The following is a 54,734-nucleotide window of genomic DNA, read 5'->3' on the forward strand; positions in this document are numbered from 1 at the left end:
GGATGGCGACGGATATTTCTGTCTGAACTTCCGGTCCGACCGGGCGCGAGAGATTTTGGCGGCTTTGGGGGACCCGGCGTTCAAGGGGTTCGACACCGGCAAGCGTCCGGTTTGGGCGGCGATGCTGGGGATGGTGGAATACTCCACCACGCACAATGGCTATATGACGACGGCGTTTCCATCGCGGTCCTTGCCGAACACGATTGGGGAATGGGTGGCAAGCCACGGGCTGACGCAGTTGCGGCTGGCCGAGACGGAGAAGTATCCGCACGTGACCTTCTTCCTGAACGGCGGCCGTGAAGTGCCGTTTGCCGGTGAAGATCGCTATATGGCGCAGTCGCCCAAGGTGGCGACCTATGATTTGCAGCCCGAGATGAGTGCGGCGGAGGTGGCAGCGCATTTGGTGTTGGGCATCGAGAAGGGCTATGACCTGATCGTGGTCAACTTCGCCAATCCGGACATGGTGGGGCATACCGGCAGCCTGCCTGCGGCGATCAAGGCCTGCGAGGCGGTGGATCTGGGCCTTGGGCTGGCTTTGACCGCGTTGGACAAGGCAGGCGGCGCGATGATTGTCACGGCGGACCATGGCAATTGCGAGCTGATGGTCGATCCGGTGACGGGCGGGCCGCACACCTCGCATACGGTGAACCCGGTGCCGGTGGTGCTGGTGGGCGGGCCGGAGGGGGCCAAGTTGCGCGATGGCGGCAAGTTGGCCGATCTGGCGCCGACGCTGCTGGCGCTGATGGGCTTGGCCCAACCGGCCGAGATGACGGGCAAGAGCCTGCTGCTGGCATGATCAAAGCACTGGTCCTGATGCTGCTGCTTGCGTCGCCGGTGGCGGCGCAGGAGGCGTCAGGGCCTGTGGGGGACGTGGCCAAGGCAGCCCTGAAAGCCTCCGATGACCTGGCGGAGTCGGTGAAGGCGCTGGAGACGGCGGATGCGGCCAAGGACCGGGTCGCCGCATTGACCACGACGATCCGCGCCTATGAGGCCGGGTTGACCGCCCTGCGGGAGGCGATGCGGCAGGCGGAGCTGCGCGAAAGCACGCTGACCATCCAGTTTCAGGCCAAGCGCGGCGAGGTTTCGCAGCTGCTGGGCGTGCTGGCGGGGATGGATACCGATCCGGGGCCGCTGCTGTTGCTGCATCCGGACGGGCCTTTGGGCACGGTGCGGTCTGGCATGATTCTGGCGGATGTGGCGCCAGCCTTGCAGAAGGAAGCGGCCGGGCTGAAGCAGGATCTGACAGAACTGCGCGACCTGCGCGCCTTGCAGGCCGCGGCGCAGACCAGCTTGGCGGCGGGGCTGACCATGGTGCAGAAGGCGCGCACCGATCTGTCGCAGGCGGTGTCAGACCGCACGACCCTGCCCAAGCGGATCACCGAGGACCCGGCGGCGCTGCAGGCGCTGCTGGCCAGCGCCAAGACGCTGGCGGGTTTCGCCAAGGGACTGGCGCCGCAGGAAATCTCGGTTCCGGGTTTTGCCGAGGCCAAGGGCAGCCTGCCCTGGCCGGTGCTGGGCCGCGTCATGCTGCATGCAGGCGAAACCAATGCCAAAGGCGTCAAGCGACCGGGGATCACGCTGGCCACACGGCCGCTGGCACTGGTCACCGCACCATGGGCGGGAACGATCCGCTACCGGGGGCCACTGCTGGACTACGGAAATGTGATGATACTGGAGCCGGGACCGGGCTATCTACTTGTTCTGGCCGGGCTCGATCAGGTTTATGGCGATGTGGGCGATGTGGTGTCACAGGGCGACGCGCTGGGGTTGATGGGCGGGACAGAGGCGACGGCTGCCGATATCCTGATGCCTGCCGACAAGGACGCTGGTGCAAGTGACAGCGAAACGCTTTATGTAGAACTGCGCAAGGGGGCTGAGGCCATCGACCCGATGGATTGGTTCGCCGCTAACGAGGAATAAAAAGGCATGAACAAGGTTCTGATGGCCGCATTGGGCGGTACGGTGGCCGGGGCGCTGCTTGTGACGCAATTCGCCGGGCCACTGATCGCGCAGGATGCATCGAAGAATGCATCGGTCTATCAGCAACTGGACCTGTTCGGCGATGCGTTTGAACGCATCCGCAGCCAGTATGTCGAGGAAGTCGACAGCCAGAAACTGATTGAGGCGGCGATCAACGGCATGCTTTCGTCATTGGACCCGCATTCCAGCTACATGAACGCCAAGGACTATGCCGCGATGCAGGTCCAGACCAAGGGCGAGTTTGGTGGGCTTGGCATCGAGGTGACCCAGCAGGATGGCTACATCAAGGTGGTGTCCCCCATCGACGGCACCCCGGCGGACAAGGCCGGGATCAAGACCGGCGATCTGATCATCAAGGTCGATGGCAAGTCGGTCAACGGGCTGACCATGGATCAGGCGGTCGATCTGATGCGCGGGCCGATCGGGTCGGAAACCGTGATCACCGTGGTGCGCGAAGGCACCAAGGACCCATTCGACGTCTCGATCATCCGTGACACCATCAAGGTGGCGGCGGTCAAGGGCCGGGTTGAGGGCGATACCGTGGTGCTGCGCATCACCTCTTTCACCGATCAGACCGAAACCGGGCTGGAAACGGAACTGAAGAAGGCGGTCGATCAGGCTGGCGGTCTGGACAAGATCAATGGCGTCGTGCTGGATCTGCGCAACAACCCCGGCGGGCTTTTGATGCAGGCCATTTCGGTATCGGATGCGTTTCTGGAAGAGGGCGAGATCGTGTCGACCCGTGGCCGCAACCCGACCGACAACGAGCGGTTCAACGCGACCAAAGGCGATCTGATCAATGGCAAACCCTTGGTTGTGCTGATCAATGGTGGCTCTGCCTCGGCGTCCGAGATCGTGACGGGGGCCTTGCAGGACCATCACCGGGCGATTGTTGTGGGCACGAAAAGCTTCGGCAAAGGGTCTGTGCAGACCATCCTTCCGGTGCGTGGCGAGGGGGCGATGCGCCTGACGACGGCGCGGTATTACACACCCTCGGGCCGGTCGATCCAGGCGCTTGGCGTGATGCCGGATATCGTGGTGAACCAGCCCGCGGTGGACCCCAACGCCAAGCCGGTGGACCCCAAGGCAGACCCGAACAAGATGACCTCGGAAGCTGATCTGAATGGCATCCTGTCGAATGACTCGATGACCGATGACGAGAAGAAGCAGCTTGAGGCGGAACGCGCCCGCACGGAAGAGGCCGCCAAGCTGCGCGACAGCGACTTCCAGTTGGCCTATGCGATCGACATCCTGCGTGGCCTGTCGGCTGTGGCCAAGCAGCCGTGAGTGTCGACCTGCCCTATCGCCCCTGCGTGGGCGTGATGCTGATCAACCCGCAAGGGTTGATCTTCGCCGGCCGCCGTCTGGATGGCGCGCCGGAGGCGTGGCAAATGCCGCAGGGTGGCATTGATGCGGGCGAAAAGCCCCGTGCCGCCGCCCTGCGCGAGTTGACCGAGGAAACCGGGGTGACGCCGGATCTGGTGGAGTTTGTCGCCAAATCAAAGGACTGGCTGACCTATGACCTGCCGCCGGACCTGCTTGGCAAGGTCTGGGGCGGCAAGTTCAAGGGCCAGACCCAGCGCTGGTATCTGTACCGCTTCACCGGGCGCGATGATCAGGTCAACATCGTGCAGCCGCATCAGGAATTTGGCGCCTGGCGCTGGATTGCCGCGGACGAGATGCTGGCGCGGATCGTGCCGTTCAAGCGCGCGGTTTACGAGGCGGTGATCGCGGATTTCCGCGCGCATCTGGCCTGAGGCGGGTTAGGCTAACGGTCGCCCCGCGCGGTGGCGATGGCTGTGATTTCGGCAAAACCGCGGGACAGGTTGCGGCGCAGCGAGTCCCGGATCGCCATATGGAACAGCTGCAGATAGGCCGCGCGGTCTGGCCCGGCATGCCGGGCGCGCAGCCGCCACTTGACCACGGCAAGGGCCAGCATCGGCCAGAACAGCACCGGGCCACTGGCCAGCCGATAGGCCAGCAGGCTGTTGCGGTAGTTGTAATAGACCTTCCACAGCGGGCGATAGATGTCGCCCCCGTTCGGGTGATAGGTGGCGCAATCATGTTCGAAGTGCAGCGCTGGCAAGAAGCCGATGCGCCCGCCCCGTTGCGTCATCTGCAGGGTATAAATCACGTCGTCGCCATAGATGAACAGATCACCATCCGGATAGCCCGCCCGCGCCAGACCCTGACGCGACAGGAAGAAGCCGACAAAGGAGGTGCCGTCGATCGGCATCGGTTGATCGCGGGCATAATCCGCGTCCTTGAGGTGAAAGCCGGCACGGCCGCCGAACAAAGCGTGCCAGAAATCCGCCAGATGCCAGAATGGGTTGCGCCACGGCCGGTTCATGTCGCAGATGCGGCCGTCGGGGTAGTAGACGGCGGCGGCCAGCGCCTCGAATCCCGCCTGTTCGGCTGCGGTCGCGCGTGACAGGAAGTGGCAAAGCGCCCCCGGCGCGGGCCTGGCATCGTCATCCATCAGCACGCACCAGTCAGGGTCGAAGCGGCATTTGACCTCGCGCAGGCCGGCTTCAAAGCCCCCTGCCCCACCGCGGTTCTCTTCCAGACGCAGGACGTGAAGGCGCGGGTCCGGGATGCCGGCCAGCAGCGCCGCGCTGCCGTCAGAGGAGGCATTGTCGACCACGACAATGGCATCCACCTCTTCGGCCAGAAGGCGGTCCAGGGTACGCTGCAACTGGACCGATCGGTTGAAGGTCACGACCAGGGCCACCAGCCGCATCCTGGCCGTGGCCAGGGTCGCATCGCGACCGGGGGTGCCGGTCAGAAGGTTCATATCGGCCGCACCGCGAAGGCAGGCATCGGCGTGCCCTTGGCAAGGGTGCCGACAAAGGCGCGGGCGGTGTTCAGCGCCTCTCGGATGGTGACGTCCATGTCGAGGTAGCGGTAGGTCGCCAGACGCCCGACGAAGGTCACACCGGCCTCCGCCTCGGCCCGGGTGACGTATTGGCGCAGAAGGTCCTGCTCCTCCATCAGGCGGATCGGGTAGTAGGGGATGTCATCGGGCCCGCACAGGCGCGAGAATTCGCGGTACAGGACCGACCCTTCATGGCTTTCCCAAGGGGAGAAGTGCTTGTGTTCGGTGATGCGGGTCCACGGCACGTCCACCTCCCCATAGTTCATCACGGCGCAGCCCTGATAATCGCCCTGATGGGTGAAGCGTTCGAAATCCAGCGTGCGGTAGCCCAGACGGCCCATGTCATAGTCATACCAGCCATCCAGCGGGCCGGAGTAGAAGACATGGTCATAGGCCGCCGCCTGATCGCGGCTGAAGCGGGTGTTCAGGTGAACAGTGATCTTGGGGTGGTTCAGGATGCGCTCCACCATCGCGGTGTAGCCGTTCTGCGGCATGCCCTGGAATTTGTGGAAGAAGTAGTTGTCATCATAATTGAAGCGCACCGGCAGGCGTTTCAGGATCGAGGCCGGAAGCTGGGTCGGATGCACGCCCCATTGCTTTTGCGTGTAGCCCTTGAAAAAGGCCTCATAAAGCTCTGGCCCGACGAAGCGCAGGGCTTGGTCTTCGAAGGTCTGCGGATCGGTGATCGAGGTGTCGGCCTTCGCCTCAAGAAACGACTTCGCCTCTGCCGGGCTCATGGTGGCGTGGAAGAACTGGTTGATCGTGTGCAGATTGACTGGCAGCGAGAAGACCTGCCCCCCCGAAATCGTCTTGACCCGGTTCTTGTAGGGCATGAAGGTTTCGAACGCGTTCACATAGTCCCACACCTCGGCATCGTCGGTGTGGAAGATGTGGGGGCCGTAGATGTGGACCATGACGCCTGTCTGAGGATCGCGGGCGCAGTGGCAGTTGCCCGCCACATGATCGCGGGCATCCACCACAGTGACACGGTGACCAAGATCCGCCAAGTGCCGCCCGATGACGGCGCCTGAAAGCCCCGCGCCCACCATCAGATAATTGCCTGCCATAAGACGCCTTCCACAGTTGAGCCAATCAATGCCCGTCCCCGCAATACCGGATAAGGGTTAACAGATCAATTCGCTGTGGCAAAGCCGCAGGGATCACCCGCCCTTTGACGGGCGGATGAATTGGTCAAGTTTTGCGATGCGCCGCAGAAGCCAGCAGATCGCGCACCATGGGGATGACCTTTTCACCGTAAAGCTGCAGGCAGGTCAGCAGCGTTTCATGCGGAATGGGGCCCGTGGTGTACTTCATGTCAAACCGCGCCAGGCCTAGGTCGGCGACCGTCGCTGCAATCTTGCGCGCAACCGTCTCGGGTGAGCCGACGTAAAGCGAGCCGTGCTCGACCTCGTCGAGGAAGCGGGCCTTGGTTGTGGGCGGCCAGCCACGCTCGCGCCCGATGCGGCCGAACATGTCGGCATAGGCGGGCCAGGCGATTTCGCGCGCATCTTCGTCCGTCGCGGCGACGAAACCGGGGGAGTGGACGCCAACCGGGCGCAGCGGCTTGCCTAGCTGGGCGCAGGCGCGCTGGTAGAGGTCGATGTAAGGCAGGAAGCGGCGCGGGTCGCCGCCGATGATGGCCAGCATCAATTGCAGGTCCTGCCGAACCACGCGCACCACCGATTCCGGGGAGCCGCCGACGCCGACCCAGACGACCATGCCTTCCGGCCCCAGCGGCGGCTGGACGCGTTCCTTGGTCAGGCCAGTACGGGTCTGACCGGCCCAAGTCACCTCTTTGTCGCGGACCAGCCTGGCGAAGAGGTCGAGTTTCTCTTCGAACAGGACGTCGTAGTCGCCCATGTCATAACCAAACAGCGGATAGCTTTCGGTGAAACTGCCGCGGCCCATGATCGCCTCGGCCCGGCCATTGGACACGGCGTTGAGGGTGGAAAAGCGCTGGAACGCCCGAACCGGATCGTCCGAGGACAGGACGGTCACGGCAGTCCCCAACTTGATGCGCGTGGTGCGCCCGGCGATGGCGGCCAAGACGATCTCGGGCGCGGAAATCGCGAAATCGGGGCGGTGGTGTTCGCCCAGACCGATAAAGTCGATGCCGACCTGATCGGCCAGAACCGCCTCATCCACCACATCGCGCAGCACCTGATCGGGCCGCTTCAGCTTGCCATCCTGCCCCAGCGAGATATCGCCAAAGGAATCCAGACCCAGTTCAACCGTCATCGCAGCCTCCGCATTTGCCCCACACATATCGGGATTCTCGCGCCTGGGAAAAGGCGCAAAGCGGCAGAGGCAATGCGCGGCGGTGCAGGGTCAGACGTGCAGCGTGGTGAAAGACTTGGGCGGCAGGGTCAGACGGTACAGCCCCCCAGCACCACAGTGACTTCCTCTGCCCGCTCCAGCGGGTTCTGCAGGACAAGCACGTGGCGGCCATCAGCATTGCGGAAGGCCAGCGTGTTGGCGTTCCAGCGGCCTGTGGGGGCCGGAACCTGCGCGCCGGGGCGGACAAAACCTGCAACATGACGCATCAGGGTGTATTCCGGGTTCTCGGTCACGGCCTTCGTCTCGGGGTCTACCGAGAAGAGGGAGTTCTGCGTCCAGCCCCAGGTGGTGCGGCCTTTGGGTTCAAGGACCATGTTCCAGTAGACGTAAGCCTCTGCCCCGTTCGACAGGTAGTGCTGCATCAGATCAAAGACATAATGCGCATAGGCCCAGGTGTTCTCACCATCGCCGCACTCGTTTTAGGTTTGGATGATGGGCAGATCCGGGGCGGCTTGCCGGGCCTTTTGCACGGCCTGTTTGCCGGCCAATTGGAAACCCATGTCACTGATGGCAGCCCGCGCCGCAGGGTCCAACAGGGTCGGCGCCAGCCAGTCGCTGAAACCGCCGCGCTGATGGTGCCGAGCCGGATCTGGGTGTCGAGCGCGGCGGCCCTGAGGGCGGGCGACAGGTCATCGCGGATGAAATCCGCCAGCCGCTGGCCGGTCCAGAGGCAGGAGGGGAAGTTCTGATCCGAATCAGGCTCGTTCTGCATATGCACCGAATGGATGCCGATGGTTTCCGCCGCATAGGCCTGCAGGAACTTCACAAGATAAAGGGCATAGGCCTTGCAGTGCGTCTCATCCCAGATCAGGCGGCCGAAGTTGTAGGCCTGAGGGAATTTCAGCCATGTCGGCCGGCACCAGGGCTAGGCGAACAGGCTGAAGTCCTGGCCGTGCGCCTTGGTCGCCGCGCGGACAAAGGGAATCAGTGCCTTGTGGTCGCGCGCGATGGAGAAACGCTCCATGCCAAAATCGCCTTCGGTCTCGTTATGGCTATACCACGAGGTGGCACAGTCATTCGCGCCGATTGGCATGCGGTTGTAATTCAGGAACAGACCGTCGGGGGCAAACAACTAGTGCAGCACGTCATCGAGGGCATTGTCCCCCAACTGGGACAGCGCCTTCCAGCCCAGTTCGTTGAAACAGCCGCCAAAGCCCTTGAACAGCGGCGTGATCACCGACCCAAGCGCCACATCTGCCACCTGCCCCGCGCTGACTTTGGAAAATGCCCGCGCTTGGGTGGATTGGTAGATCTGCATCTGTCCCCTCCGGCTCGGGAAACAATAAAGGGGTTGAGTGTTTCCACTCAACCCCTTGATATTGGTGAGCCGGTCGGGATCCGAACCCGAGACCTACTGATTAAAAGTCAGTTGCTCTACCAGCTGAGCTACCGGCCCACTGCGGCGCTGACTAAGGAAAGGCGACGGTGGCGTCAAGCCCTCATTCGGCGCTATCTTCAGCGCGTCGTGTGTTGGTGATCTGAGGGAGTTTTTTGCATGGTGAGCCGTGAAGGATTCGAACCTTCGACAAGCTGATTAAGAGTCAGCTGCTCTACCAACTGAGCTAACGGCCCCATGCAGGGCGGTCTTTAGGGAGTTCGGCGGAGGGGGTCAATGGGGTATCACGACATTTTCCGCAGCCGCTGGCAAAAAGGGTCGGCTGCGCGTATATGCGCCCCATGAGCAACACAGAATCCTCCGGTCTGGCCTTCATGAAGATGCATGGGGCGGGCAATGACTTCGTCGTGATCGACTCGCGCGGGCGCGGGGCGGTGGTGACACCTGCCTTGGCCAAAGCCTTGGGAGACCGCAACCGTGGCGTTGGCTTCGATCAGCTGGCAGAGATTCGTTCGGCCGAAGAGGCTGATTTCGCGCTGGATTTTTGGAACAACGATGGCAGCCGGGCCGGCGCTTGCGGCAATGCCACGCGCTGCGTGTCCGATTACGTGATGCGTGGGGCGGGTGTTGATGCGGTGGATCTGGTGACGGTGCGCGGCCGGCTTTCGGCACGGCGACTGCCGGATGGCCGCGTGTCGGTCAACATGGGCGCCCCGCAGCGGAATTGGGCGGAGGTGCCTTTGGCCTCTGCCATGGACACGCTGCACCTGCCTTTGGCGGGCGATCCGGTGGCCATTGGCATGGGCAACCCGCATTGCGTCTTCTTCGTCCCCGATGCCGAAGCGGTGGACCTGCGCGGCCTTGGCCCGAAGGTTGAACATGACGCGCTGTTTCCGCAGCGCACCAATGTGGAGTTTGCCTCTGTGATCGGCGCAGACCGTCTGCGCATGCGGGTGTGGGAGCGTGGCGCTGGCGTGACACTGGCCTGCGGCTCTGGCGCTTGCGCCACCGCCGTTGCCGCCCATTTGCGGGGCCTGACGGGCCGACGGGTGACGCTGGATCTGGATGGCGGCGTGCTGGAGATTGACTGGCGCGAGGATGGCGTCTGGATGACCGGGCCGGTGGCGCATGTGTTCGACGGGTTCCTGTCGGCGGATTATCTGGCGGCACACGCATGAACGACCTGAAACCACCGGTCTTTGCGACATTGGGATGTCGCCTGAACGCCTACGAATCCGAAGCAATGAAAGAGTTGGCGGCGGCGGCAGGCCTGTCGGGTGCCGTGATCGTGAACACCTGCGCCGTCACGGCCGAGGCGGTGCGCAAGGCCAAGCAGGAAATCCGCCGCCTGGCGCGGGAACACCCCGGCGCTGCGGTGATCGTGACGGGCTGCGCCGCACAGACCGAACCGGAAACCTTCGCCGAGATGTCAGAGGTGACCCGGGTCATCGGCAACCATGAAAAGATGCAGGCCGAGACTTGGGCCGGCTTGGCCGTGCCCGACCTGATCGGCACGACCGAAAAGGTGCAGGTCAATGATATCATGTCCGTGCGGGAAACCGCAGGCCACCTGATCGACGGCTTCGGTCGCCAGCGCGCCTATGTTCAGGTGCAGAACGGCTGCGATCACCGTTGCACCTTCTGCATCATCCCCTTTGGCCGTGGCAACTCTCGGTCCGTGCCGGCGGGCGTGGTGGTGGAACAGGTCAAGCGCCTGGTGGACAAGGGCTTTGCCGAGGTGGTGTTGACCGGCGTCGACCTGACCTCATGGGGGGCGGACCTGCCCGGCGCGCCGCATCTGGGCGATCTGGTGCTGAAGCTGCTGCGTCTGACCGAGATTCAACGGCTGCGGATCTCCTCGATCGATTCGATCGAGGCGGATCCGGCGCTGATGGAAGCCATCGCGACCGAACCGCGCCTGATGCCACACCTGCACCTGAGCCTGCAGGCGGGCGACAACATGATTCTCAAGCGGATGAAGCGCCGCCATGCAAGGGAAGATTCGATCCGCTTTTGCGAAGAGACGCGGGCCTTGCGCCCCGACATGATCTTCGGTGCCGACCTGATCGCCGGCTTCCCGACCGAGACGGACGAGATGTTCGCGAACTCGGTGAAACTGGTCGAGGACTGCGGTTTGACCTTCCTGCACGTCTTCCCCTTCTCACCCCGCAAGGGCACCCCTGCAGCGCGGATGCCGCAGGTCCGGGGACCCGAGATCAAGGCGCGGGCGGCCCGCCTGCGGGCTGCAGGCGATGCGGCGCTGGAGCGGCATCTGGTCCAGCAGGTGGGCACAACGCATCAGGTTCTGGTGGAAACCCCGCGACTGGGGCGCACCGGGCAGTTCACCGAGGTGGCGTTTGACGCCGATCAGCCCGAAGGTGCGATCCTGACAACACGGATCCTGGGCCACCGGGATGGCCGGTTGCTGGCCTAACGCTGCCGGATCGTGTCGCCGGGTTGCAGGGTGGGGAACAGCTCCACGGTTTCCGGCCCAAGTTCGGGGTCTTCGTTGCGCCCGGCAATGATCTGCGCGGCGCGGCGGCCAATCTCCAGCCGGCAGGCGTCCATCGTGGCCAGACGGCGCGGCAGTCCGTCGAGCAGTTCGACCCCGTTGAAACCCGCCAAACCGACCTTGCCCGGCACATCGATGCCCTGATCCAGACAGTACAGCAAGCCCCCTGCCCCGATCATGTCATTGGAATAATAAAGGAAATCCACCTCTGGGCTGCGGCGCAGCACGGCCGCAGTCATCTCACGTCCCTTCAACAGGGCTGATCCACCATCGTAGAATTCGCGGTCCACCAAGGCCATTCCGGCGCGTTTCAGAGCCTCTTCAAAGCCCTCCAGCCGCTTCTTGGCGCGGAAGTCGTTGGGCATCTGGGTGCCCATGAAAGCGATGTTCTTGTAGCCCGAGGCCACAATCGCTTCAGCCATCTGTCGGCCGGCGCGGCGATGGGAAATGCCCACAGCGCTGTCGACAACCGGGCCGTCGATGTCCATGATCTCTACAATCGGGATGCCCGCCTGGGCCAGCATCGCCCGCGCCGGCGCTGTATGCTCCAAGCCGGCAAGAATGACGCCCGAGGGGCGCCACGACAGCATCTCGTACAACACCGTCTCTTCGCGGGCGGGCAGGTAGTTGGTGACCCCCACCACGGGCTGCAGCCCGGTGTTGTCCAGAATTTCGGAAATCCCGGTCATCACCTCGGGAAAAACCATGTTCGACAGCGAGGGGATGATGACCCCCACCAGATTGACCCGCTGGCTGGCCAAGGCGCCGGCAATCTTGTTGGGCACATAGCCCAAGGTGCGTGCGGCCTGCAGCACGCGCTCCCGCGTGGTGGCCGACACGTCGCCGCGATTGCGCAGCACACGGCTGACCGTCATTTCGCTGACGCCGGACGCCTCAGATACATCGCGCAGCGTCAGGGTGCGGCGCGGGTCGATGCCAGTGGCCTTGGTCAAGTGCTGTCCCCTTCGTTTCCCCACTGTTAGCGCCAAATCTTTCGCTTGTCCAAGCGGTGATTCGCCGCTATGTTACCGCTAACGGAGCCAGACGAAGGTTCCGGCGAAATCCGCTGCGTCCTGCAAGCTCTCAACCCAGACGCAATGGACCCCGAGGGGGAGTGGTGGGCCAAATTCACTCCCCCTTTTCTTTTCCCAAATCCCCCATCCCAAATCCGTTGCAAGGCGTCGGTTTTTCGGCGACAAGCCGTGCAGGTCTATGGCCTCGTAGCTCAGGGGATAGAGCGGCCGCCTCCTAAGCGGCAGGTCGATGGTTCGAATCCATCCGGGGTCACCAGACCGAAAAAGGGGGCCGAAGCCCCCTTTTGATCCAGTGTCCTGATTTAATCAGATGTCCAGATGCTCGACATTCAGCGCGTTGGCCTGGATGAAATCGCGCCGCGGTTCCACGACGTCGCCCATCAGCTTAGTGAAGATGTCATCGGCTTCCGCGAGGTCATCGACCTTGACCTGCAGCAGTGTGCGGGCTTCCGGGTCCAGCGTGGTTTCCCAAAGCTGGCCGGGGTTCATTTCGCCCAAGCCCTTGTAACGCTGCAGGGAAAGACCCTTCTCGCCCTCGGTCAGAACCGATTTCAGCAGGTCAACGGGGCCGAAGACCGGCTGATCGCGGTCCTTGCGCGCCAGCTTTCCGGGTTCCTTGTACACATCGCGGTCGCGCATCGACACGGCCGACAGCCGCCGCGCCTCGCCTGACCGCAGCACGGCGCCGTCAAGCGTCCGCAGCTCCTCCACCCCGCGCAGAACGCGGGAAAGGCGAATGCCGTGGTCTTGCGTGATGCGGCCTTGCCAGCCGCGTTCGAACTCGGGGGCGACAAGGTTCAGGCGCTTGGCCACCTGGTCGGCGACGATTTGCAGGTCGCCATCGGCGCGGCCCGGATCGAAGGCACCCGCCAATGCAGCCTGTTCAAGGATGGCGCGGGGGTAGTGCGTTGGGAAGGCGTCCAGAATCCGGCGAAACGCACGGGCGCCTTCGATGACGCGGGCCAGGTCAGCGCCGGCGATTTCCTCACCCGAGGCCATGCGCAGGACCGCGCCTTCGACGCCCATCTCGATCAGATAGTCGTCCAGCGCGGCTTGGTCCTTCAGGTAAACCTCTGATTTCCCACGCGCCACTTTGTACAGCGGCGGTTGGGCGATGTAGAGATAACCGCCCTCGATCAGCTGGGGCATCTGGCGGAAGAAGAAGGTCAGCAGCAGGGTCCGGATGTGCGCGCCGTCCACGTCGGCGTCGGTCATGATGACGACCTTGTGGTAGCGCAGTTTCTTGATGTCGAACTCATCGCGGCCAATGCCGGTGCCAAGCGCGGTGATCAGGGTGCCGATTTCCTGCGACCCAAGCATCCGGTCAAAGCGGGCCCGTTCCACGTTCAGGATCTTGCCGCGCAGGGGCAGGACGGCTTGGTTGGAGCGTGAGCGGCCTTGTTTGGCGCTGCCACCCGCCGAGTCACCCTCGACAAGGAAGATTTCGGACTTCGCCGGATCGCGTTCCTGGCAATCCGCCAATTTGCCGGGCAGGCTTGCCACGTCCAAAGCGGTCTTGCGGCGGGTCAAGTCGCGCGCCTTGCGGGCGGCTTCGCGCGCCACCGCGGCCTCGATGATCTTGGAGACGATGATGCGGGCGGGACCGGGGTTTTCTTCAAACCACTCGCCCAGCTTTTCGTTCACAAGGTTTTCGACAGCCGGACGAACCTCGGACGACACCAGCTTATCCTTGGTTTGGCTGGAGAATTTCGGGTCAGGCACCTTGACGGACAAAACGCAAGTCAGACCCTCACGCGCGTCATCGCCGGTGAAGTCGATCTTTTCCTTCTTCGCAATGCCAGTCGACTGGGCATAGGCGTTGATCGTCCGCGTCAGCGCGCCGCGGAAACCCGCCATATGCGTGCCGCCATCGCGTTGCGGGATGTTGTTGGTGAAAGGCAGCACGTTTTCGTGGTAGCTGTCGTTCCACCACATCGCCACTTCAACGCCGATGCCGTTCTTTTCCCCAATCATGTAAATGGGTTCCGGCATGATCGACGCCTTGGAGCGGTCGAGGTACTTCACAAACTCCCGAACGCCACCATCGTAGTACATCTCAACCCGAACCGCCTCGGCGGGCCGTTCGTCTTCCAGCACGATCTTGACGCCCGAATTCAGGAAGGCCAGTTCGCGCAGGCGCACTTCCAGCGTCTTGAACTGGTAATCGAGGTTCGAAAAGGTGCCATCCGGACGGTTGGTCTTGGCGCTGGCAAGGAAGCGGACCTCAGTGCCTTTCTTGCCGGGCGCGGGGCCAACCGGATAGACATGCACCGTGCAATCGCCATGTTCAAACCGGGCGCGGTACTCGGTATCATTGCGCCAGACGGTCAGTTCCAGCCATTCCGACAACGCGTTGACGACGGACACGCCCACGCCATGCAGACCGCCCGACACCTTGTAGGCGTTGCCGGATTCGTCGGTGTTGTTGAATTTGCCGCCCGCGTGCAACTGGGTCATGATGACCTCGGCCGCCGAGACGCCCTCTTCCTCATGCAAGTCGACCGGGATGCCGCGCCCGTTGTCGCGCACCGATACGCTGCTATCCGCGTGGATTTTCACGCTGACTTCGGTCGCATGACCGGCCAAGGCTTCGTCGATGCCGTTGTCGACGACTTCGTAAACCATATGGTGCAAACCCGACCCGTCATCGGTGTCGCCAATATACATGCCGGGGCGCTTGCGAACCGCATCTAACCCCTTGAGAACCTTGATGGAACTTGCGCCGTAGGACTCGGTCTTGTTGGGCTCTTCAGCCATGTGCACTGCACCCCTTCATAAGCCTGCGATTTATAGCGGCAACAGGGGGGAATGTCACGCCTTGGACACAAGATTTGGGGTCAGGTGAAGGGAATCACCGCAGCCACAAGGATCAGCAGGCCCCCGGCGATCCGGTTCAGCATCCGCACCCGCTGTGGGCTGGACAACAGGGTGCGGGCCCGGTCAAGAAACAGCGCAAGGCCCAGATTTCCGATCAGGGGCACCGCAACCGAGATGGCAAGAATCGAGACGGTGTCCAGCGCCGTCAACTTCGACAGATCGCCAAAGAACCCCGGCAGAACCGTCATGTAGAACAAGATCGCCTTGGGGTTGCCGATTACCGCCGCCACACCGGTGGCAAAGCCCGCCAGCCGCCCCGGCCGGGTCAGCTTGCTGTCGGCAGACATCAGGGCACCGGATTTGGTGATCAGCAACACCCCCATGACGCAGAAGGTTGCCGCCGCCACCCAGCGCAGGATGTGCAGGGCGTCGCCATAGACGGACAGAACCCAGCCCATGCCAAAGATCGCGATGGCCGGCCACAGGCAATCGCCCAGCGTCACACCCACAGCCAAGGGCCACGCGGCGGCAAAGCCCCCCGACAGGGCGCGCGCCAGCAGGGCGACCCAGACCGGCCCCGGCACACACCACAGGCCAGCCATGGCCAAGGCGTAAAGGCCCAGTTCTGCAGCACTCAGCGTCATCAGAAAAAATTCCCCAGAAGGTCCAGAGGGGCCGTATCGTCCCAAGGCTGCCCCCGCAAGGGCAGCACCATCAGCGAGTCTGCCGGGGCGTGGTGGATGCGGCGGGTCACGGCGTCTCGCATCTCAACCCAGATCAACGGATTGGGAACAGGCCTGAACCCAGCCGCAAGATATAGCTTGGCAGTGCCAAACAGCAGGACGTACTCTGCCGGCGAGGCCGTGGCTTCCGCCAGTGCCACCTGCAGCAGGCCAGAGGCGAGGCCTTGGCCGCGCCGGGCCGGATCGGTGGCCACGTCGGCCAAACCGGCCACGGTGATCAGCCTGTCCCCCAGCCGCATGGCGCGGAATTGCAGCGCCATATGGGCAACGATGGGTCCCTGACGATGCACCAGACGCAGATGCTGGCGGGTTTGAAAGAAGCTGCGGCCGCCGAAATCGGTGGCAAAGCAGCGCGCCAGAAGGCTGGCGATTTGGGCCTCGTCCGCTGCCGTCAGCGCCCATTCCGGGATGCGTTCAACTTCCATTCAACTGATCCGGCTCTCGCCGCCCTCTTCCATCACGGTCAGATTCTGGGCACGGGCGCCGAGAGAGTCAAACAGCCCCGGTTCCGTGCCGGTCATCAGGGCTTGTGCGCCCAAATGGCAAATTTCGTCATAAAGTGCCGCCCGGCGGTGCTGATCAAGGTGGGCGGCCACCTCGTCAAACAGCAGAACGGGCGGTTGACCAAGGTCCGCGGCCAAAGCGCGGGCGTTGGCAAGGATCAGCGAGATCAGCAGCGCCTTCTGCTCCCCTGTCGAGCATTGGTCGGCGGGCACGCCCTTGGCACTATAGGTTGCGTGCAGATCGGTGCGATGCGGGCCAACCAGGGTGCGCCCGGCAGCCATGTCGCGCCTGCGGCTTTGGGCCAGCGCCAGACCCAGATCCTCTGGCGCCTCGCCCTCGGGGCCAAGCAGGGTCAGGTCGGATTGCGGGAAGGCGGTTTCGGCGCCGTGCTGGGCCTGCATCAGGCGGGCCACGGCTGCGGCGCGGTTGGTGGTGATCTGGGTGCCCGCCTCGGCCATCTGACCTTCAAGGGCGGCGTACCAATGCGGGTCGGTCACGCCATCCTTCAGCAGGCGGTTGCGGTCGCGCATGGCCTTTTCATAGGCCAGCGAGGCCTCGGCATGGTCGGGCGCGAAGGACAGGGTCATGCGGTCCAGAAAGCGGCGGCGACCCTCGGCGGCCTCTATCCATAGACGGTCCATTGCGGGCACCAACCACAGAATGCGGAGGATGCGGCCAAGGGCGGTCTGGCTGGCGGCCTTGTCGTCGATGCGGACCTCGCGCGCGCCGTCGCCTTCGGCCCAGGTCTCGACCTTGTGGGAGGACCCGCCAAGGCCACGCACTTCGGCGCGGACCTTCCAGCCCAAAGCCTCTGGCCGGCGGGAGAGGTCCGCGGTGGTCGCCCGCCGCAACCCCCTGCCGGGCGACAGCAGCGACACCGCCTCAAGGATGTTTGTCTTGCCGGCTCCGTTCGGGCCTGAAATCGCCACCGGGCGGCCGTCAAACTGCAGCGTCGCGGCGCGGTGGCTGCGGAAATGCGAGAGGCCAAGCGCGGTTATGGCAAGACCACTCACCGACCAACCCCTTTCATTTGTTCACAAATATCCCGGAGGTCCGGAGGCAGCGCCTCCGGCTGGTGGTCACACGCGCATCGGCATGACGACATAGGTGGCCGACATGTCATTGCCTTCGCGCATCAGCGTCGGATCGCCGGAGGAGTTGAACAGGAACACCGCGTTTTCGCGGTCAACCTGGCCTGCGATTTCCAGCAAGTACTTGGCGTTGAAGCCAATTTCCAGACGCTCGGCATCGTAGGCCACGGCCAGTTCTTCCTCGGCGGCGCCCGAATCGGGGGCGTTGACCGACAGGATCAGGCGGTCATCCTCCAGCGTCAGCTTCACGGCGCGGGAGCGTTCGGAGGACACGGTGGCCACACGGTCAACAGCCTTGGCGAATTCGGCGGCATCCACCTCAAGACGGCGGGTGTTGCCGGTGGGGATGACGCGGGAATAGTCGGGGAAGGTGCCGTCGATGACCTTCGAGGTCAGCGTAAGTCCCGGAGTCTTAAAGCGAATTTTGGTTTCGGAGACGGAGACGTCAATCATCGCATCGTCGTCGTCCAAGAGTTTGCGCAACTCGCCAACCGTTTTGCGCGGCACGATGACGCCGGGCATTCCGGCGGCGTTTTCCGGCAGGGCGGCGTCGATTTGGGCCAGACGGTGGCCGTCAGTGGCGACACAGCGCAGCACCGGGCCTTCCGCGGATTTGGCCACGTGCATATAGACGCCGTTCAGGTAATACCTTGTTTCCTCGGTGGAAATTGCGAATTTCGCCTTGTCGAACAGGCGGCGCAGCACCGGCGCCGGGGCCGAGAAGTTGGTGGTGTATTCCGAGGTCGCCATCACCGGGAAATCTTCACGCGGCAGGGTGGCGAGGTTGAAGTTGGAGCGGCCTGCAGCGATGGCCAGACGGCCTGCTGCGGCGTCGTCGATCAGGCTGACCAGCGCGCCATCGGGCAGTTTGCGGACGATTTCATGCAGCATCACCGCAGATACAGTGGTTGAACCGGGGCGCTCTACCATGGCTGGGGCGCGGTCGACGACCTCGATATCCAAGTCGGTGGCGCGGAAACTGACGGTGGCGCCATCGGCCTCGATCAGGACGTTGGCCAGAATCGGGATGGTGTTGCGCCGCTCGACCACCGATTGCGCCTGTGCCAGCGCCTTCAGAAGCGTTGCGCGTTCGATCGAGAGCTTCATCGTTCCATCCCTTCGTCGGTCCGCGTCTTCAAGCGCGGGGCTTTGAACCTAACGGGTTTCGGCCAATGCACAAGGGCCGTCTGTTATCCGTAGGGTCCTCGTCAGTTTTCCGTAGGTTTTGCGTAGCTACAGGCCGCGCGGGGCGTTAACCCCCCCTCAGCTTTGCAAAAGACGCTTCAGCAGCTGCAGATCGTCAGACAACTGGCTGTCGATGGCCATCAGCTCTTCGATCTTCTTGACGCCGTGCATGATCGTGGTGTGGTCGCGGCCACCAAAGCGACGGCCGATCTCGGGCAGGGAGCGCGAGGTCAGTTGCTTGGCAAGGTACATGGCCACCTGACGGGGCCGCGCGATGTTGCGCAGGCGCTTGGGGCCGATCATGTCGGACAGGCGGATGTTGTAGTGTTCGGCCACCTTGCGCTGGATCTCCTCGATCGTCAGCTTGCGATCCGAGGCGCGCAGGATGTCGGCGAGGCAGTCTTGCGCGAGGTCCAGCGTGATTTCGCGACCGACGAGGCTGGCGAAGGCGAACAGACGCGTCAGGGCGCCTTCCAGCACGCGGACGTTGGTGGTGATGCGGTGAGCGAGGAATTCCAGCACGCCACCCGCGATCTGCAGGCCCTTGTACTGGGCGCGGTAATGTTCAGCCTTGGTTTGCAGGATGCCGAGGCGCAGTTCGTAGTCGGTGGGATGCAGGTCGACGACAAGGCCACATTGCAGGCGGGACTTGATGCGTTCTTCCAGATCCTTGATCTCGCCCGGGGCGCGGTCGGCGGAGATGACGATCTGCTTGTTCTGATCGACGAGGGCGTTGAAGGTGTGGAAGAACTCTTCCTGAGTGGAATCCTTGCCGGCGATGAACTGCACGTCATCGACCATCAGCACATCGACCGAGCGGAAGATTTCCTTGAAGTCCATGATCTGGCGTTCGCGCAGCGCCTGCACGAAGCGGTACATGAACTGCTCGGCGGAGAGGTAAAGCACGCGCAGTTCCGGCTGGCGGGCCTGCAGTTCGTGGGCGATGGCGTGCATCAGGTGGGTCTTGCCCAAGCCCACGCCGCCATAGAGGAACAGCGGGTTGAAGCTGACCGGGCCGCCTTCGGCAACACGGCGGGCGGCGGCGTGGGCCAGTTCGTTCGGCTTGCCGACGACAAAGCTGTCAAAGGTGAAGCGCGAATCAAGCGGCGCACCGGGAAGTTCCTCGTCCACCGGGCGCGTGGGGCGGGTCAGCGGGCGCGACAGCGAGGTGGGAGCGGGGCGCTTGGCCTCGACCTTCGGCTCGGACTCGCGCGCCACGGAGAATTCCACCCGCTGCACTTCGGCGCCGGATTGTTGCAGTTGGCCCAGAATATGATCGGCGAAATTGCGCGATACCCAGTTTCCGAAGAACGAAGTCGGGACTTCGAAGTGGGCAACCCCACCGGCGAGGGTCAGCAGCTTCAGCGGCTCGATCCACGTCGTGTAGTTGTTCTTGCCCACTCGCGCGACCAGAAGTTCACGTGCCTGTCCCCAAGTCTCTTGCGTCATCTACTTTGTCCAAGGGCTCTTGCCGGCGCAGTTGCCAGTGGCCCTTCCTTTGCTGTTTGTCCCGCGGACCCTTGTCGTCTTGGGCATGCCAGCGAAGGCGCGTCAGGGCCGGGCCCCAATGCGGTCTTCGTGTCACAGGACAATGGCACAGGTGTGGATGCAGAATCACTGCACCCCCGATCCTGAAGCGGTTCGCGCCGCCACAGTTATGCCAAGTTGTTGATCCTGAACCGTTTTCTGTCTTTGGTGCCCCAGCGTGGCAGCGCCGGGCTTGCAGATATTTGGTCCTGGATCCCCGGAAGTCCCCCAAGTCGTCGTGAATCGCCTGATCACGCTAGCAAGCCGCAGAGGGGCAGGGCAACCGAACTTCTCGCTTGACAGCGGGGCTGTGCAACCGAATCCGGGGGCTCTGGCAAAAGAGCAACGCTGGCATGGGAATGGGTGAAAATCAGGCGCAAAATGCAAAAGGCGCACCCTGTGGGATGCGCCTTTGCGGTTCAGGTCGGCGAAGTCTTAGACGGCAGCTGCCGCGCCAAGGGTCTTCACGCGGTGGTTGAGGCGCGAGATTTTGCGCGCAACCGTGTTGGCGTGCAGAACGCCCTTGGTGACGCCGCGCATCACTTCGGGTTGAGCGGCTTTCAGCGCAGCAGCGGCTGCGGTCTGATCGCCGGAGGCCAGAGCCTCTTCGACTTTGCGGATAAAGGTGCGGATCCGCGAGCGGCGCGCCTTGTTCACATCTTGGCGTGCTTCGGATTGACGAGCGCGCTTTTTGGACTGGGCGGTATTTGCCATATCGGTATCGGTGTCCGTTTGCGTAGGTATTGATCTGAAGCCGGGTCTATAGGTGCGACTCGGGGGCTAGTCAACCTGCAAACGTCATTTGTCCTTGAAGTTGGCCGGGCGTTTTTCAAGGAAGGCCTGCATGCCCTCCTTTTGGTCGAGGGTGGCGAAGGTGGCGTGGAAGGCGCGGCGTTCGAACAGCAGGCCTTCGGAGAGCGGGGTTTCGTAGGCGCGGTTGACGGCTTCCTTGGCGGCCTTGACGGCCAGTTGCGATTTTGCGGCAATGGTGGCGGCAGTTTTCAGCGCCTCGGCCACCAGATCGGCCATGGGGATGATGCGGGAGACGAGGCCGGCGCGCTCGGCCTCGGTGGCGTCCATCATGCGGCCGGTGAGGTGCATTTCCATGGATTTGGATTTGCCGATCAGTTTTGTCAGGCGCTGAGAGCCGCCCATGCCGGCGATGATGCCAAGGTTCACCTCTGGCTGGCCGAATCGGGCGGTGTCGGAGGCGAGGATGAAATCGGCCAGCATGGCGAGTTCGCAGCCGCCGCCCAGGCAATAGCCGGAGACGGCGGCGATGATCGGCTTGCGGATCCGGGCGATGATCGAGGCGGGGGGGCCGTAGAGGTCGGCATTGGCCACCTCGGCATAGGTCAGGGATTGCATTTCTTTCACGTCGGCGCCGGCGGCGAAGGCCTTGTCCGATCCGGTGAGGACGATGCAGCGGACGGCGTCGTTGGCATCCGCCTCGATCAAGGCGTGGGCAAGCTCCTGCATGAGGTGTTGGTTGAGGGCATTCAGCGCCTCGGGTCGGTTGAGGCGGATCAGAAGGACGGGGCCGTGGGGTTCAAGAAGGACGGTTGGCATGGGTTACCTTTGGCAGCTGGGGCAATAGAAGGAGGAACGGCCGGATTGCACAAGGCGTGCGATGGATGTGCCGCAGGTGAGGCAGGGTTCGCCTTCACGGTCATAGACGCGGAAGGTGTGCTGGAAGTAGCCAAGTTCCCCGTCGGCCTGCCGGTAGTCGCGCAAGCTGGAGCCGCCGGCTTCGATGGCTTCGGTCAGGACCTCGCGGATGATCGGGACGATTTGGCTGATGTTGTGCGGCGTCAGGTCACCCGCCAGACGGGTGGGGGCGATCTTGGCGCGGTGCAGGACTTCGCAGACGTAGATGTTGCCAAGGCCGGAGACGATGGTCTGGTCGAGCAGGGCGGATTTGATCGGGGTGGCGCGGCCTTCGAGGCGGCGGGCGAGGTAGGGGGCGTTGAAGGCATTGCCCAGCGGTTCCGGGCCAAGGTCCGCCAGCAGCTTGTGGCTTTGCCATTTGGCGGTGGGCATCAGGTCCATCGAACCAAAGCGGCGGGCGTCGTTGAAGGTGATTTGCGCGCCCGAGTCCATCGTGAGGATGACGTGGTCGTGTTTCTGGGGGGCGGGGTGGGTGTGGTGAAATTCGCCAAGCATGGCGCCCGAGATCAGCATGCGGCCGGACATGCCGAGGTGGATCAGCAGCGTTTCGTCCGAGGACAGGTCGGCGAGGATGTATTTGGAGCGGCGGCGCAGGCTTAGGACGGTCTGGCCGCTCAGACGGTCCGCCATGCGGTCTGGCAGGGGGAAACGCAGGTCGGGACGGTTGACTTGGGCGGACAGGATCACATGTCCCTCAAGAACCGGCAGCAATCCGCGTCTGACGGTTTCGACTTCGGGCAGTTCAGGCATCCGCGACCTTTCCGCTGGTTGAGGCGCTGCCGCGCTGCGCCTATAAGGTGGCTGCGGATTAGGAAGGGCAAGCCCCGATGAGCACTGAGAACACCACCCATTTCGGCTATCAGACCGTGAATGAGGACGACAAGGCCGGGATGGTGCATGGGGTGTTTACCCGTGTGGCCAGCAAGTACGACATCATGAACGACCTGATGTCAGTGGGTATCCACCGGCTGTGGAAAGACGCCATGATGGATTGGCTGAACCCACGGCCCGGTCAGCGCTTGCTGGACGTGGCGGGCGGCACCGGGGATGTGGCGTTCCGGTTTCTGGGGCGCGCGCCGACCGCCACGGCGACCGTGCTGGACATGACGGAAAGCATGCTGATCGAAGGCCGCAAGCGGGCCGAGGCGGAAAGCCTGTCGGATCGGCTGGACTGGATAGTGGGCGATGCGATGGCCCTGCCCTTCCCCGACAACGGCTTCGATGTCTACACGATCAGCTTTGGCATCCGGAACGTGGTGCGGGTGCAGGATGCCTTGAACGAGGCGTTTCGCGTGCTGCGGCCCGGCGGGCGGCTGATGGTGCTGGAATTCTCGCAGATCCCGAATGAGATGCTGCAGAAGGCCTATGATCTGTATTCGTTCAACGTGATCCCGGCGATGGGCAAGATGGTGACCGGGGATCGTGACAGCTATCAGTATCTGGTGGAATCGATCCGCAAATTCCCCGAGCAGGAGGTTTTTGCCGGGATGATCCGCACGGCGGGCTTTGCACAGGTGAAGTATCGCAATCTGTCCCTGGGCATTGCGGCGCTGCATTCGGGCTGGAAGGTCTGATGCGGGGACCTCACAATCTGCTGAGGCTGATCCGCACCGGCGCGACGTTCGAGCGGACCGGGGCGATGGATGTGGTGCTGAAAGGGTTCGGCGCGCCAACCAGCTTGCGCATTCTGGTGCGGGCGCTGGGGCTGCCGTTCCAGTGGCTGGGGCTGAGGGGCGATCCGGCCTTGCCGCCGGTGACGCGGGCTTTGACGGCGCTGGGGCCATCCTACATCAAGTTCGGCCAGATCCTGTCCACGCGGCCGGATATTGTCGGCGACGAGATGTCGTTGCAGTTGAAGTACTTGCAGGACAAGCTGCCGCCTTTCGCGATGGATCAGGCCAAGGCCATGGTCGCGGCAGAGCTGGGTCAGCCGGTGGAAGCGCTGTTTGACGACTTCTCGGAACCGGTTGCGGCGGCCTCGATTGCGCAGGTGCACAAGGCGCGGCTGCGCGAGGATGGCCGGCAGGTGGCGGTGAAGGTGCTGCGGCCGGGGATTGAACGGGCGTTCCGCAAGGATATTGACGCGTTCTATCTGGCGGCGCAGACGATCGAGATGTTCTTGCCCTCGACCCGGCGGCTGCGGCCGATTGACGTTATCGCGCATTTCGAAGGCGTGGTGATGGGAGAGCTGGATTTGCGGCTGGAGGCGGCCTCGGCTTCGGAGTTTGCGGCCAATACCAAGGACGATACGGGGTTTGCGGTGCCGGCGCCGTTGTGGCGGCTTTCGGGGCGGTCTGTCATGACGATGGACTGGGTGGAGGGCATCAACATGTCCGACAATGCCGCACTGGATGCGGCGGGGCATGACCGGGTGGTGCTGGGCGGGCGGGTTTTGGCGCTGTTCCTGAACCATGCGCTGCGCGATGGGTTCTTTCACGGCGACATGCATCAGGGCAACCTGAAGGTGGCGGCCAATGGCGACATCATCGCCTATGACTTCGGCATCATGGGGCGGATCGACGCCTATACGCGCAAGGTCTATGCGGAAATCCTGATGGGGTTCATCCAGCGCAATTACCGGCGCGTGGCGGAGGTGCATTTTGAGGCGGGCTATGTGCCGGCGGACCGCGATGTGGAGGCGTTTGCCAGTGCGTTGCGGGCCGTGGGCGAGCCGATCTTCGGGATGGAGGCCAACCGCATCTCGATGGCGAAGCTTCTGGCCTATCTGTTCGAGGTGACCGAGCGGTTTGGCATGGAAACCCGGATGGAGCTGATCCTGCTGCAGCGCACCATGGTGGTGGTCGAGGGTGTGGCACGGTCTTTGGATGAGAATATCAACATCTGGCAGGTCGCAAAGCCGGTGGTGGAAAGCTATGTCCGCAGCCATGTGGGGCCGCTGGCGCTGGCCAAGGACCTGATCAGCACGGTTCAGGTTCTGGCGCGCTTTGGGCCGAAGCTGCCGCGGCTGGTGGAGAATTTGCTGATCGCGCAGGCGGATGGGCCGAAAGCGCCGCCGCAGCGCCGGGCTGTGCCGCTGCTGTGGGCGGTGATCGGGGCGCTGGCGCTGGTGGCGCTTGGGGTCTGGGCGGGCCACACGGTGCGGTAAGGGGGCCTCAGGCGGCCTGGGTCGCCCGCGCCTCGGTCAGGATGGCGTGCAGTTTGGCCGGATCGGTGTTGGCACGCAGCTTGGAGCAGATGCCGGGGTCGCGCATGGTGCGCGACACCAGCGCCAGCGCCTTCAGGTGATCCACGCCGGATTCCTTGGGGGCAAACAGGCCGAACACCAGATCAACCGGCTGGCGGTCGACGGAATCATAGTCGAGCGGCTTTTCCATGCGCAGGAAGACCGCGACGATCCGGTCAAGGTCATCCAGCCGCGCATGGGGCAAGGCGATGCCGTGGCCCACACCGGTGGGGCCAAGGCTTTCGCGTTCCTGCAACCCATCGGTGGCAACCGAGGCGTTCAGGCCATAGGCTTGGGCGGCAATTTCACCCAGTTCCTGAAACAGGCGTTTCTTTCCCGTCAGTTGCCCGATGACCCGGACCGCACCGGGCATAAGCAGTTTCGAAAGTTCCATTGCCTGTTCTTACCTGCTTAGCCCGGTGCGCCCAAAGGGCGCCGCCGGAGGATTACTTGCCGTTGCTCGGGTCAATCCAGCCGATGTTCGCGTCTTCACGGACATATACCACATTGACCCCGCCATGCCCCACGTTCCGGAACAGCAGGAATTTTTGCCCGCCCAATTCCAGTTGCATCACGGCCTCGCCGACCGAGAGGGAGGGAATCTTCGTCTCCATCTCGGCGATGATCACGTGTTCAACGGGGGCTGTGTCAGCTTCTTCCGGCTCTTCTGTTGGTGCGAGGATATAGGCTGCACCGGTGCCATATTCAACAGGTGCCGTGCGGGCGCTGTGGTGGTTGCGCAGGCGGCGCTTGTAGCGGCGCATCTGCTTGTCCATCTTCTCGCGGCAGGATTCGAAGGCGGCATAAATCTCGGTCGCGTGGCCCTTGGCTTGCGCGGTCAGACCGGTGGACAGGTGGATGGTGGCTTCGCAGACAAGTTCATAGCCGGCCTTGGAAAAAACCACGGTGGCGTCGGTGGGACGCTGCGCATATTTTTCAACGATTTCACCCAGTTCGGATTTCACATGGGTCTGCAAGGCCTCGCCAATGTCGATTTGCTTGCCACTGATCTGATACCGCATGATGCCTCCTAAGCGTTGCAATGCCACGGATCCGGGCGATCCGAGGGGTCGTATCCAGGGATGGATGGGGTTTGAGCGCTGGCCTGCTTGAACACTTGCTTTTGGTGGCGGCGCCCTGTCGAGGGGGCCGCAACGGTCGGGCAAGGCAGGGCGGTTCTTGCACTCATCCCCATCATTTGGGGACGCGACAGGGCACTTGTCAACAGCACTTTCGGATCGGGTCAAATGATCCGGAAATTCTCGCCAAGGTAGACCTGACGGACCATCTCGTCCGCGACGATTTCCTCGGCGGTGCCGGTCATCAGGACCTTGCCATCGTGGAGGATATAGGCGCGGTCCACGATATCGAGCGTGTCGCGCACGTTATGGTCGGTGATCAGCACCCCGATGCCGCGCGATTTGAGGTCATGCACAAGGTGGCGGATTTCAGCCACCGCGATCGGATCGACCCCGGCGAAGGGTTCGTCGAGCAGAAGGTACAGCGGATTGGCGGCCAGACAGCGGGCGATTTCCACCCGGCGCCGCTCGCCGCCCGACAGCGCAAGGGCCGGGGCGCTGCGGATATGGGTGATCGAGAATTCCGACAGCAGCTCTTCCAGCCGCTCTCGGCGCTTGTGGCGGTCGGGCTCCGAGATTTCCAGCACGGCGAGGATGTTGTCTTCGACGGTCAGGCCGCGGAAGATCGACATTTCCTGCGGCAGATAGCCGATGCCAAGCCGGGCGCGGCGGTACATCGGCAGGGCGGTGACATCGCGACCGTCGATCAGCACCTCGCCCGACTCGGGCGTGATGAGGCCGGCGATGGCGTAGAAGGTGGTGGTCTTGCCGCAGCCGTTGGGGCCCAGAAGGGCCACCACCTCGCCCTTGGCCAGATCCAGCGAGACATCGCGGATCACCAGACGCTTGGAGTAGCTTTTGCGCAGGTTGCGGACCTGCAGGCCGCCGATGCCATCGACGACGGCGGGTTCGACATAGGTCTGTTCCGGCACGTGGCCGTCGATCAGAACCTCGGCGGAGGGAACGGTATCTGCGGGCATCAGTTCTTCTTCGGCGGTGCGGGGGTGAAGGTGGTTGTGACGCGGCCATCCATGGTGCCAAGCCCGGTCTTGAGGCTGACCGTCAGCTTCTGGCCCGAGATGGCGGAGGCGCCCTGGGTCAGGATGACATCGCCGGTCAGCAAAAGATCGCCGGTCTCGGGCGCATATTCGGCCGATTGCGAGGAGGCGGCGTCGGTGCCTGCGGCCAGTTTCACCCCGCCATCGGCGAGGAGTTTGGCGATGGTTTTCTTGTCGGCGGCATATTGGACCTGCACGGTCGCGGCGGCGAGGGTCATGCTGCCTTGGGTGACCACGACATTGCCCTTGAACAGCGCGGTGCCGTCGCTTTGGTTGACCGACAGCTGATCTGCGGTGACCTGCACCGGCAGGGTCGGATCGGTCTTGAGGCCGGCGAAAGCCACGGCGGTGCCTGCCGCATGCACCGCAAGCGGCGGCAGAACGGCGGGCAGCAGCATGAGGGCAAGGGCAAGGGCCCGGGCTTTGCGCATCACAATCCTCCTTTGGGGGTGTAGATCAGCGTCACACCGCCCGTGAAATCCAACAGGTAGCCGCCCGAGGGCTCGCGGCCAAGATGCATGCCGCCGGCTGTGAGTGTGCCGGCCGGGCCAGCGCCGGTGACGGGACCAAGGCTGGTGACATCGGTCTGGTCCAAGGCCACGCTCATCCCGTCAGCCTTGACGGTGTAACCGGTCGAGGCGGCGAGGGTGACGCCGCTGGTCAGGATTGCCTGCTTGGCGGCCTGATCCATCCGTCCTGCGCCGGCGTTCATGGTGGCGGTGGAGCCGCCCGGCATCTCGATCAGGGCCGACAGGGTGGTGGCGGAGCCGGCGTTGGAGGACCCAGCCACGCCGGGCCGGGCCTCGGCCGCCTTGATCGTCAGCGCGGCGCCGTCTTTGGTCATGCCGGCGAAGGCGGGAGCGGTCAGCCGGGGTTCCTTGACGCGGTCGGCGATGTCGGTGCTGGCATAGGGGATGGCGTCTTCGGGGCGCACGGTGCGACCAAAGAGGAACAGGGTGGCCAACAGGGCAAGCGCGGCCAGCGGCAGCAGAATCTTCAGCCAGAACACGAGGCGTGAGTGGAAGTTGTCGCCCCACGCCTGTGCCATCACACCACCCCGGCGCGCAGAAGGTCGTGGATGTGCAGGATGCCCAGTGCGGGCAGATCGGCTTGCGGGCCGGCCTTGACGAACAGGCAGGTGATCTTGCGGTCGTTCATCACGGCCAGCGCCACCTCGGCCAGGGCGTCGGGCAGGACGGTGCGGGGGTTCCTGGTCATCACCTGGGCTGCGGTGTAGGACAGCAGACCCTCCATATGCCGCCGCAAGTCGCCGTCGGTGATGATGCCCTGCAGGCTGCCATCGGCGCCGGTCACGCCCACGACGCCAAAGCCGTGGCGCGAGATCGCCAGAAGCGCCTCTGGCATCGGCGTGTCGGATTGGATCAGCGGCAGGTCGGTGTGCATCAGGTCGCGCACCTTCAGAAGTTTCGCGCCCAGTTTGCCGCCGGGGTGGAAGATGCGGAAATGTTCGGGCGTGAAGGAGCGGTGTTCCATCAGCGCGATGGCGAGGGCATCGCCCAAGGCCAGCGTCATGGTGGTGGAGGTGGTGGGGACGATGCCCGTCTCGCAGGCCTCGGGCGCGTTGGGCAGCACGATGGCCACGTCAGCGGTGCGCAGAAGGGTGCTGTCGGCGCGGGCCGCCACGCCGATCAGCGGGATGTCGAAGCGGCGGGTGTGGGCGATGATGTCGGCCAGTTCCGAGGTCTCGCCCGAGTTGGACAGGATCAGCACCACGTCGCCCTGCATCACCATGCCAAGGTCGCCATGGCTGGCTTCCGCCGGGTGGACGAATTGCGCGGGTGTGCCGGTGGAGGCGAAGGTGGCGGCGATCTTGCGGGCGATGTGGCCGGATTTGCCCATGCCCGAGACGATGACCCGCCCCTTGGCGGCGAGGATCAGGTCGACCGCTTCGGTGAAGGCGCCGTTCAGCGCCTCGGCCAGAATGGCCAGCGCCTCGGCCTCGCGTGCTATGACGCGCTTGCCGGTGGAGAGGGGATCGGTGCCCGGGGCCTTAGTGGTGGAAGATGTCATTGGGTTCGTCCCAGCCCATCAGGTCAAGTTCGGCGCGCGTGGGCAGGAAGTCAAAGCAGCGTTGGGCCAGTTCCAGCCGACCTTCGCGGATCAGCAGCGCCTGCAGCGCGTCTTTCAGCTTGTGCAGGTAAAGCACGTCGGACGCGGCGTAGTCTTTCTGCGCCTCTGTCAGCGTCGCCTGCCCCCAGTCGGAGGTTTGCTGGGCCTTGGAGACATCGACGCCAACCAGTTCATTGAGCAGGTATTTCAGCCCGTGGCGGTCTGTGAAGGTGCGCACCAGTTTGGCAGCGATCTTGGTGCACCAGACCGGGGCAGTGCGGACGCCGAAGGCCTGATGCATCATGGCGATGTCGAAGCGGCCGAAGTGGAACAGTTTCAGCGTGTTGGGATCGGTCAGCAGGCGTTCGAGATTGGGGGCCGAGGTCTGACCCCGGGCGATCTGAACCAGATGGGCATTGCCGTCTCCGCTGGACAATTGCACGACGCAAAGCCGGTCGCGGCGGGGGTCAAGGCCCATCGTCTCGGTGTCGATGGCGACGATGGGGCCAAGTTTCAGTCCGGCGGGCAGGTCGTTCTTATGCAGGAAATTGGCCAATGTGCTTGTCCGTATCAGAGGGATACACGAGGTCTAGCCGATTTCCACCGGGAAGGGAATTGAGGCAGGCCAGAAGCCGGGGCTTATCGTGCAGCGGAGGATCACAGGGCCGGCGCGAAGGGTGTGATGGTCCAGTAATGCGACCGCGTGACAGGCTCTTCGCGGCTGGCCAGAACCGCATGACCGTCGCGCAGCGCCAGCCAACCGCTGAGCCGCATGCAGGGCCGCAGCCGGAAGCCGCCCAGATCGCGGTACAACAGCCAGCGTGTCGGATCGAACCGATCCACCGGCGACGGACGGCCAAGGCCCACGACCGCGCCCGATCCCGCCAGCATCCGCGCCTCGTGGCCCTGATTGAGGAAGGACCATGTCCCGGCGTCGTTCAGGCGGATCAGCCAGTTGGTGCCGGTGAAGGGGGCCTGCCGCGACGGGACCATGTGGACGGAGGACGCGTGTTGATTGCCGTCCAGAAACAGGCTTCCCGCGCTGTCTTGCGGCGAGATCGAGACGCGGTCGCCGCTGCTGATCAACCGCCCGTCGCAGGTGAACGGGGCTGAGACGCGGTCAAGGTCGTCGAACCGGATCTTGCGGGAGCCGTGGGGCAATCCGGGTTCAGCCATGGATGACCCCGAATGCCGCGCCGTCCGCCACCTGCTGCCAGAAGGCCGGGGTCGCGGCGGTGGCCATCCGCTTGGCGTAGTGGCTGCGCAGATCGTCATAGCCTTGGGTAAAGGCGCTTAGCGCCACAAAGAAGCGGGCGGCGACGATGCTGAGGGCGGTGATCCGCTCTGCCTCGTTCGGATTGTAGATCGAGCGGCGCTCGGTATGGGGGTTCCACAGCACGACAGCGTCCAGCGGCGGCTCGTCGGGCTGGGTGGGCATGTACAAGAACCGCGCCTGGGTGGTCAGCTTGCCGTCGCGCTTGGACGCCTCGCGCATGGTGTCGACCAGTTCATCGGGGATGACGGCAAAGGCGGAGTCAAAGCTTTTGAAGCGGGTGATCAGGGCGATGTAATGCTCGGCAAAGCCGGGTTCCATCAGACGGTCCATCGCGACCAGATCGGTCAGCGCCTCGGCATAGACGGTCAGGCCGGCGACATCGCAGACCGACAGATGGCCCAGCGCGCGGGCGTGGAAGAAGGCGGCGAGTTCGTCGGGCTTGTCCTGCCCATAGGCCATGTTGATGATGATGCCATGAGCGATCGACATGTATTCCTGCGCGTAGGAATGCGCCGGTTCGTGCCAGGCGGCCATGTTGGGGTTGGAGAGCGTGATCCCGCCGGCCAAGGCGTGGCGCAGGCTGTATTCGATGTCATCGCCGCGCAGGAAGAAGGCGGTGGGCAAGCCAATTTCGGCAATGCGGCCGAAGGGCATCGAGAGCAGGATGAAGGTTGCGTATTCGGCATGGTGCAGCTTGGCCATGTCGTCCAGATGCGCCTGACCGTGGAAATCCCGCATATGACGCAGAAGGCGGGGGCCGACGCCGGTGCGCTGGCCCTGCGGGCTGTCCTTGGTGAAGCGGCCCCAGAAGCCGCCATCCTCCCACAGACGGCGGGGTTCGGACTGCATGAAGACGGGCAGCGAGTGGAAGGCGTTGTCGCGGCGGAACAGCGTGGCCCCCCAGTTGCGCGCCAGCGATTCCAGCGAGACCCGCAGGTCATCGTCGGCCAGAACCACCTCGTTCACGGTGATGCCTGACGCCGCGACCGCCTGTTGCAGCGCCAGAAGTTCAAGGCTCATGTTGCCGCCGCCGCCCATGTTGGGACCGGAGAGGACAAAGGTGTTGAGATTGTAGGCCGCCAGATCCGCGTAGGTTTCGGGTTTGAGGTCCGCAGAGGAATCGTAGATCACAAACAGCGTGTTGGCCAGCATGTGGCCGTGCATGTCCAGCATGGCGGTTTCCTGGAACCGCGCCAGCAGGTGCTGGACATCCCGGGTGCGGCCATAGGTGCGCATCAGGACGACCATGCGCCCCTCGGTCGCGGCGGGGGCCAGAACCTCCCAGGTGATGTCAAGCACTTCGCAGCCGTCGCCCAGCGCCCGGGCGACCCAGAACAGACGGGCGCTGCGCGGCAGGGACTGGATCTGGCCAATCTCGATGAACTCGGTCCGCGGGCCGTCAGAGGAGATGACACGCTCTGCCAAAGGCAGCGGCGGGTGGCCGACACGGCTTTGATAGACGATGATCTGGAAGCGGCCGCGAAACCGGACGTTCAGCCACAGATCCATGTGCTGGCAATGCGAGGACAGGATTTGCGGGTAGAACGAATTGCGCAAGGTGCCGCTGTTGAGCATTTCCTGATTGAGCAGGACCAACCCCTCGCCCTGACGGGGGCGCAGGTGATCGGGTTCATCGACGAAGAACAGATCGTCCAGACCCATGATGCGGTTGGACAGGTCAAGACCGTGAATGCGGACCAGATCGCCCTGTGCAATCGGCCGGGTCTGCCCGGCCCAACGGGTCAAAGACTGGGCGAGCGTGTCGACGGTCTGGGAAAACGCGGTCGCTTGCATAATGAAGGAGCCTCCGAACTCACGTCAGGGTCATGGGACAGCCTGCAGGGTCACGGGCTGCGCCACGGTGTAATCCGCACTCGCATAAGCAATGCCCGATGCCCCTGCAACAGACAAGACATGCGCCAGCACGGAAACCGCCAGCGTGCGCGGGTCCCGACACGAGCCGATCAGGCCGAACGTCGGGATCAGTCGGGCGATATGCGCCTCTGAAACGCCAAGCCGGCGCAGATCCTCCAGCAGGCGCTGACGGGCGCGCAGACTGCCTTGCGCGCCGATGAAGAAGGCGTCGGAGGGCAGGAATTGCGCCAGAAGCCGCGCTTCGTTTTCATGGTCGTGAAAGAAAAGGGCGATGGCGGTGCGGCGGTCGGGCTGCGGGCAGACATAGCTGCGAAAGCTGGGCACGACAGAGATATTGAGCGGGCCCACGCGCGACAGATCAGCCTGCAGGCCTTCTTGACCAAACAGCGTCACGTCATAGCCCGCCGCCTGCGCCATGAGGGCAAAGGACATCGCCTCGATCCCGTGGCCATAGACCCAGAAGCGCAGTTCGGGTTCCAGCACCACGACGACGTCACCCGGCGCGGCATCGGTCCGGCCCGGGTCCAGCAGGGTCAGGGCGCCGGTGGCGCTGTCGATGGCAAGGGCCGCTTCCTGCCGGGCATCGCCCCGGGCCAGAACGGCGCGCAGGGTGGCCGGGTCCGGATTGGGGATCAGCAGGATGGTGAGCCCGCCGCCACAGGGCAGCTTGAGGTCGAAGAAGGGTGAGCCCTGACCATAGCGCAGGGATTTGGGCTGCCCGGTCTGCAGGGCAGTGGCGGCGTGTTCGGCAATGTCATCCTCGATGCAGCCCGAGGACAGCGAGCCCGTGCGCTGACCCTGCGGCCCGAAGGCCATCATGGTGCCAAGGTTGCGGTAAGAAGTGCCGAGGATCTGGGTGATCACGGCAAGCACACCCCCTGTTTCGGACAGGCGGCGCAAGGGAACCCGATTGCTGGCGTATTCGATCATCTGTGTCCTTCTCCCCCAGCTGCAATGTGGGGCAGGACGATTTCCTATGCCAGTCTTGTTTTGCGCCCGGCGTTAACTTGCCGCAGGATCCCGGATGGCCGTGATGATCGAGGTCAACGCCTCGACCCCGCCGGGCAGCATGGCGGACACGCCGTTGGCGCTGCTGCGAATCTCGGAAATCTTGCCGTAGTATTCGACGTCCGAAGACCCCAGAAGTTTGTCACCCGAATAGCTTTCCAGTGACAGGGAATAGAGGCCCTTGGGCAGCGGGTTGCCCGACGAGTCGAGCCCCTGCCACTGGTAATCGGCGCTGCCCAGCGGCAGTTGCGTGCGCGACACCTCTGCGCCGCTTTGATCCTTGACCACCAACACAGCCTTGTCGGCATCCGCCGCCGGATTGGGCGAGATGGTGACCGGCGTTGCCCCGTCAAAATAGGCCGGCGCGGCCAGACGGGCCTCTTTGCCGACCCAGCCGACCATCTGGCTCATGGCGCCGAGGGAGTTCTGGCTGATCATCTGGCCGAGAAGGTCGTTGGTCTTGGTCTGCTGTTCGACGCCGGAAAATGTGGCCAGCTGGACGGCCAGTTGATCCGCGCTCATCGGGTTGAGCGGGTCCTGGTTCTTGATCTGCGTGGTCATCATCTTGAGGAAGGTGTCATAGTTCTTGTCATTGGCCACCTGCGCCGCCGACTTGGGCGGGGTCGTGGTGGGGGGAGAGGTGGTCGCCGGGGTTGTGGCTGCAACGGTCATGGTCAGTCCTTTTCAAAGCCGCAGGTCCAGACCCGCCCCGGAAACCGGAAGACGCGGGGCTGAAAGTGCCATGGGAATAAGGGGCGCAGGGTCTTCGGGGGCAACCGTCTGGCCCTTTGGATCGCCAGCGGTGGGCGCGCCATCGCGACTGCCCCACTGGCTGAAGTTGAGGTTTCCCGTCTCAAGCCCCGAGGAGCGGAATTCCTGCCGCAACTCGTCCGCGTTGCGGCGCAAGAGGTCCAGCGTTTCGGGGCGTTCGGCGGTCAGCGTCACCTGCACCTGATCGCCCTTGGTCACCATGTCAAAGCGCAGGCGGCCCAGTTCCGCCGGGTCCAGAATCACTTCGGCGCGGGAATGGCCGCTGTCGACCACCGCATGGGCCAGCGAGGTCGAAAAGCCCCGGGGCAGTGCGTGATGCCCGGTGTCCGGGCTGGGCGTGCCATGGCGCGGCTCCGCGGCGGAGGATGGCGGGGCGGGATGGGCAGGTTGCGGCGGGGCAACCGGCACAGACGGGGCGGCCTGGTTTGGCGGTGGCGGGCCGAGGGGTGAGGGCGCTGCGAAATCCGGTCTGGCGAAATCCGGTCTGGCGGGGTCCGGTCTGGCGGGGTCGACTGGAACCGGGGCAAGGGTTGCGGCATGGCGCGGGGCTTGCCCGATGCGGGGCAAGGTGGTTGGCGTGGCAACGGGCCGCTCTGTCCGCAGCGCGACCGCGCGGCGCGGCGGATTTGCAGGCTCAATCCGGGGCGGCGGCGCGGTTTGGCTGGTGTGCAAGCCGCCCGGCTGTGGCGCGACGGGGACGGCCAGGGGCATGGCGGACACGGGCAAGCGGGTAGCAGCGGGCGGAAGGTTGGCGGCGGGCGCGACCTGCGAGGGTGGCGGAAGGTCTGGGAGAGGCGCCCCTTGCCGGATGTCCGGCTGGGACGATTGGGAGGGGCGTGACGGCTTAGGCAGGCGGGAGTCAGGCTGCACCACGCCAGACGCGGGCGGGGGCGGCAAAGGGTCAACCGATGCAAATGCACGCGGGACCGTCGTGGGCGGAAAGGATGGCTTTGGTTCCAAGGGGGTCGGGGGCGCGCGCCCCACGGCGATTACGGCGGGGCCGCTGACCCTGGGCTGGGGGAGGGGGGAAGGGGTTGCAGGGCGGGCGGCGGCAGGTTGGCGCACAGCCAGCGGCGGGCGCGCCGGGATGGGCGCAGGCGGGGTCCGGTCGGCTTTGGCGGCAGGGCCAAGGTCCATTGGCGGAGGGGAAAGCGCGCCCTCGGCCGGGACGGGGACAAGGTCGCTGCGGGCAGCCTTCAGGGCTGGCCCGCGTTCGGCCCGGGGGACCTGTGGCGTGGCGGGATCGGCCGGCGGCGGGGCAACGGTCTTTGCGGGCGCGGCATCCTTTGAACGGGCCAGATCGGGCAACACAGGGTGTGGCGCGGCTGGTGATTGCTCCAGCAGGGTCTGAAACCGGGAAAAGGCCTGCAAAGGCGTCAGTTTGGAATAGGAAGCAGAGGCTTTCGCCGGCAGGACGGTGCTGTCTGCGGCAGATGGCAGCCGGTCAACGGCGGCAGCGGGGTCGTCAGGGACTGGCGCGGCGGTGATCGGTGGCCTGACCTGCGAAACCGCGTGCGGCCCCCCCGGGGTCGCCACTTCCTGAACCGGCGGGGCCGTTGGTGTTGCCGCGTCCGCCGGAAGCGCTGGCTTGGGCAGGGCTTGCAGCGCCGCTGGCACAGAAAGGGGCGACCGCATGGGGCTTGCGGGATGCGCTTCGCCAGACCCGGGTTGCGCCGTCTTTGGCCCGGGGTTGACGCCGGATGGCGCGGCCGGTCCGTTAGACGCAAGGGGCGGCGCAGCCTCAGGCAGGGTGGGGCGAGGGGCTGCGGCCCCTTGCGCGACGGGAGCTTGCCCGCGCAGCGACGGCGCGGCTGTGCGGGTTGGATCGGCATGCCGGGTTGGCTGCGGGGCGAGGGCCTGCACCTTTGCGCGCGGCTGTGGCACGGGCGTGGTGCCGGATTGCATGGCATTTGTTGGGGGAAATGGGGCAGGCAAAGGGGCAGTCTTGCGCGGCGCAGCCCCCTCTGTCGGTCGGGCGCGGGGCGATGCCTGGGCCGCCAAGACGGGCTGCGCCGCGTCCGAACGTTCCGGTGAGGCGGGGACGATCGCGACAGGGCCGTCCGTTCGGCCAGGTTTGGCTGATGGCGGGGCTTCGGCCGCCCTTTGTCCGGGCGGTGTGGTAACGGCCGCCGGTCCGGGCGCTGCGCCGGGAGGCGAAGGGGAGGATGCAGGACGGACCGCCGGGGCTGCGGCCGACAGATCCGCCCCGGCTGGCGCTTGGGTCTGGGTTTGGCCGTGCAGGATCGCCGTGTCAGCCGCGGCCGCGGCTTGCACCGCCAACGCGGGGCGGCTTTCCGGCGGCGCTGCCGGTGTCGCTGCGGCGTGTGCGGGCGGCGGCAGGGGCGACTGTGGCGGCGCGGGCATGGGCCAAGGTGGCGGAGGGATTGCCAGGGTCTGCGGCGCAGAACCCTCTGTCTCGGCGCTCGCCGGGACAGGCGGATCCGAGACCTGAACCGGATCGGGGGCGGAAGCGGGCCCTGCCACGGGCGTCGTGTCTTGCCCCGGGAGAGGCGAGTGGGCGGGGACCTGGACCATCCCAAGATGCGCGGCTTGCAATCGGGCGTGGCCCGACGGCCGATGGTGGGCCGCAGGCACGGCGGCATCGGCCTTTGGCGTGGCTGGTTCCGGCTGGGGGGCGCGCAGGGATGCCAGACGGGGGATCGCCATACCCGCTGGCACCGCAACGGGCGGTGCGGTGACCGGGTTTGGCCCCAGCAGCGTCAGCACATCGGCAAATGCCGCCGCATCCGAGGCGGCATCCGCCGGGGGCGCCATCAAGGGGGCGGGATGCGAAACGGGGGCAAGCTGGGCTTTACTGATCATCTGGTCCGACTTCTGCCGACTTTGAGCGATCTTTCTGCGTCAACGGTTACCAGCTGTTTACCGCTGGGCCTGATAGTGCAGAAAATCCGCTGCAATTGGAGACCGCGATGCAAGTTCCCACCACCCCTGACCCGGCCAGCACATTGAGTCCGGCACGTTCCGCCCAACTGATGAAGAAAGCCAAAGAGCTGGAGACGAATTTCCTGTCCGAAATGCTGTCTTACACCGGGCTCGATTCCCAGAAGGGGAACTTTACTGGCGGGGTGGGCGAGGATCAGTTCAGCTCTTTCCTGCGCGAGGCGCAGGCCAAGGCCATGGTCGATCATGGCGGTATCGGGCTTTCTCAGAACATTTTCAACGCTTTGGCCCGGCGCGATCATGCCGGTGACTGACCCGCGCGCCGCCCGCCTGCTGGATGAGGTGCACGCCGCCCTGTTACGCCGGGACTACGCGGCGCTGCCCGAGTTGAGCGCGGCGCTGGCCCGGGAGCTGGACCATCCCAGTCACACACTGGATCAGGCCGCGTTGCAGGTGATCCGGCAGAAGGCCAACCGCAATGCGGCGACCCTGTCCGCCGTGCAGCGCGGCATCCGCTCTGCCCTGCGCCGGCTGACCGAGATCAGGTCCGTGTCGAACGGTCTGGTCACCTACGACCGCGCGGGCCGCAAACAAGAGCAGAGGAACGATCACGGGCTGGCGGCACGCTTCTAGCCTTTGGTTCAAATGACGCGAATTCGGTCGGTTGCGATTAGCACTCTCTTAGATGTTCCGCGCTTTGATGACAGGGCATCCCAGGTGGGGTGGCGCGCTCCGGGCCCTCCGGTCGCACTGGAAAGAAAGCCCAACTGCCATCCCTGGTGATGGTGCAACAAGCCGTGCGCAAAGCGTCGGCTGACCGCAAAGGAAACGGAAATGTCGTCGATTCTGACCAACAACAGTGCAATGGTCGCGCTTCAGACCATGAAGTCGATCAGCACGAACCTTGCCAACACCACCTCGCAGATCTCCACCGGCAAGCGCGTGGCCACCGCCAAGGACAATGCCGCCGTCTGGGCCATCTCCAAGGTGATGGAGGCCGATGTGCAAGGCTTCCAGGGCATCTCGGACAGCTTGGCCCTTGGGTCGTCGACCATCGCGGTGGCCGGACAGGCCTCGGCCACGGTGACCGATCTTCTGACCCAGATGAAGGGCAAGATCGTTTCGGCCCAGGAAAGCAACGTCGACCGGACCAAGATTCAGGCTGACATCGTGACCCTGCGCAGCCAGATCAGTTCGGTCGTGGGAGCGGCGCAGTTCAACGGGCTCAACCTCGTGGACGGCTCGCAGACCAGTGTGAACATCTTGTCGTCGCTGGACCGCAGCGGGGGCACGGTGACCGCCTCGTCGATCGCCGTGACCGCGCAGGACCTGTCGATCGGCGCCTATACGGCGAAAAGCGTTCTGACCGGTTCGGATGGTGCCTCGACCAATGCCGACACCGCGGGTTTCACGATTGATGCCACCTCGGGCACCGGCAAGATCGTGATTGACGACAGCACCGATGCCTTCGCGGCGGGTGACAGCGTCTCGATCTCGATCGGCGGCAAGACGGCCACCTATACGGCGACGGCCGATGACGTTGCGGCAACCGCGCCTTCCGATCTGGTGGCGGTGGGGCTGAAGAAGGCGATCGAAAGTCTGGGCATCTCTGGCCTGGCGGTCGACTATGATTCCGGCAACCCGGGCGAGCTGGACTTCTCCAACACCGGCAGCAACGACCTGAGTGTTTCGGCGCAGTTCAAGAACGCCGGTGCAGGCGGGCTGGGCGCCTTGTCGTCGATTGACGTTTCGACTTCGGCCGGGGCCGCAGCGGCCTTGGGCAATATCGAAACCATGATGCAGACGGCCATCAACGCCTCGGCGGCCTTCGGGTCGGTTCAGACCCGGGTCGACACGCAGAAGACCTTTGTCAACAACCTGACAGATTCGATGAAGGCGGGGATCGGGTCGCTGGTTGACGCCAACATGGAAGAGGCTTCGGCCCGGCTGCAGGCCTTGCAGGTGCAGCAACAGCTGTCCACCCAAGCCCTGTCAATCGCCAACCAGCAGCCGCAGGCTCTGCTGTCCCTGTTCCGGTAATGGCGTGATCCCGGGGGGTGACAGCCCCCCGGCCCTGCCAGCGCAACCCCACGCAGATTCCCGGAAGGACATATCTTGACCCCTGCCACCACCAATGCCCGTGCGGCCTATGGCCAGCGCGAGGCCCCGGTTCGCACCGCCCGCGCCAACGAATACGACCTGCTCGCGCGGTGTACCCAGAAACTCGCGATGGCCTGGACCCGGCGGAAGGAGGACTTCCCGCTGCTCGCCACCGCGCTGACCGAAAACCTGCAGCTTTGGTCAGCTTTGGCCGCGGATGTTGCCGAAAAGGGCAATGGCCTGCCCGCACCGCTGCGCGCCCAGTTGTTCTACCTGTATGAATTCACTGCGGGCCATACCCGCGCCGTGCTCGACAGTCGGGCCAGCGTCGAGGTTCTGGTCGATATCAACACCGCCGTCATGCGCGGCCTGCGCGGCGATGGAGGCGGGTCATGAGTGGCCTTGTCCTGAAGCTTGGGCCGCATGAACGGGTGCTGATCAACGGCGCCGTGGTGGAAAACGGCGACAAGCGCTCGCGGCTGGCCATCATGACGCCCAATGCCAACATCCTGCGGCTGCGCGATGCTATCCATCCGCAAGAGGCCAATACCCCGGTCAAACGGGTCTGTTATGTGGCGCAACTGGTCCTGACCGGTGATGCCACCGCGGAGGACACCCGCCAGCAGTTGCTGCGCGGCATCGAACAGCTCAGCCAGGTGCTGACCGACCATGACAGCCGCACGCAACTGAACATCGCCACCAAGGCCGTGCTGGAGGATCAGCACTACCAGGCGCTGAAAGCGCTGCGCAGCCTGCTGCCGCGCGAGGAACGGCTTTTCGCCGCCGCCCCCAGATGACCTACACTCCGGTCCTGCCCCTGTCTGGTTACGCGGGCTGGACCCTGTTGAACCGGACCATGACAGCCCAGACCGCCGCCTTCAACAAATCGCCCGAGATCACGCGCGACGAGGATTATTTTCGCGCCAAGATCGGCTCGGTGACGACGGCGGATCAACTGGTCAATGACCGAAGGCTTCTCAAAGTGGCTTTGGGGGCCTTCGGGCTGGATTCCGACATCGACAACAAAGCCTTCATCAAGAAGATCCTGACCGATGGCACCCTGAATTCAAGCGCGCTGGCCAACAAGCTGGCCGACAAACGCTATCAGCAATTCTCGGCTGCCTTCGGTTTTGATCTGTCGATCCCGCGCACCAAGGTCTCGGACTTTGCCACCACGATCGTGACGGCCTACAAGAACCGCGAGTTCGAGAGTGCGGTCGGGGATCAGGACGAAGATTTGCGGTTGGCGCTGAACGCGCAGCGCGAAGTGTCCAGTCTGGCCGCGAAATCCAGCACAGAGACGACAAAATGGCTAACCATTCTGGGCAGTTCCCCGCTGACGACGGTGTTTCAAAAGGCGCTGGGCCTGCCCGCCAGCATCGGGTCGCTGAACCTTGATCAGCAGTTGGGAATTTACCAGACCAAGGCCGAGGCGGTGTTCGGCAAAAGCAGCGTCAGCCAGTTCACCGACAGCACCAAGGTCGACACCTTGATCAAGAAGTTCCTGGTCCGGTCCCAGGCCGACCAGTTGATCAGCCAGACCAGCAGCACGTCCATCGCATTGACCCTGCTGCAGCAGACGCGGGCCAACCTCGGCTCAGGCTGAGCGGCGGCCCAAGGCGGCCCGCAACCGCCGGAAGCTGCCGGGAATGCCATCTTCCGGCGCATCTTCGCCCAGAAAGGCATCCAACGCAGGCCAGACCCGCACCGCAGTATCGATCAGCGCATCCGAGCCTTTGATGTAAAGCCCGGCCTGAATCATCAACTCTGCCCGGTCATAGGCCCCCAGAAGGCGGCGCGCGTTCGATATATCGGCGTTCTCGTCGGTCGACGCGGCGTCGGGCAGGCTGCGGGAGACAGAGCGGAGCAGGTCGATCGCCGGATAGCGCCCGCGCTCGGCAATCTTGCGGTCCATGACCACATGGCCGTCCAGAACCCCGCGCAGAATGTCGGCGATCGTCTCCTCCATATCCGAACCGGCCACGAGGACGGAGAAAACCGCCGTGATGTCACCTGCCCCCTCGGGTCCGGGGCCCGCACGTTCGGCCCATGCCATGATTGCGGGGGCAACCGAGGGCGGATAGCCGCGCAACGAGGCCTGCTCGCCGCCGGCGAGGGCCACTTCGCGATGCGCCTCGGCAAAGCGGGTGACCGAGTCGGCCAGAAGCAGGACGTGAAAACCTTGATCGCGGAAGTGTTCGGCCACGGCCATGGCCGCCCAGGCACAGCGGCGGCGGACAAGGGCGGATTGATCCGACGTGGCCGTGACCACAACGGCGCGGCGCATCCCGTCCGGGCCAAGAACCTTCTCGACGAACTCGCGCAGCTCGCGCCCGCGTTCGCCGATCAGGGCGATGACCACGACATCGGTTGAAACCCCGCGGGCAAGCTTGCCCAAAAGGGTTGATTTGCCAACGCCAGATCCCGCGAACAACCCGATCCGCTGGCCGCGGACCAAGGGCAGAAGCGTGTCGAAAACCGCAACGCCGGTCTGCAACCGCTCCCCCAGACGGCGTCTGGTGGCGGCGGCTGGGGCCTGTGCCAGAAGCGGGCGCATCCGGCGACCCTTGAAAATCACCCTTCCGTCCAAGGCGTTGCCGAACGGGTCGATCACCCGGCCAATCCAGCTGTCATCCGGAGAAATGCCGGCCTGCCCGATCAGGCGCACCAGCGCCCCCATCTGCAGGCCCTCGGCCATCTGGTCGGTCAGCACGGTAATGGCATCCGGCCGCAGCGCCACCACCTCGCCGCCAAGACGGGCGCCGATCACCACCCGGTCACCGAGGGCGGCCACATCCTCCAACCCTTTCACCAGAACGGTGCCGCGCCCGATCTCTGACACCCGGCCCATGCGGATCTTCTGGGTCACGGTAGAGATTTCGGAAACCAAAGCATCAAAAACACCCGCCACGGGATTCTCCCTTCGTTCTCTCGAAACTCTTTCTAAAGGAATCAGTCTTAAGCCTTGGTGAAAGAGGTCGAGGGAGAAGCCCGAGATGATGGAAGATCTGAGCATCACGCGCATGGCGGAAGCGCTGGCCGATCACGCGGCCACGCGGCTGAACCTGATTGCCCGCAATGTTGCCCAAGCTGACACGCCTGGATACAAGGCGATGGACCTGCCGGATTTCGCGCAGGTCTATCACGATGGCGACATGGGGGGGATGCGTGCCACCCGCCCCGGTCATTTCACCTCTGCCATGACCGCCCTGACCCCGGTGCCGCAGCCGTCCGCAGGCGAGGCATCGCCGGATGGCAATACGGTGTCGGTGGAAAAGGAAATGGTGAAATCGGTCGAGGTGCGGCAGGACCACGACATGGCGTTGGCCGTCTACTCCAGCACACGCGACATCCTGCGCGCCAGCCTGGGGCGCAAGTAAATGGCGGACCTCATTGCTTCGCTGAGCTATTCGGCCTCCGGGATGGAGGCGCAAGCGGCGCGGCTGCGCCATGTCTCGGAAAACATCTCAAACGTGGACACGCCCGGGTATCACCGCAAGCTGGTGTCCTTTCAGGAAAACATCGACAGCGGAACGGTGGAAGCCGGTCCGGTCACGCTGGATAGAAGTCCGCTGGACCGGGTCTACGACCCCGGAAATCCGCTGGCCGATGCAAGTGGCCACTACGACGGCTCGAATGTCGATCTGGTGGTTGAAGTGGCTGACGCCCGCGAAGCGCAGCGCAGCTATGAGGCGAACCTCAAAATCTTTGATCAGGCGCGGTCGATGACCCAAGGCCTGTTTGACCTGTTGCGAAGGTAATCCAGAATGGACGTCAGAACTTCCTACGCAGCGCAAATCTACGCGAAAGCGCGCGCGGCTGCGGCCCCCTCGCCGCAGTCGGGCACGGCGGAAAGCGGACTTGGACAATTTGTCCAAAGCTTTGCGGATACGCTTGCAAAAGGTGAGCAAACGGCAAAATCGGCCATGACCGGTGGCGCCGATCCGCATGCTTTGGTCGAGGCTTTGGCCAATTCGCAACTGGCCGTGGAAACCGTGTCCACCGTGCGCGACAAAGTGGTCGAGGCCTATCAGGAAATCCTGAGGATGCCGATATGACCGACACCATCCTGTTTGACACCCTGCGCGAGGCTTTGTGGATTTCTGTCAAGATTTCCATGCCCTTGCTGACTGTTGGCCTGGTGATAGGCCTTGCCGTCGGCCTGTTTCAGGCCCTGACCTCCGTGCAGGAGAACACGCTGACCTTCGTGCCGAAAGTCGCGGCGATGATGGTGGTCTTCTGGGTTTCGATGAGCTTCATGACCTCGACCCTGCTCAACTTCTTCACCACCACCATCGTGCCGATGATTGCGGGGAGTTGAGCCATGGATGCCTCTGGCTATGTCACCCTCTCGCGGCAAAGTGGCCTTATGGGCCAGATGGATGCCATTGCGAACAACATCGCCAACGCCTCGACCACGGGCTTTCGGCGGGAAGGGACCCTGTTTTCGGAATATGTGGCGCGGACCGGCGACGGCCCCTCGCTGTCGATGGGGTTTGGCAACACCAGGGTCGTGGATCTGCAGCAGGCCGCCATCAGCGCCACCGGCGGCAGTCTGGATTTCGCGATCGAGGGCAACGGTTTCTTCATGGTCCAGACACCGCAGGGCCAGATGCTGACCCGGGCGGGCAGTTTCACGCCCGGGGCCGATGGCACGCTGCAGACGGCGGATGGCTATCCGGTGCTGGACGGTTCAGGCTCCTCGATCTTCGTGCCGCCCGATGCCAAGACGATCGGGGTGGCCGAAGATGGCTCAATGTCCGCCGATGGGGTGCCTTTGGCCAAACTCGGGCTTTGGGCGCCGACCGATCCTTTGACGCTAACCCATCAGCAGGGCACGCTTTTCTCAGCCAGCGGCTTTCAACCGGCAGAAGGCGGCAAGATCATGCAGGGCCATCTGGAGGACAGCAACGTCGATCCGGTGTCAGAGGTGGCCAAGATGATCTCGGTCCAGCGCGCCTATGAACTGGGCCAAAGCTTCCTTGACCGCGAGGATGACCGCACCCGCACCGTCATCCAGACCCTTGGCAAATAGGAGCACGCGATGAACGCCCTGCAAATCGCCGCCTCCGGGATGAGCGCGCAACAGATGAAGGTGGACGTTGTCTCGAACAACCTCGCCAACATGTCGACCACCGGCTACAACGCCCGGCGCGCCGATTTCGCCGATCTGATGTACCAGCAGGTGGAAAAGCCCGGCACGATTTCGTCGGAAAGCGGCACGATGCTGCCAACCGGCGTTCAGTTGGGGATGGGTGTGCGGCCGTCCTCGGTGTCGATCATCCTGCAGCAAGGGGCGCTCAGCCAGACCAGCGGTGATCTGGACGTGGCCGTGCAGGGCAAGGGATATCTGGAGGTCACGCTGCCCTCGGGTGCCATCGCCTACACGCGGGACGGGGCGCTGAAGCGCACGGCGGATGGATTGATCGTCACATCAGACGGCTATCAGGTCAATCCGGGCATCACGATCCCGGCGGATGCGAAAAGCGTTGCGATCAATCCGAACGGTGAGGTTTATGCCTATTTTGAAGGTCAATTGAACCCAACTTTGCTGGGCCAGTTCTCGTTGGCGACGTTTACCAACGAAAAGGGGCTGGAGGCGACCGGGTCGAACCTGTTTCTGGAAAGCCCTGCCTCTGGCCCGGCGATCGAGGGCACGCCGGGCACCGATGGATTTGGCTCGTTGCGGCAGGGTTATCTGGAGGAAAGCTCGGTCGACGCCGTGCATGAGATCACCGAACTGATCAAGGCCCAGCGCGGTTATGAATTGAACGCCAAGGTCATCACCGCCGTGGACGAGATGATGTCCACCACCACACAGGTGAAGTGATGCGCCGCCTGGCTTTGATCGCGGTGTTGGCCTCGCCGGCTTGGGCCGACAGTATGGTGGCCACCCGGACGATCCGGGCGCAATCGGTCATTGCGGCAGAAGACATCACGATGGTGGCGGCCGATATCCCCGGCGCCCTTGCAGACCCCGAAAAAGCGATCGGGATGGAGGCGCGGGTGACGCTTTACGCGGGCCGGCCGATCCATGAGGCGGATGTCGGTGCGCCGGCCCTGATCAACCGCAATCAGACGGTCAGACTGGTCTTCCAGACCGATGGCCTGAGCATTCACACCGAGGGCCGCGCGCTGGAACGCGGGGCCGCGGGCGACCTCATTCACGTCATGAATCTCGCCTCGCACCTGACCATTCAGGGCCTGGTCGCCCCGGACGGCAGCGTCAGCGTCGGGCCAAACACAAAGGGATAAGTCCTATGCGCAAGTTTCTGGTTTCATGTGTGTTTCTGGCCGGTTGCGGCGATCTCAGCCATGTGGGACGCGCACCGGAGTTTTCACCGCTTGCGGCCAACAACGAACATAACGCGATGTATTCCTCTCTGCCCCAGACCGCCGATGACCGGGGCCCGACCGAGCAATCCTCGCTTTGGACCTCGCAGCGCAATTCGCTTCTGGGCGATCACAGGGCCAGCATGCGGGGCGATATTCTGACCGTGGTCGTCCAGATCAACGATCAGGCGACGATCAATGACTCGACCGGGCGCAGCCGCACCGGGACGGACAAGATGGGCGTGCCCTCGCTGTTTGGCATCCCGCAACGGCTGGATGCCGTTCTGCCCGCCGGTGCCACGTCGTCCAGTCTGGTTTCAACCAATTCCTCCTCGACCTTCGCGGGCACCGGGAATGTCGCGCGCAACGAAAAGGTCACGCTCCGCCTTGCCGCGACCGTGGTTGAAGAGTTGCCAAATCGCGTGCTGCGCATCGAGGGCCAGCAGCAGGTGCGCGTGAACAATGAGATGCGCGATCTGATCGTCAGCGGCTATGTACGCCCCGACGACATCTCGCGGCAGAACGAGATCACCTATGACAAGATCGCCGATGCACAGATCTCGTATGGGGGCCGCGGTCAGTTGACGGATGTGCAGCAACCCGCCTACGGCCAGCAGATCGCTGACCAGATCCTGCCGTTCTGATCGCCATGATCAGGAAAATCCTCCCCGTTCTCCTTGGGATCATCGGCTTGCTGATCGGTGCGGGCGCAGGGTATTTTCTACGCCCCGCGCCAAACCCGGCCGCGCAGGCCGAAGTGGCAAAGGCCGCGGTGCCGGACCCAGCGCTTGCGCCGGAATATGCCAAGCTTTCCAATCAGTTCATCGTGCCTGTCGTTCAGAAGGGCAAGGTGACCGCGATGGTCATCCTGTCGTTGAGCCTTGAGGTCACGACCGGCAGCACGCCGGACGTCTACAATGCCGAGCCAAAACTGCGCGACACGTTCCTGCAGGTCATGTTCGATCACGCCAATGCGGGTGGCTTTAGCGGAGCCTACACCGATGGGTCAAACCTGGTGCTGTTGCGGGGCGCCTTGCTTGAGGCGGCCAAGACCGTTCTGGGCGAGAAGGTCACGGATGTGCTGATCACCGACATCGTGCGGCAAGACAGTTGAACTGTCGGCACCGGGATCCGGGCCGGATGTGATACGCCGTCACCGTGCCCCCCGGCCTTTGCTTTTGTGGCGGAGGGCGCTGTTGCTTTGGCGTGCAGGGTTCAGGTACCGCAGTCGATGCAGGGGGAATCCGTCGGCAGTACCTGGGCGGGTAATCCCCCCATTTTTAACGGGGTGCATCCGTAGACCTAAGGTGCTTCGAATAGAAAGAATGACCGGGGCGGCAATTGGCAACGATAGTTCGGTATGACCCTTAGAGAGGTCGTGGGATAGGTCTGAGCGGCAAAAGGAACAGCCCGGTCGTAAGACGTGGTGAGCAACAAAGCCACCCGACCAGTGCAGTCCAAGCATTATCCTGTTGGGCTTCGCATCTCATCCGGTCAGGATCGGGTGCCAAGCCTCGGCTTCCTGCTCCACAAAGTCGAAGAAGGCCCGGATGCGCGGGGTCTGGCGCTGGTCGGGATGGGCAAGGATGCGCCAGGCGCGGGTCAGTTCCGGGACGGGCCCCAGAACCCGCACAAGGTCAGCCTCGGCGTCGCCCAGCGTAAGGGGCAGCGGCGCCACGCCGACACCGGCCTTGGCCGCATAGATCAGACCCAGCACGCTGGTATTGCGTGCGGCATAGGTGGCATCGGGGGCCACTTCCTTGAACCACGTCATGATGCGGTGCTTGCTCATGCTTCCCTCGAAGGCGATCAGAGGATGACGAGCAAGGTCGGCCACGGAATCTGGGGTGCCGTGGCGGGCGACATAGTCGCGGCTGGCGTAGATCGCCCAAAGCGAGTCTGCAATCTTGCGGCCCACCAGCACGGCGTCGTCGGTATCACCCGACCGCAGCGCCACATCGGCCTCGCCTTTGACCAGATCGACATACTGGTCGCTGAGAACGAACTCGACCTTCAGGCCGGGGTGCTTGGCGTGGAACCGGTCCAGAATGCCCGATTTGGTCAGGCGAAAGGCGATGGGTTCGGGGCAGGTCAGGCGGACGATGCCGACATGGGCGCGACCCAGATCGCGCAAAGCTTGTTCAAACGCACTGACTTGGGCCGCAACGGCCTCGGCTTGCGGCAAGATGGCAAGGCCAAGGTCGGTCAGTCGGTAACCTGACGCCAGCCGCTCTACCAGACGCTGGCCCAACTGAGCCTCCAGATCCGCCAGCCTGCGTTGCACGGTGGATTGGTTGACCCCCAACGCCCGGGCGGCGGCAAGGGTGCTGCCCTCGGCCGCGACCGCCAGAAAGAACCGCAGATCGTTCCAGTCGAACATCGGTGCCCTCCCCCGCAAATCTGCGGCCCCGTTCCGCAACCTTGCGGCTGTGGGGGGTGCGAAAACAAGCGTAAGTTTGGTTCAAGACAACGATCCAACCCCACCAGATCAGCGCAGACCAAGAACGTGACGGCATCCGCCGCCCGTCCGAGCCTGCATCACCCCGAAAGGCGCCAGAGCGATGAACCAAACCCTGACCGAAGCGGCTCAATTCAAGGACCGGACCCGTGTGCAATGGAACGAGGCGGCTGCGGGCTGGGACCGGCACGGACCGCAAATTCGAGCGTGGTTGCGTGGTCCGACCGATGCGATGCTGGCCGGGGTCGGTCCCGGTCAGACCGTGCTGGATGTAGCGGCAGGCGCGGGCGATCAGACGCTGGACATCGCCGCACGGGTGGGGCCTGAAGGGGCTGTCGTAGCGACCGACATTTCTGAAGAAATCCTGACACATGCGCTTGGCAATGCCGTGCGGGCCGGGCACGCAAATGTGCGCATCCATCCTGCGGATGCCGAGGATATGGGCTTGCCAGACGCAAACTTCGACGCTGCTGTCTGCCGCCTTGGGTTGAATCTCCTGCCCAATCCGCTGGCGGGCCTCAAAGAAATACATCGCGTGCTGAAGTCGGGGGCGCGGTTTTGTGGCATCGTGTTTGCCGGGCCAGACTTGAACCCCTGCTTGCGCATCCTGATGGCCACCGCCTTGCGGCATGCGGGTCTTTCGCCGCGTGATCCTTTCCAGCCCGGCGGTCCGCTTAGCCTCGGCAAACCCGGTCTGATGGATGACCTGATGGCGCAGGCCGGCTTCCGCTCTGTCGCCACGACGCGGATGGAGGCTCCGTTCCGCTGGCCGACGACCGCCGATTTCCTGACCTTCAACCGCGAGTCCGCCGGACCCATCCTGCAAATCCTCGCTCCGCTGGACCCTGCTGCGCGCGCAGCGGCGTGGGACGATATGCAAGCGCAACTGGACGCCTATCAAACTGCCGAAGGTTGGGTCGGGCCAAACACCCTTCTGTTGACCGCGGGGCAAAAATGATGGTCGGGGCAATCGCGTCGAAACGCGTTATCCTCGGCGGCGCGGCTGCGCTTGTGATCGTGGCACTGGCCGTCTCCATCTCCGGCGAGCGGTTGCCCGTGATGACCGAGGCTTGGGTCCGCAGCACGGTCACCGGCATGGGAATGGCGGGTCCGCTGATGCTGATCGGGTTGATGGTGTTGGCCATCGTCGTAAGTCCGATCCCCAGCGGCCCGATCGCCGTAGCTGCCGGAGCGCTTTACGGCACGCTGTGGGGCGGCGTGTTCGTGGCGACAGGTGCCATTCTGGGTGCCTCAATGGCCTTCGGCGCGGCGCGGTATCTTGGCTTCGATGCCGTCCGGCGGTCAAGCAACCCTGTCCTGAAATATATCGCGGCACCGCGCTCGCAGATCAGCCTGATGCTGATCATCTTCATCTCGCGCCTAATCCCGTTCATCTCCTTTGACGCGGTCAGTTATGCGGCTGGCATCACCTGCCTGTCCTTTGTCCGGTTTGCCGTGGCGACCTGTCTGGGCGTGATGCCTATCTGCTTTGTGCTTTCAGGAATGGGTGCTGGTATGGCGCAGGGCGGGCCGGATTGGATGTGGATCGTAGCGCTGGGGGGCGGGATCACTGTGCTGCCTGTTGCGGGCAAGTGGCTATGGGACCGGAACCGGACAACGCTTTGATCCTATCGCTGCGTTTTCATGCACCGAGTTAACCCCGCGCCGCTTCAACGCAGTCCATGCACGATGGCTTTCGGAAAGAACTTCCGAACAGGAAGGTGCGGGGGACGGTGCTTGCCTGTCGAGCAGGAGCCCTGTGAGTACCGCCCCCCGCGCACGGGAAGCTTGATTGGCAGACAAAACCGGGCGATCTTGACATCGAACGGCGGTCCGATCGGGGAATGTCGAATAAGGAAATCAGCATGCCCCCTAGCTCTGAAATGTTCAGCGACGGTCAAGCCTATGAAAAGCAGATGGGTCGCTGGAGCAGGTTGGTTGGTGACCAATTTATCAAATGGATCGGCGTTCCAGCAGATAAAGACTGGATTGACGTAGGTTGCGGCACAGGTGCCTTCACCGAAGAGATTGTGGAAAAGTGCCATCCTGCCTCGGTGGCTGGGCTTGATCCCTCACCGGCACAAATTGAATTTGCCAGGAACAGACCGGGTCTTGTCAAAGCTGATCTTAACGTCGGTGATGCGCTGACACTGCCCTATTCTCAAGACAGTTTCGATGTGGGGGTCATGGCGTTGGTGATCGCCTTTATTCCCGAGGCCGCGAAAGCTATGGCCGAACTGGTGCGCGTGGTCAGGCCGGGTGCCGTTGTTGCGACCTATATGTGGGAGTTTCCTGACGGCGTTCCAATGACTCCGCTTTTGCGCGCTTTTGCGATGCTTGGCCGCCCTGCACCGCTGCCCCCCAACACGGAAGCCTCGAAAGCATTGGTTCTGGAACAATTGTGGAGGGATACGGGCCTTAAGAATGTCGCTACGACCACGTTCCACATCGAGGTTGGCTTCGACGATTTCGATGATTTCTGGCAAACCGTCACCCTGCCCGCGAATCCCCTGAGCAAGATGATCCAAAGCCTTCCTGAAGAGTTCAAGACGGCTCTGAAAGAAGCGACCCGTTCACATCTTCCCGTTCGTGATGATGGTCGCATCGTCTATGGCTGTTTTGCCAACGCCGTTAAGGGCACCAAACCAATTTGAGACTCTGGGCATAAAGTGCACGCTCTCACAAGTTCATGTCCCCAAAAGACAGCCCATTTGGGGAATGTTGGCTGATCCAGCCCGAAGTGTCCCATTAGCGAACGGAAATTGCGCATGTCTACTGACTCCTATGGAAATACCCTGTCCACTCAGTCAGATGCAGCGGCCGAAGCGTATCGCGAGGGCTGTGATTGTGTCCTCAGGGCTTGGCCCGGCGCGGTTGCGGCCTTCGACCGTGCGCTGGCTGCGGACCCGGGCTTTGCGCTTGCCCATGTCGGGCGGGCGCGGGCTTTGCAGGTGGCGGGCGATATGGTTGGGGCCCGTGCTGCCATCGCTGCCGCGAAGACGTTGCCCGTCACCGACCGAGAGGCCAGCCACATCGAGGTTTTCCACCGGATGGCGAATGTCTCGCCTGCTGCCGCGCTCGACCAGGTGCTTCGCCATGTGCAGGACTGGCCGCGCGATGTCTTCGTGGCGGCCACGGCGGCCAACCAGACCGGGCTCATCGGCATGTCAGGCCGTGCGGGACGCGAAGAGGAGCAGCTTGCGTTTCTGGAACGCCTGGCCCCGCACTATGGCCCGGACTGGTGGCTGGACAGCCACTACGGCATGGCGCTGTCAGAGCTTGGCCACCACGCGGCGGCGCAGCCGATCCTTGACCGGTCGATCGCCGCGCGCGCTGAAAATGGCTACGTCGCCCATGCAATGGCGCATCTGCTTTATGAGACGGACGCGGCAGAGACCGCCACCGACTTCCTCGGCGGCTGGCTCTCCCATTATCCGCGTGAGGGCGGGCTTCACGGGCACCTCCATTGGCACCTCGCACTTGTCCACCTTGCCGAGGGACGGATCGAGGAGGGCTTCCGCCTGTTCGACGATGCCTTCGGCGCCGAGGCCTATTCAGGCCCGCCTATGGTCAAGATGCTTGATGCGCCCTCGTTCCTGTGGCGGGCCGAGCTTGCCGGACACCCGCGCGACCCTGTGCGTTGGCAACAGGTCGGGACCTTCGCTCAAAGCAAATTCCCCTCTCCCGGCGTGGCCTTCGCCGACTGGCATGTGGCCCTGACCGAGGCTGCCACCGGCGCTGATGTGGAGCCGCGCGCCCGCCAGATCGAAACTTTGGTCGAGGCCGGACGCTACTCCGCCGGCCTGACCGTGTCCCGCGCCGCCCGTGGCTTTGGCGCCTTCGAGCGCGGTGACTATGAGACCGCCATCACAGAACTTCAGGCGATGATCGGCGAGCGGGCGCGCATGGCGGGCAGCCGCGCCCAGCTTGACCTTGTCGAATTCACGCTGCTCAAGGCCTACCTTGCGGCAGGTCGCAGCGTCGAAGCGCGTCACTTGATGGCCACCCGCCGCCCCGGCCCGCATACCATCCCCGTTGCGGGGGCGGAGGGCGTCGCCTGACGCGATGGATTGCCACTTGGTGTTTTGCGCGGCCCCACCAAGCATTCCCGTGGTCTTTTCATCGCATCGATGGCTTTCGGCGCTTTGACATGGTCAAAACTTAACTCTTCACTATAAACTTTGTGCAGGCAGCGATGAGATGACGGCCAGGTGGAGACAGACCGATGAATTTCAATGGAAAAGTTGCTCTGGTGACCGGTGGATCAAGGGGCATCGGCGCTGCGACCGTAAAGGCGATTGTCGCGGGGGGTGGCTCTGTCGTCGTCCACTATGGCGCGAACGAGGCAGCGGCCCTTGATCTCGCAGCCGAGGTCGGCCCGGACAGATGTCATCTTGTGCAGGCAGACTTGGCTGAGATCGGGTCGGCACAAGACCTGTGGCGCAAGGCAATCACGTGGCAGGGCAAGATCGACATTCTGGTCAACAATGCCGGGGTGTTCCTGGCCGAGGGGCGGGAGGGCTCGGATGAAGCATGGCGGGATGTCTGGGCGCGCACGTTGCAGATCAATCTGATCTCGGCCGCCGACCTGTGCCGTGAGGCGGTCAACCATTGGCTGAAGGCCGGTCTTGGCGGGGCCATCGTCAACGTCGCCAGCCGCGCTGCGTTTCGTGGCGATGATCAGGACCATTGGTCCTATGCGGCCTCAAAGGGCGCGATGGTTTCCCTGACCAAAACCCTGGCCCGCGCCTACAGCGGCAAGGGTATCTACTGCTACGGGATCGCTCCGGGATTTGTTCTGACGGACATGGCGCTGTCGGCGTTTGAAAAGAAAACCGGACTTCAGGAACGGCTGCTTCGGGATGTCCCTTACGGGGCATTTGCGCCTGCGGCCGAAATCGCCAATGCCATTTGCTTCTTTGCCTCGGGCTTGGCGACCCATGCCACGGGCCAGACCCTGGACATCAACGGGGCCTCTTACGTCCGTTAGGCCAAACGTCCTCGCGCGGCGACTACTTGCAAAGCTGCACACCAATGCCGTTCGGAGCACACTTCGGTATCGGTTCGACCAGGCCTAGTGAATAGGTCGCAAATGACAGTCGATGACAGCAAGCACGTTTGTGCGTCGGTCAGCGAACGGCGACGCCACTCAGGGTCAGTTGACGCCGCGTTCCGGCAGCGTCGGCAAGGCGCAGAGTGTGTTGACCAGTTTCATCTGCTGGACCGTTTCGCACTTTGCCTCGCGCAAACGAGGTGCGCCGAAGATAAGGGACAGGGCTTTGGCCCGTGAGACAGCGACATTGATGCGGTTGAGCGAGAAGAGGAAGTCCATGCCTCGCGGGGTCTCCTCGGCCGAAGAGGCGGTCATCGAGACAAGGCAGACGGGCGCCTCCTGACCCTGGAACTTGTCCACCGTGCCGACGCGGACCGCCTCGGGTAGGGCGGCGCTAAGCGCATTGACCTGGGCATTGTACGGGGCCACGACAATAATATCGGAGGGCGTCATCGGGCGGGTCTTGCCGCTTGCGTCGGTCCATTGGCCGTTCAGAAGATCCGCCACGGCAGCGCAGATTGCTGCCACTTCTTCGGTAGCAATCTGCGCGTTGCCCTCGTGTGGAACAGGAACCCAGAACGCTCCCGCTGGCGGGAAAGACGGTGCCACAACGGCCTGTCTGCCTGTGTCCGCGTGGCTGGTCAGCCGACCCTCATACACCTGATCCGAGATATAACGGCAAAGATCAGGATGCATCCTACGGGTCACGGGCAGAAAGATGCCGCGCTCCGGCGCAAGTGTGGCAGAACCTTGCGATAACCAGTCAAGGCAAGACTGATTGACTGGCGCGGGATGGGCGCCCTGGATCACCTGGGGCAATTGTTGGGGATCGCCTACCAGCACGATATTACGGGCGGCACGTCCCATGGCCACCATATTGGCCAAGCCCACTTGGCCCGCTTCATCAACGAAGAGCCAGTCGTAGGCCTGCACATTCTCTGGCCTGGCGAAGAAGAAAGCCGTACCCCCGACAACTCTGGACGATGCCAATTTCGCGTCACCGTTTGAAGTGGAACGATGGATCGGACAGTCTGCATCATACGGATCTTCGCCAAGACCGAGCTTGTGGGCCATGAGAAAGTCGATGTCCGGATCATCAGCCTCCAGCGCCTTGAGGCAACCCAGAAGCACATTTCGAATCGCCTCATGGCTGTTCGAGGCCACCCCGACTTTGGCCCCTTTGCGCACGAGCGAAAGGATGGCGCGGGCGGTGACATGGGTCTTTCCGGTGCCGGGAGGTCCTTGGATCGACAACACCGTCTCTTGCATCCGCGCCACGGCCGCGATGGTTCCAGCGACCGGCTCCGCCCCGGCGAGGATGTCACCCTTCGTACTGGAAAGGCGCGGGGCATGGGCAGACAAGAGATCGTCCACGGCAGAGTATAGCATCGGCCCACATTGATCGATGATCACGCTGCCCAACGCCTGCGCAATCACATCGGTCTTGAGGGGCATTTCGGGATGAAGCGTCAGGCGGTCCGCCAGCAAGTCCTTGCGAGCGGGACCAATCTTGAGGGTGATGCGGCGGGTGTTGCGGTCGATGTCTTCCACGGTGACTGTGGAAAATCCGTCAGGTGCGGGGATCACAGGAGTTTTGCCGGCCCGCAGTTTGGTTTCCTGAGGCGGGTAGGAATATGTGCGCGCAAAGGAACGCTTGATTGGCGCAATTGGCCCTACGGCCTCCAGCCCCGCCATGACGTCGAGGTCATCCAACAGGTCCTCGTCGTCCCGGCTGAGACTGTCGAAGACAGCCCACCAGGCAGGTTTGGCTTCGCGCCAATGAAACATGCCAAGATTGAAAAGCATGTCCTGACGCTCTTGGGGTAAACGACTCGAGACCAGAAGCGCCCGAAGGTTCTTGGCTTCGGTGGCCTCCTCCGCCTCGCTCTCAGCGGCGTCCTCGGCGTTCTCGGCCCAAGGGCCTTCAGGCCCGATTCCAACCAGCCAATTCCTAAGCAT

General features: G+C 63.7%; 58 protein-coding genes, 3 tRNA genes and 1 pseudogene (1 of these 62 running past the window's edge). 29 read left to right on the forward strand and 33 right to left on the reverse strand.

The window, feature by feature from the left end; all coding sequences use genetic code 11:
- The 4 genes from gpmI to AC1Y2B_RS16935 form a co-directional block, all read left to right on the forward strand.
- Positions 1-796, forward strand: a 796-nt coding sequence (gene gpmI, locus AC1Y2B_RS16920) for a 2,3-bisphosphoglycerate-independent phosphoglycerate mutase (protein ID WP_482254292.1), incomplete at its 5' end; no start/stop codon positions are given.
- Positions 793-1,920, forward strand: a complete 1,128-nt coding sequence (locus AC1Y2B_RS16925; RefSeq protein ID WP_482254293.1) for a murein hydrolase activator EnvC family protein — start codon at positions 793-795, stop codon at positions 1,918-1,920. The genes gpmI and AC1Y2B_RS16925, both read left to right, overlap by 4 nt.
- 6 nt (positions 1,921-1,926) lie before the next feature.
- Positions 1,927-3,267 (forward strand): S41 family peptidase, encoded by a 1,341-nt coding sequence (locus tag AC1Y2B_RS16930; RefSeq protein ID WP_482254294.1) that lies wholly within the window; start codon positions 1,927-1,929, stop codon positions 3,265-3,267.
- On the forward strand, positions 3,264-3,737 hold the full coding sequence (locus AC1Y2B_RS16935) for an RNA pyrophosphohydrolase (protein ID WP_482254295.1): 474 nt from the start codon (positions 3,264-3,266) through the stop codon (positions 3,735-3,737). The genes AC1Y2B_RS16930 and AC1Y2B_RS16935 overlap by 4 nt, the downstream gene beginning before the upstream one ends.
- An 11-nt stretch (positions 3,738-3,748) precedes the next feature.
- Here AC1Y2B_RS16935 and AC1Y2B_RS16940 read toward each other — a convergent pair whose 3' ends face one another.
- The 8 genes and pseudogenes from AC1Y2B_RS16940 to AC1Y2B_RS16975 all read right to left on the reverse strand — a co-directional run bounded on the left by AC1Y2B_RS16940 (position 3,749) and on the right by AC1Y2B_RS16975 (position 8,764).
- Positions 3,749-4,774 (reverse strand): glycosyltransferase, encoded by a 1,026-nt coding sequence (locus AC1Y2B_RS16940; protein WP_482254296.1) that lies wholly within the window; start codon positions 4,772-4,774, stop codon positions 3,749-3,751.
- Positions 4,771-5,922: a UDP-galactopyranose mutase gene (gene glf, locus AC1Y2B_RS16945; protein ID WP_482254297.1), complete on the reverse strand. Its 1,152-nt coding sequence runs from the start codon at positions 5,920-5,922 to the stop codon at positions 4,771-4,773. Before glf ends, AC1Y2B_RS16940 begins: the two co-directional genes overlap by 4 nt.
- Positions 5,923-6,046: 124 nt before the next feature.
- Positions 6,047-7,093 carry an Atu2307/SP_0267 family LLM class monooxygenase gene (locus AC1Y2B_RS16950; protein ID WP_482254298.1) on the reverse strand — a complete coding sequence of 349 codons (1,047 nt, stop codon included), beginning with the start codon at positions 7,091-7,093 and terminating at the stop codon, positions 6,047-6,049.
- A 128-nt stretch (positions 7,094-7,221) separates the two neighbouring features.
- On the reverse strand, positions 7,222-7,554 hold the full coding sequence (locus AC1Y2B_RS16955) for a hypothetical protein (protein ID WP_482254299.1): 333 nt from the start codon (positions 7,552-7,554) through the stop codon (positions 7,222-7,224).
- A pseudogene (locus tag AC1Y2B_RS16960) lies at positions 7,554-8,264 on the reverse strand (glycoside hydrolase). The gene AC1Y2B_RS16955 and the pseudogene AC1Y2B_RS16960 overlap by 1 nt, the downstream one beginning before the upstream one ends.
- On the reverse strand, positions 8,265-8,450 hold the full coding sequence (locus tag AC1Y2B_RS16965) for a hypothetical protein (RefSeq protein ID WP_482254300.1): 186 nt from the start codon (positions 8,448-8,450) through the stop codon (positions 8,265-8,267).
- Between the two features lie 62 nt (positions 8,451-8,512).
- A tRNA-Lys gene (locus tag AC1Y2B_RS16970) sits at positions 8,513-8,588 on the reverse strand.
- A 100-nt stretch (positions 8,589-8,688) separates the two neighbouring features.
- A tRNA-Lys gene (locus AC1Y2B_RS16975) sits at positions 8,689-8,764 on the reverse strand.
- Between the two features lie 105 nt (positions 8,765-8,869).
- Between AC1Y2B_RS16975 and dapF the strand changes: the two genes are divergently transcribed.
- Together dapF and mtaB are read left to right on the forward strand one after the other, a co-directional pair.
- The gene (dapF, locus tag AC1Y2B_RS16980) at positions 8,870-9,706 is read left to right on the forward strand and encodes a diaminopimelate epimerase (protein ID WP_482254301.1); all 837 of its coding nucleotides are present in this window, start codon (positions 8,870-8,872) and stop codon (positions 9,704-9,706) included.
- Positions 9,707-9,711: 5 nt separating this feature from the next.
- Positions 9,712-10,962, forward strand: a complete 1,251-nt coding sequence (gene mtaB / locus AC1Y2B_RS16985; protein WP_482254353.1) for a tRNA (N(6)-L-threonylcarbamoyladenosine(37)-C(2))-methylthiotransferase MtaB — start codon at positions 9,712-9,714, stop codon at positions 10,960-10,962.
- On the opposite strand, the gene AC1Y2B_RS16990 is transcribed toward mtaB, so the two are convergent.
- Positions 10,959-11,993, reverse strand: a complete 1,035-nt coding sequence (locus AC1Y2B_RS16990; RefSeq protein ID WP_482254302.1) for a LacI family DNA-binding transcriptional regulator — start codon at positions 11,991-11,993, stop codon at positions 10,959-10,961. The two genes, mtaB and AC1Y2B_RS16990, sit on opposite strands and share 4 nt — an antisense overlap.
- 261 nt (positions 11,994-12,254) lie before the next feature.
- Here AC1Y2B_RS16990 and AC1Y2B_RS16995 point away from each other — a divergent pair.
- A tRNA-Arg gene (locus tag AC1Y2B_RS16995) sits at positions 12,255-12,330 on the forward strand.
- A 50-nt stretch (positions 12,331-12,380) separates the two neighbouring features.
- On the opposite strand, the gene gyrB is transcribed toward AC1Y2B_RS16995, so the two are convergent.
- From gyrB to mutM, 9 genes are all read right to left on the reverse strand, one after another.
- Positions 12,381-14,831 carry a DNA topoisomerase (ATP-hydrolyzing) subunit B gene (gyrB, locus tag AC1Y2B_RS17000; RefSeq protein WP_482254303.1) on the reverse strand — a complete coding sequence of 817 codons (2,451 nt, stop codon included), beginning with the start codon at positions 14,829-14,831 and terminating at the stop codon, positions 12,381-12,383.
- 80 nt (positions 14,832-14,911) lie between these two features.
- On the reverse strand, positions 14,912-15,535 hold the full coding sequence (locus AC1Y2B_RS17005) for a LysE family translocator (RefSeq protein WP_482254304.1): 624 nt from the start codon (positions 15,533-15,535) through the stop codon (positions 14,912-14,914).
- A complete protein-coding gene (locus AC1Y2B_RS17010) occupies positions 15,535-16,059 on the reverse strand; it encodes a GNAT family N-acetyltransferase (protein ID WP_482254305.1) in 525 nt (174 codons plus the stop codon). Before AC1Y2B_RS17010 ends, AC1Y2B_RS17005 begins: the two co-directional genes overlap by 1 nt.
- The gene (gene recF, locus AC1Y2B_RS17015) at positions 16,060-17,151 is read right to left on the reverse strand and encodes a DNA replication/repair protein RecF (protein ID WP_482254306.1); all 1,092 of its coding nucleotides are present in this window, start codon (positions 17,149-17,151) and stop codon (positions 16,060-16,062) included.
- A gap of 66 nt (positions 17,152-17,217) precedes the next feature.
- Entirely contained in the window at positions 17,218-18,336 is a 1,119-nt protein-coding gene (gene dnaN / locus AC1Y2B_RS17020) for a DNA polymerase III subunit beta (RefSeq protein ID WP_482254307.1), read from the reverse strand.
- Positions 18,337-18,492: 156 nt separating this feature from the next.
- Positions 18,493-19,863 (reverse strand): chromosomal replication initiator protein DnaA, encoded by a 1,371-nt coding sequence (gene dnaA / locus AC1Y2B_RS17025; RefSeq protein WP_482254308.1) that lies wholly within the window; start codon positions 19,861-19,863, stop codon positions 18,493-18,495.
- Positions 19,864-20,376: 513 nt separating this feature from the next.
- Positions 20,377-20,655 carry a 30S ribosomal protein S20 gene (gene rpsT / locus AC1Y2B_RS17030; RefSeq protein WP_482254309.1) on the reverse strand — a complete coding sequence of 93 codons (279 nt, stop codon included), beginning with the start codon at positions 20,653-20,655 and terminating at the stop codon, positions 20,377-20,379.
- An 84-nt stretch (positions 20,656-20,739) separates the two neighbouring features.
- The gene (locus AC1Y2B_RS17035; protein ID WP_482254310.1) at positions 20,740-21,510 is read right to left on the reverse strand and encodes an enoyl-CoA hydratase-related protein; all 771 of its coding nucleotides are present in this window, start codon (positions 21,508-21,510) and stop codon (positions 20,740-20,742) included.
- A 3-nt stretch (positions 21,511-21,513) separates the two neighbouring features.
- Positions 21,514-22,359, reverse strand: a complete 846-nt coding sequence (gene mutM, locus AC1Y2B_RS17040; protein WP_482254311.1) for a bifunctional DNA-formamidopyrimidine glycosylase/DNA-(apurinic or apyrimidinic site) lyase — start codon at positions 22,357-22,359, stop codon at positions 21,514-21,516.
- A 77-nt stretch (positions 22,360-22,436) separates the two neighbouring features.
- On the opposite strand from mutM, the gene ubiE reads away from it, so the two are divergent.
- The gene (gene ubiE, locus AC1Y2B_RS17045; protein ID WP_482254312.1) at positions 22,437-23,183 is read left to right on the forward strand and encodes a bifunctional demethylmenaquinone methyltransferase/2-methoxy-6-polyprenyl-1,4-benzoquinol methylase UbiE; all 747 of its coding nucleotides are present in this window, start codon (positions 22,437-22,439) and stop codon (positions 23,181-23,183) included.
- Positions 23,183-24,715: a 2-polyprenylphenol 6-hydroxylase gene (ubiB, locus tag AC1Y2B_RS17050; RefSeq protein ID WP_482254313.1), complete on the forward strand. Its 1,533-nt coding sequence runs from the start codon at positions 23,183-23,185 to the stop codon at positions 24,713-24,715. The genes ubiE and ubiB overlap by 1 nt, the downstream gene beginning before the upstream one ends.
- Before the next feature lie 7 nt (positions 24,716-24,722).
- Here ubiB and AC1Y2B_RS17055 read toward each other — a convergent pair whose 3' ends face one another.
- From AC1Y2B_RS17055 to AC1Y2B_RS17110, 12 genes are all read right to left on the reverse strand, one after another.
- Positions 24,723-25,187 carry a PTS sugar transporter subunit IIA gene (locus AC1Y2B_RS17055; RefSeq protein WP_482254314.1) on the reverse strand — a complete coding sequence of 155 codons (465 nt, stop codon included), beginning with the start codon at positions 25,185-25,187 and terminating at the stop codon, positions 24,723-24,725.
- Positions 25,188-25,239: 52 nt separating this feature from the next.
- Complete coding sequence (gene hpf, locus AC1Y2B_RS17060; RefSeq protein WP_482254315.1) at positions 25,240-25,815, reverse strand: ribosome hibernation-promoting factor, HPF/YfiA family; 576 nt, start codon at positions 25,813-25,815, stop codon at positions 25,240-25,242.
- Between the two features lie 221 nt (positions 25,816-26,036).
- Positions 26,037-26,852, reverse strand: coding sequence for an LPS export ABC transporter ATP-binding protein (lptB, locus tag AC1Y2B_RS17065; protein ID WP_482254316.1), 816 nt, complete (start codon positions 26,850-26,852; stop codon positions 26,037-26,039).
- Positions 26,852-27,361: an LptA/OstA family protein gene (locus AC1Y2B_RS17070; RefSeq protein ID WP_482254317.1), complete on the reverse strand. Its 510-nt coding sequence runs from the start codon at positions 27,359-27,361 to the stop codon at positions 26,852-26,854. The genes lptB and AC1Y2B_RS17070 overlap by 1 nt, the downstream gene beginning before the upstream one ends.
- Positions 27,361-27,978, reverse strand: a complete 618-nt coding sequence (lptC, locus tag AC1Y2B_RS17075; protein ID WP_482254318.1) for an LPS export ABC transporter periplasmic protein LptC — start codon at positions 27,976-27,978, stop codon at positions 27,361-27,363. Before lptC ends, AC1Y2B_RS17070 begins: the two co-directional genes overlap by 1 nt.
- On the reverse strand, positions 27,978-28,961 hold the full coding sequence (locus AC1Y2B_RS17080) for a KpsF/GutQ family sugar-phosphate isomerase (protein WP_482254319.1): 984 nt from the start codon (positions 28,959-28,961) through the stop codon (positions 27,978-27,980). Before AC1Y2B_RS17080 ends, lptC begins: the two co-directional genes overlap by 1 nt.
- A complete protein-coding gene (locus AC1Y2B_RS17085; RefSeq protein WP_482254320.1) occupies positions 28,942-29,556 on the reverse strand; it encodes a ribonuclease D in 615 nt (204 codons plus the stop codon). The genes AC1Y2B_RS17080 and AC1Y2B_RS17085 overlap by 20 nt, the downstream gene beginning before the upstream one ends.
- Before the next feature lie 101 nt (positions 29,557-29,657).
- Entirely contained in the window at positions 29,658-30,176 is a 519-nt protein-coding gene (locus AC1Y2B_RS17090; protein ID WP_482254321.1) for a hypothetical protein, read from the reverse strand.
- Positions 30,169-32,070 carry a hypothetical protein gene (locus tag AC1Y2B_RS17095; protein ID WP_482254322.1) on the reverse strand — a complete coding sequence of 634 codons (1,902 nt, stop codon included), beginning with the start codon at positions 32,068-32,070 and terminating at the stop codon, positions 30,169-30,171. Before AC1Y2B_RS17095 ends, AC1Y2B_RS17090 begins: the two co-directional genes overlap by 8 nt.
- 30 nt (positions 32,071-32,100) lie before the next feature.
- Positions 32,101-33,081 carry an XdhC family protein gene (locus AC1Y2B_RS17100; protein ID WP_482254323.1) on the reverse strand — a complete coding sequence of 327 codons (981 nt, stop codon included), beginning with the start codon at positions 33,079-33,081 and terminating at the stop codon, positions 32,101-32,103.
- 72 nt (positions 33,082-33,153) lie between these two features.
- The gene (locus AC1Y2B_RS17105; protein WP_482254324.1) at positions 33,154-33,831 is read right to left on the reverse strand and encodes a flagellar hook capping FlgD N-terminal domain-containing protein; all 678 of its coding nucleotides are present in this window, start codon (positions 33,829-33,831) and stop codon (positions 33,154-33,156) included.
- 12 nt (positions 33,832-33,843) lie between these two features.
- Positions 33,844-34,641, reverse strand: a complete 798-nt coding sequence (locus tag AC1Y2B_RS17110; RefSeq protein ID WP_482254325.1) for a flagellar hook-length control protein FliK — start codon at positions 34,639-34,641, stop codon at positions 33,844-33,846.
- A gap of 2,219 nt (positions 34,642-36,860) precedes the next feature.
- On the opposite strand from AC1Y2B_RS17110, the gene AC1Y2B_RS17115 reads away from it, so the two are divergent.
- The 6 genes from AC1Y2B_RS17115 to AC1Y2B_RS17140 all read left to right on the forward strand — a co-directional run bounded on the left by AC1Y2B_RS17115 (position 36,861) and on the right by AC1Y2B_RS17140 (position 40,537).
- Positions 36,861-37,145 carry a rod-binding protein gene (locus AC1Y2B_RS17115; protein WP_482254326.1) on the forward strand — a complete coding sequence of 95 codons (285 nt, stop codon included), beginning with the start codon at positions 36,861-36,863 and terminating at the stop codon, positions 37,143-37,145.
- Positions 37,132-37,464 (forward strand): hypothetical protein, encoded by a 333-nt coding sequence (locus AC1Y2B_RS17120; protein WP_482254327.1) that lies wholly within the window; start codon positions 37,132-37,134, stop codon positions 37,462-37,464. Before AC1Y2B_RS17115 ends, AC1Y2B_RS17120 begins: the two co-directional genes overlap by 14 nt.
- Before the next feature lie 201 nt (positions 37,465-37,665).
- A complete protein-coding gene (locus tag AC1Y2B_RS17125; RefSeq protein ID WP_482254328.1) occupies positions 37,666-38,871 on the forward strand; it encodes a flagellin N-terminal helical domain-containing protein in 1,206 nt (401 codons plus the stop codon).
- 75 nt (positions 38,872-38,946) lie between these two features.
- Positions 38,947-39,327, forward strand: a complete 381-nt coding sequence (gene flaF, locus AC1Y2B_RS17130) for a flagellar biosynthesis regulator FlaF (protein ID WP_482254329.1) — start codon at positions 38,947-38,949, stop codon at positions 39,325-39,327.
- Positions 39,324-39,728 carry a flagellar biosynthesis repressor FlbT gene (flbT, locus tag AC1Y2B_RS17135; protein WP_482254330.1) on the forward strand — a complete coding sequence of 135 codons (405 nt, stop codon included), beginning with the start codon at positions 39,324-39,326 and terminating at the stop codon, positions 39,726-39,728. Before flaF ends, flbT begins: the two co-directional genes overlap by 4 nt.
- Entirely contained in the window at positions 39,725-40,537 is an 813-nt protein-coding gene (locus AC1Y2B_RS17140; protein ID WP_482254331.1) for a DUF1217 domain-containing protein, read from the forward strand. The genes flbT and AC1Y2B_RS17140 overlap by 4 nt, the downstream gene beginning before the upstream one ends.
- On the opposite strand, the gene AC1Y2B_RS17145 is transcribed toward AC1Y2B_RS17140, so the two are convergent.
- Positions 40,529-41,842, reverse strand: a complete 1,314-nt coding sequence (locus AC1Y2B_RS17145; protein ID WP_482254332.1) for a FliI/YscN family ATPase — start codon at positions 41,840-41,842, stop codon at positions 40,529-40,531. The two genes, AC1Y2B_RS17140 and AC1Y2B_RS17145, sit on opposite strands and share 9 nt — an antisense overlap.
- A gap of 85 nt (positions 41,843-41,927) precedes the next feature.
- On the opposite strand from AC1Y2B_RS17145, the gene AC1Y2B_RS17150 reads away from it, so the two are divergent.
- The 9 genes from AC1Y2B_RS17150 to AC1Y2B_RS17190 are packed head-to-tail and all read left to right on the forward strand — an operon-like array spanning position 41,928 to position 46,378.
- The gene (locus AC1Y2B_RS17150) at positions 41,928-42,311 is read left to right on the forward strand and encodes a FlgB family protein (RefSeq protein ID WP_482254333.1); all 384 of its coding nucleotides are present in this window, start codon (positions 41,928-41,930) and stop codon (positions 42,309-42,311) included.
- Entirely contained in the window at positions 42,312-42,692 is a 381-nt protein-coding gene (gene flgC / locus AC1Y2B_RS17155) for a flagellar basal body rod protein FlgC (protein WP_482254334.1), read from the forward strand.
- Positions 42,693-42,698: 6 nt separating this feature from the next.
- The gene (fliE, locus tag AC1Y2B_RS17160; protein ID WP_482254335.1) at positions 42,699-42,989 is read left to right on the forward strand and encodes a flagellar hook-basal body complex protein FliE; all 291 of its coding nucleotides are present in this window, start codon (positions 42,699-42,701) and stop codon (positions 42,987-42,989) included.
- Complete coding sequence (locus AC1Y2B_RS17165) at positions 42,986-43,252, forward strand: flagellar biosynthetic protein FliQ (protein WP_482254336.1); 267 nt, start codon at positions 42,986-42,988, stop codon at positions 43,250-43,252. The genes fliE and AC1Y2B_RS17165 overlap by 4 nt, the downstream gene beginning before the upstream one ends.
- A 3-nt stretch (positions 43,253-43,255) precedes the next feature.
- On the forward strand, positions 43,256-43,966 hold the full coding sequence (locus AC1Y2B_RS17170) for a flagellar hook-basal body complex protein (protein ID WP_482254337.1): 711 nt from the start codon (positions 43,256-43,258) through the stop codon (positions 43,964-43,966).
- Between the two features lie 9 nt (positions 43,967-43,975).
- Positions 43,976-44,761, forward strand: coding sequence for a flagellar basal-body rod protein FlgG (gene flgG, locus AC1Y2B_RS17175; RefSeq protein WP_482254338.1), 786 nt, complete (start codon positions 43,976-43,978; stop codon positions 44,759-44,761).
- On the forward strand, positions 44,761-45,186 hold the full coding sequence (flgA, locus tag AC1Y2B_RS17180) for a flagellar basal body P-ring formation chaperone FlgA (RefSeq protein WP_482254339.1): 426 nt from the start codon (positions 44,761-44,763) through the stop codon (positions 45,184-45,186). The genes flgG and flgA overlap by 1 nt, the downstream gene beginning before the upstream one ends.
- Before the next feature lie 5 nt (positions 45,187-45,191).
- Positions 45,192-45,908, forward strand: coding sequence for a flagellar basal body L-ring protein FlgH (gene flgH, locus AC1Y2B_RS17185; protein WP_482254340.1), 717 nt, complete (start codon positions 45,192-45,194; stop codon positions 45,906-45,908).
- Positions 45,909-45,913: 5 nt separating this feature from the next.
- Positions 45,914-46,378, forward strand: coding sequence for a flagellar basal body-associated FliL family protein (locus AC1Y2B_RS17190; protein WP_482254341.1), 465 nt, complete (start codon positions 45,914-45,916; stop codon positions 46,376-46,378).
- 372 nt (positions 46,379-46,750) lie between these two features.
- Here AC1Y2B_RS17190 and AC1Y2B_RS17195 read toward each other — a convergent pair whose 3' ends face one another.
- Entirely contained in the window at positions 46,751-47,644 is an 894-nt protein-coding gene (locus AC1Y2B_RS17195; RefSeq protein WP_482254342.1) for a LysR family transcriptional regulator, read from the reverse strand.
- A 181-nt stretch (positions 47,645-47,825) separates the two neighbouring features.
- Between AC1Y2B_RS17195 and AC1Y2B_RS17200 the strand changes: the two genes are divergently transcribed.
- From AC1Y2B_RS17200 to AC1Y2B_RS17220, 5 genes are all read left to right on the forward strand, one after another.
- Complete coding sequence (locus AC1Y2B_RS17200; RefSeq protein WP_482254343.1) at positions 47,826-48,680, forward strand: class I SAM-dependent methyltransferase; 855 nt, start codon at positions 47,826-47,828, stop codon at positions 48,678-48,680.
- Complete coding sequence (locus AC1Y2B_RS17205) at positions 48,677-49,348, forward strand: TVP38/TMEM64 family protein (RefSeq protein ID WP_482254344.1); 672 nt, start codon at positions 48,677-48,679, stop codon at positions 49,346-49,348. Before AC1Y2B_RS17200 ends, AC1Y2B_RS17205 begins: the two co-directional genes overlap by 4 nt.
- 239 nt (positions 49,349-49,587) lie before the next feature.
- Positions 49,588-50,376, forward strand: coding sequence for a class I SAM-dependent methyltransferase (locus AC1Y2B_RS17210; RefSeq protein WP_482254345.1), 789 nt, complete (start codon positions 49,588-49,590; stop codon positions 50,374-50,376).
- Positions 50,377-50,490: 114 nt separating this feature from the next.
- Positions 50,491-51,783: a tetratricopeptide repeat protein gene (locus tag AC1Y2B_RS17215; protein ID WP_482254346.1), complete on the forward strand. Its 1,293-nt coding sequence runs from the start codon at positions 50,491-50,493 to the stop codon at positions 51,781-51,783.
- 164 nt (positions 51,784-51,947) lie between these two features.
- Complete coding sequence (locus AC1Y2B_RS17220; protein WP_482254347.1) at positions 51,948-52,712, forward strand: SDR family NAD(P)-dependent oxidoreductase; 765 nt, start codon at positions 51,948-51,950, stop codon at positions 52,710-52,712.
- Positions 52,713-52,877: 165 nt separating this feature from the next.
- Here the strand turns inward: AC1Y2B_RS17220 and AC1Y2B_RS17225 are convergent, their stop codons facing one another.
- A protein-coding gene (locus AC1Y2B_RS17225) for a TM0106 family RecB-like putative nuclease (protein WP_482254348.1) crosses the window boundary here: on the reverse strand, positions 52,878-54,734 show its 3' portion. Its footprint extends 1,434 nt past the window's final position; the window shows 1,857 of its 3,291 coding nt (coding positions 1,435-3,291); its start codon lies off the right edge, out of view; it ends in the stop codon at positions 52,878-52,880.

Source organism: Stagnihabitans sp. (assembly GCF_964946895.1).

Bases quoted from the DNA above. Each gene is read 5' to 3' on its own strand.
- flgA (WP_482254339.1), top strand. From the start codon at position 44,761: ATGCGCCGCCTGGCTTTGATCGCGGTGTTGGCCTCGCCGGCTTGGGCC.
- AC1Y2B_RS17055 (WP_482254314.1), bottom strand. From the start codon at position 25,187: ATGGAACTTTCGAAACTGCTTATGCCCGGTGCGGTCCGGGTCATCGGG.
- AC1Y2B_RS17120 (WP_482254327.1), top strand. From the start codon at position 37,132: ATGCCGGTGACTGACCCGCGCGCCGCCCGCCTGCTGGATGAGGTGCAC.
- AC1Y2B_RS17005 (WP_482254304.1), bottom strand. From the start codon at position 15,535: ATGACGCTGAGTGCTGCAGAACTGGGCCTTTACGCCTTGGCCATGGCT.
- flgC (WP_482254334.1), top strand. From the start codon at position 42,312: ATGGCGGACCTCATTGCTTCGCTGAGCTATTCGGCCTCCGGGATGGAG.
- dnaA (WP_482254308.1), bottom strand. From the start codon at position 19,863: ATGACGCAAGAGACTTGGGGACAGGCACGTGAACTTCTGGTCGCGCGA.
- AC1Y2B_RS17035 (WP_482254310.1), bottom strand. From the start codon at position 21,510: ATGCCAACCGTCCTTCTTGAACCCCACGGCCCCGTCCTTCTGATCCGC.
- AC1Y2B_RS17100 (WP_482254323.1), bottom strand. From the start codon at position 33,081: ATGATCGAATACGCCAGCAATCGGGTTCCCTTGCGCCGCCTGTCCGAA.
- fliE (WP_482254335.1), top strand. From the start codon at position 42,699: ATGGACGTCAGAACTTCCTACGCAGCGCAAATCTACGCGAAAGCGCGC.
- lptB (WP_482254316.1), bottom strand. From the start codon at position 26,852: ATGCCCGCAGATACCGTTCCCTCCGCCGAGGTTCTGATCGACGGCCAC.
- dnaN (WP_482254307.1), bottom strand. From the start codon at position 18,336: ATGAAGCTCTCGATCGAACGCGCAACGCTTCTGAAGGCGCTGGCACAG.
- AC1Y2B_RS17165 (WP_482254336.1), top strand. From the start codon at position 42,986: ATGACCGACACCATCCTGTTTGACACCCTGCGCGAGGCTTTGTGGATT.
- AC1Y2B_RS17110 (WP_482254325.1), bottom strand. From the start codon at position 34,641: ATGCCCCTGGCCGTCCCCGTCGCGCCACAGCCGGGCGGCTTGCACACC.
- AC1Y2B_RS17140 (WP_482254331.1), top strand. From the start codon at position 39,725: ATGACCTACACTCCGGTCCTGCCCCTGTCTGGTTACGCGGGCTGGACC.
- AC1Y2B_RS17125 (WP_482254328.1), top strand. From the start codon at position 37,666: ATGTCGTCGATTCTGACCAACAACAGTGCAATGGTCGCGCTTCAGACC.
- AC1Y2B_RS17220 (WP_482254347.1), top strand. From the start codon at position 51,948: ATGAATTTCAATGGAAAAGTTGCTCTGGTGACCGGTGGATCAAGGGGC.
- AC1Y2B_RS16955 (WP_482254299.1), bottom strand. From the start codon at position 7,554: ATGCAGCACTACCTGTCGAACGGGGCAGAGGCTTACGTCTACTGGAAC.
- rpsT (WP_482254309.1), bottom strand. From the start codon at position 20,655: ATGGCAAATACCGCCCAGTCCAAAAAGCGCGCTCGTCAATCCGAAGCA.
- AC1Y2B_RS17115 (WP_482254326.1), top strand. From the start codon at position 36,861: ATGCAAGTTCCCACCACCCCTGACCCGGCCAGCACATTGAGTCCGGCA.
- ubiB (WP_482254313.1), top strand. From the start codon at position 23,183: ATGCGGGGACCTCACAATCTGCTGAGGCTGATCCGCACCGGCGCGACG.
- AC1Y2B_RS17170 (WP_482254337.1), top strand. From the start codon at position 43,256: ATGGATGCCTCTGGCTATGTCACCCTCTCGCGGCAAAGTGGCCTTATG.
- AC1Y2B_RS16930 (WP_482254294.1), top strand. From the start codon at position 1,927: ATGAACAAGGTTCTGATGGCCGCATTGGGCGGTACGGTGGCCGGGGCG.
- AC1Y2B_RS17210 (WP_482254345.1), top strand. From the start codon at position 49,588: ATGCCCCCTAGCTCTGAAATGTTCAGCGACGGTCAAGCCTATGAAAAG.
- AC1Y2B_RS17090 (WP_482254321.1), bottom strand. From the start codon at position 30,176: ATGGCTGAACCCGGATTGCCCCACGGCTCCCGCAAGATCCGGTTCGAC.
- glf (WP_482254297.1), bottom strand. From the start codon at position 5,922: ATGGCAGGCAATTATCTGATGGTGGGCGCGGGGCTTTCAGGCGCCGTC.
- AC1Y2B_RS16965 (WP_482254300.1), bottom strand. From the start codon at position 8,450: ATGCAGATCTACCAATCCACCCAAGCGCGGGCATTTTCCAAAGTCAGC.
- ubiE (WP_482254312.1), top strand. From the start codon at position 22,437: ATGAGCACTGAGAACACCACCCATTTCGGCTATCAGACCGTGAATGAG.
- AC1Y2B_RS16925 (WP_482254293.1), top strand. From the start codon at position 793: ATGATCAAAGCACTGGTCCTGATGCTGCTGCTTGCGTCGCCGGTGGCG.
- AC1Y2B_RS17190 (WP_482254341.1), top strand. From the start codon at position 45,914: ATGATCAGGAAAATCCTCCCCGTTCTCCTTGGGATCATCGGCTTGCTG.
- lptC (WP_482254318.1), bottom strand. From the start codon at position 27,978: ATGGCACAGGCGTGGGGCGACAACTTCCACTCACGCCTCGTGTTCTGG.
- AC1Y2B_RS17195 (WP_482254342.1), bottom strand. From the start codon at position 47,644: ATGTTCGACTGGAACGATCTGCGGTTCTTTCTGGCGGTCGCGGCCGAG.
- AC1Y2B_RS17095 (WP_482254322.1), bottom strand. From the start codon at position 32,070: ATGCAAGCGACCGCGTTTTCCCAGACCGTCGACACGCTCGCCCAGTCT.
- AC1Y2B_RS17080 (WP_482254319.1), bottom strand. From the start codon at position 28,961: ATGACATCTTCCACCACTAAGGCCCCGGGCACCGATCCCCTCTCCACC.
- flgG (WP_482254338.1), top strand. From the start codon at position 43,976: ATGAACGCCCTGCAAATCGCCGCCTCCGGGATGAGCGCGCAACAGATG.
- AC1Y2B_RS17215 (WP_482254346.1), top strand. From the start codon at position 50,491: ATGTCTACTGACTCCTATGGAAATACCCTGTCCACTCAGTCAGATGCA.
- AC1Y2B_RS17205 (WP_482254344.1), top strand. From the start codon at position 48,677: ATGATGGTCGGGGCAATCGCGTCGAAACGCGTTATCCTCGGCGGCGCG.
- AC1Y2B_RS17010 (WP_482254305.1), bottom strand. From the start codon at position 16,059: ATGGAAGTTGAACGCATCCCGGAATGGGCGCTGACGGCAGCGGACGAG.
- AC1Y2B_RS16950 (WP_482254298.1), bottom strand. From the start codon at position 7,093: ATGACGGTTGAACTGGGTCTGGATTCCTTTGGCGATATCTCGCTGGGG.
- gyrB (WP_482254303.1), bottom strand. From the start codon at position 14,831: ATGGCTGAAGAGCCCAACAAGACCGAGTCCTACGGCGCAAGTTCCATC.
- AC1Y2B_RS17070 (WP_482254317.1), bottom strand. From the start codon at position 27,361: ATGCGCAAAGCCCGGGCCCTTGCCCTTGCCCTCATGCTGCTGCCCGCC.
- mutM (WP_482254311.1), bottom strand. From the start codon at position 22,359: ATGCCTGAACTGCCCGAAGTCGAAACCGTCAGACGCGGATTGCTGCCG.
- AC1Y2B_RS17105 (WP_482254324.1), bottom strand. From the start codon at position 33,831: ATGACCGTTGCAGCCACAACCCCGGCGACCACCTCTCCCCCCACCACG.
- AC1Y2B_RS16940 (WP_482254296.1), bottom strand. From the start codon at position 4,774: ATGAACCTTCTGACCGGCACCCCCGGTCGCGATGCGACCCTGGCCACG.
- flbT (WP_482254330.1), top strand. From the start codon at position 39,324: ATGAGTGGCCTTGTCCTGAAGCTTGGGCCGCATGAACGGGTGCTGATC.
- flgH (WP_482254340.1), top strand. From the start codon at position 45,192: ATGCGCAAGTTTCTGGTTTCATGTGTGTTTCTGGCCGGTTGCGGCGAT.
- AC1Y2B_RS17150 (WP_482254333.1), top strand. From the start codon at position 41,928: ATGATGGAAGATCTGAGCATCACGCGCATGGCGGAAGCGCTGGCCGAT.
- dapF (WP_482254301.1), top strand. From the start codon at position 8,870: ATGAGCAACACAGAATCCTCCGGTCTGGCCTTCATGAAGATGCATGGG.
- hpf (WP_482254315.1), bottom strand. From the start codon at position 25,815: ATGCGGTATCAGATCAGTGGCAAGCAAATCGACATTGGCGAGGCCTTG.
- AC1Y2B_RS17200 (WP_482254343.1), top strand. From the start codon at position 47,826: ATGAACCAAACCCTGACCGAAGCGGCTCAATTCAAGGACCGGACCCGT.